This window comes from Pseudomonas sp. BP6 (assembly GCF_017875935.1).
Classification (GTDB): Bacteria; Pseudomonadota; Gammaproteobacteria; order Pseudomonadales; family Pseudomonadaceae; genus Aquipseudomonas; species Aquipseudomonas putida_Y.
The window spans coordinates 738,759-792,768 of record NZ_JAGINI010000001.1; the positions used below are offsets into that span (position 1 = coordinate 738,759).

60 protein-coding genes and 1 riboswitch (2 of these 61 only partly in view) are annotated in these 54,010 nt (G+C 62.9%); of the genes, 42 read left to right on the forward strand and 18 right to left on the reverse strand.

Going from position 1 to position 54,010, the window contains the following annotated elements; genetic code table 11:
- Together recA and recX are read left to right on the forward strand one after the other, a co-directional pair.
- A protein-coding gene (gene recA, locus J3A98_RS03325; protein ID WP_176682775.1) for a recombinase RecA crosses the window boundary here: on the forward strand, positions 1–951 show its 3' portion. The gene continues 117 nt to the left of window position 1, outside the view; 951 of the gene's 1,068 nt are visible here — the last part of the coding sequence; the start codon falls outside the window, past its left edge; it ends in the stop codon at positions 949–951.
- Between the two features lie 21 nt (positions 952–972).
- Positions 973–1,443, forward strand: coding sequence for a recombination regulator RecX (gene recX, locus J3A98_RS03330; protein ID WP_209964009.1), 471 nt, complete (start codon positions 973–975; stop codon positions 1,441–1,443).
- A gap of 239 nt (positions 1,444–1,682) precedes the next feature.
- Here recX and J3A98_RS03335 read toward each other — a convergent pair whose 3' ends face one another.
- Complete coding sequence (locus J3A98_RS03335) at positions 1,683–2,801, reverse strand: LOG family protein (protein WP_176682777.1); 1,119 nt, start codon at positions 2,799–2,801, stop codon at positions 1,683–1,685.
- Between the two features lie 160 nt (positions 2,802–2,961).
- Here J3A98_RS03335 and J3A98_RS03340 point away from each other — a divergent pair, with 160 nt between their 5' ends.
- Entirely contained in the window at positions 2,962–3,171 is a 210-nt protein-coding gene (locus tag J3A98_RS03340; protein WP_209964013.1) for a hypothetical protein, read from the forward strand.
- 14 nt (positions 3,172–3,185) lie between these two features.
- Here J3A98_RS03340 and J3A98_RS03345 read toward each other — a convergent pair whose 3' ends face one another.
- Positions 3,186–3,605 (reverse strand): quorum-sensing-regulated virulence factor family protein, encoded by a 420-nt coding sequence (locus J3A98_RS03345; RefSeq protein WP_021785869.1) that lies wholly within the window; start codon positions 3,603–3,605, stop codon positions 3,186–3,188.
- Here J3A98_RS03345 and J3A98_RS03350 point away from each other — a divergent pair.
- The 4 genes from J3A98_RS03350 to J3A98_RS03365 all read left to right on the forward strand — a co-directional run bounded on the left by J3A98_RS03350 (position 3,604) and on the right by J3A98_RS03365 (position 5,800).
- Complete coding sequence (locus J3A98_RS03350) at positions 3,604–3,825, forward strand: hypothetical protein (protein WP_176682499.1); 222 nt, start codon at positions 3,604–3,606, stop codon at positions 3,823–3,825. The two genes, J3A98_RS03345 and J3A98_RS03350, sit on opposite strands and share 2 nt — an antisense overlap.
- Entirely contained in the window at positions 3,822–4,532 is a 711-nt protein-coding gene (locus tag J3A98_RS03355) for a tRNA-uridine aminocarboxypropyltransferase (RefSeq protein WP_176682779.1), read from the forward strand. Before J3A98_RS03350 ends, J3A98_RS03355 begins: the two co-directional genes overlap by 4 nt.
- Before the next feature lie 178 nt (positions 4,533–4,710).
- Positions 4,711–5,361, forward strand: coding sequence for a response regulator transcription factor ErdR (gene erdR / locus J3A98_RS03360; RefSeq protein ID WP_010952699.1), 651 nt, complete (start codon positions 4,711–4,713; stop codon positions 5,359–5,361).
- Between the two features lie 73 nt (positions 5,362–5,434).
- The gene (locus J3A98_RS03365; protein WP_176682780.1) at positions 5,435–5,800 is read left to right on the forward strand and encodes a diacylglycerol kinase; all 366 of its coding nucleotides are present in this window, start codon (positions 5,435–5,437) and stop codon (positions 5,798–5,800) included.
- On the opposite strand, the gene finR is transcribed toward J3A98_RS03365, so the two are convergent.
- Positions 5,797–6,723, reverse strand: coding sequence for a LysR family transcriptional regulator FinR (gene finR, locus J3A98_RS03370; protein WP_003252379.1), 927 nt, complete (start codon positions 6,721–6,723; stop codon positions 5,797–5,799). The genes J3A98_RS03365 and finR overlap by 4 nt on opposite strands.
- A 117-nt stretch (positions 6,724–6,840) precedes the next feature.
- Between finR and fpr the strand changes: the two genes are divergently transcribed.
- On the forward strand, positions 6,841–7,620 hold the full coding sequence (gene fpr, locus J3A98_RS03375; RefSeq protein WP_003252381.1) for a ferredoxin-NADP reductase: 780 nt from the start codon (positions 6,841–6,843) through the stop codon (positions 7,618–7,620).
- Positions 7,621–7,805: 185 nt separating this feature from the next.
- Here fpr and J3A98_RS03380 read toward each other — a convergent pair whose 3' ends face one another.
- A complete protein-coding gene (locus J3A98_RS03380) occupies positions 7,806–8,300 on the reverse strand; it encodes a SprT family zinc-dependent metalloprotease (protein WP_209964017.1) in 495 nt (164 codons plus the stop codon).
- Positions 8,301–8,431: 131 nt separating this feature from the next.
- A complete protein-coding gene (locus J3A98_RS03385) occupies positions 8,432–9,031 on the reverse strand; it encodes a Yip1 family protein (RefSeq protein ID WP_103443838.1) in 600 nt (199 codons plus the stop codon).
- Positions 9,032–9,294: 263 nt separating this feature from the next.
- On the opposite strand from J3A98_RS03385, the gene ttcA reads away from it, so the two are divergent.
- Both ttcA and J3A98_RS03395 read left to right on the forward strand, forming a co-directional pair.
- Positions 9,295–10,119 (forward strand): tRNA 2-thiocytidine(32) synthetase TtcA, encoded by an 825-nt coding sequence (gene ttcA, locus J3A98_RS03390; protein WP_014592121.1) that lies wholly within the window; start codon positions 9,295–9,297, stop codon positions 10,117–10,119.
- 4 nt (positions 10,120–10,123) lie between these two features.
- Complete coding sequence (locus J3A98_RS03395; protein WP_209964019.1) at positions 10,124–10,795, forward strand: DNA-3-methyladenine glycosylase I; 672 nt, start codon at positions 10,124–10,126, stop codon at positions 10,793–10,795.
- Positions 10,796–10,896: 101 nt separating this feature from the next.
- Here J3A98_RS03395 and J3A98_RS03400 read toward each other — a convergent pair whose 3' ends face one another.
- From J3A98_RS03400 to arsC, 3 genes are read right to left on the reverse strand one after another with little or no spacing between them, the layout of a single operon-like run.
- On the reverse strand, positions 10,897–11,310 hold the full coding sequence (locus J3A98_RS03400; RefSeq protein WP_176682783.1) for a DUF2069 domain-containing protein: 414 nt from the start codon (positions 11,308–11,310) through the stop codon (positions 10,897–10,899).
- Positions 11,303–11,908, reverse strand: a complete 606-nt coding sequence (gene wrbA / locus J3A98_RS03405; protein WP_014592118.1) for an NAD(P)H:quinone oxidoreductase — start codon at positions 11,906–11,908, stop codon at positions 11,303–11,305. The genes J3A98_RS03400 and wrbA overlap by 8 nt, the downstream gene beginning before the upstream one ends.
- Positions 11,905–12,258, reverse strand: coding sequence for an arsenate reductase (glutaredoxin) (gene arsC, locus J3A98_RS03410; RefSeq protein WP_103469350.1), 354 nt, complete (start codon positions 12,256–12,258; stop codon positions 11,905–11,907). Before arsC ends, wrbA begins: the two co-directional genes overlap by 4 nt.
- 85 nt (positions 12,259–12,343) lie before the next feature.
- On the opposite strand from arsC, the gene J3A98_RS03415 reads away from it, so the two are divergent.
- The gene (locus J3A98_RS03415; RefSeq protein WP_010952706.1) at positions 12,344–12,808 is read left to right on the forward strand and encodes a peroxiredoxin family protein; all 465 of its coding nucleotides are present in this window, start codon (positions 12,344–12,346) and stop codon (positions 12,806–12,808) included.
- A 115-nt stretch (positions 12,809–12,923) separates the two neighbouring features.
- Here J3A98_RS03415 and J3A98_RS03420 read toward each other — a convergent pair whose 3' ends face one another.
- From J3A98_RS03420 to J3A98_RS03435, 4 genes are all read right to left on the reverse strand, one after another.
- Positions 12,924–13,328 carry an META domain-containing protein gene (locus tag J3A98_RS03420; RefSeq protein ID WP_021782541.1) on the reverse strand — a complete coding sequence of 135 codons (405 nt, stop codon included), beginning with the start codon at positions 13,326–13,328 and terminating at the stop codon, positions 12,924–12,926.
- Positions 13,325–13,762, reverse strand: a complete 438-nt coding sequence (locus tag J3A98_RS03425; protein ID WP_176685503.1) for a hypothetical protein — start codon at positions 13,760–13,762, stop codon at positions 13,325–13,327. Before J3A98_RS03425 ends, J3A98_RS03420 begins: the two co-directional genes overlap by 4 nt.
- 31 nt (positions 13,763–13,793) lie before the next feature.
- Positions 13,794–14,783, reverse strand: a complete 990-nt coding sequence (locus J3A98_RS03430) for a 2-hydroxyacid dehydrogenase (RefSeq protein ID WP_176685502.1) — start codon at positions 14,781–14,783, stop codon at positions 13,794–13,796.
- Positions 14,784–14,859: 76 nt separating this feature from the next.
- On the reverse strand, positions 14,860–17,613 hold the full coding sequence (locus tag J3A98_RS03435) for a response regulator (RefSeq protein WP_176685501.1): 2,754 nt from the start codon (positions 17,611–17,613) through the stop codon (positions 14,860–14,862).
- Between the two features lie 193 nt (positions 17,614–17,806).
- Between J3A98_RS03435 and J3A98_RS03440 the strand changes: the two genes are divergently transcribed.
- The 10 genes from J3A98_RS03440 (at position 17,807) to J3A98_RS03485 (ending at position 30,581) form a co-directional block, all read left to right on the forward strand.
- A complete protein-coding gene (locus tag J3A98_RS03440) occupies positions 17,807–18,526 on the forward strand; it encodes a response regulator transcription factor (protein ID WP_176685500.1) in 720 nt (239 codons plus the stop codon).
- A 3-nt stretch (positions 18,527–18,529) separates the two neighbouring features.
- A complete protein-coding gene (locus J3A98_RS03445; protein WP_176685499.1) occupies positions 18,530–19,921 on the forward strand; it encodes a sensor histidine kinase in 1,392 nt (463 codons plus the stop codon).
- A gap of 141 nt (positions 19,922–20,062) precedes the next feature.
- Positions 20,063–20,962, forward strand: a complete 900-nt coding sequence (cysM, locus tag J3A98_RS03450) for a cysteine synthase CysM (protein WP_010952713.1) — start codon at positions 20,063–20,065, stop codon at positions 20,960–20,962.
- Complete coding sequence (gene rlmD / locus J3A98_RS03455) at positions 20,963–22,321, forward strand: 23S rRNA (uracil(1939)-C(5))-methyltransferase RlmD (RefSeq protein ID WP_209964022.1); 1,359 nt, start codon at positions 20,963–20,965, stop codon at positions 22,319–22,321. It abuts the gene before it with no gap.
- A gap of 96 nt (positions 22,322–22,417) precedes the next feature.
- On the forward strand, positions 22,418–24,658 hold the full coding sequence (relA, locus tag J3A98_RS03460; RefSeq protein ID WP_176685497.1) for a GTP diphosphokinase: 2,241 nt from the start codon (positions 22,418–22,420) through the stop codon (positions 24,656–24,658).
- 124 nt (positions 24,659–24,782) lie between these two features.
- A complete protein-coding gene (gene mazG / locus J3A98_RS03465; RefSeq protein WP_176685496.1) occupies positions 24,783–25,616 on the forward strand; it encodes a nucleoside triphosphate pyrophosphohydrolase in 834 nt (277 codons plus the stop codon).
- Between the two features lie 26 nt (positions 25,617–25,642).
- Positions 25,643–26,182, forward strand: a complete 540-nt coding sequence (locus J3A98_RS03470; RefSeq protein ID WP_209964025.1) for a DUF2058 domain-containing protein — start codon at positions 25,643–25,645, stop codon at positions 26,180–26,182.
- 307 nt (positions 26,183–26,489) lie between these two features.
- On the forward strand, positions 26,490–27,830 hold the full coding sequence (locus J3A98_RS03475) for a cytochrome C (protein WP_176685494.1): 1,341 nt from the start codon (positions 26,490–26,492) through the stop codon (positions 27,828–27,830).
- 4 nt (positions 27,831–27,834) lie between these two features.
- Positions 27,835–28,326, forward strand: a complete 492-nt coding sequence (locus J3A98_RS03480) for a sorbitol dehydrogenase (protein WP_104962419.1) — start codon at positions 27,835–27,837, stop codon at positions 28,324–28,326.
- Positions 28,323–30,581, forward strand: coding sequence for a GMC family oxidoreductase (locus J3A98_RS03485; RefSeq protein ID WP_209964028.1), 2,259 nt, complete (start codon positions 28,323–28,325; stop codon positions 30,579–30,581). The genes J3A98_RS03480 and J3A98_RS03485 overlap by 4 nt, the downstream gene beginning before the upstream one ends.
- 100 nt (positions 30,582–30,681) lie before the next feature.
- On the opposite strand, the gene J3A98_RS03490 is transcribed toward J3A98_RS03485, so the two are convergent.
- From J3A98_RS03490 to purM, 4 genes are all read right to left on the reverse strand, one after another.
- Complete coding sequence (locus tag J3A98_RS03490; RefSeq protein ID WP_021782528.1) at positions 30,682–30,864, reverse strand: hypothetical protein; 183 nt, start codon at positions 30,862–30,864, stop codon at positions 30,682–30,684.
- Positions 30,865–31,064: 200 nt separating this feature from the next.
- The gene (locus J3A98_RS03495; protein WP_176685492.1) at positions 31,065–31,775 is read right to left on the reverse strand and encodes a DUF3108 domain-containing protein; all 711 of its coding nucleotides are present in this window, start codon (positions 31,773–31,775) and stop codon (positions 31,065–31,067) included.
- 8 nt (positions 31,776–31,783) lie between these two features.
- A complete protein-coding gene (gene purN / locus J3A98_RS03500) occupies positions 31,784–32,437 on the reverse strand; it encodes a phosphoribosylglycinamide formyltransferase (protein ID WP_176685491.1) in 654 nt (217 codons plus the stop codon).
- Positions 32,437–33,495, reverse strand: a complete 1,059-nt coding sequence (gene purM, locus J3A98_RS03505; protein ID WP_003252437.1) for a phosphoribosylformylglycinamidine cyclo-ligase — start codon at positions 33,493–33,495, stop codon at positions 32,437–32,439. The genes purN and purM overlap by 1 nt, the downstream gene beginning before the upstream one ends.
- 368 nt (positions 33,496–33,863) lie before the next feature.
- Here purM and J3A98_RS03510 point away from each other — a divergent pair, with 368 nt between their 5' ends.
- The 5 genes from J3A98_RS03510 to J3A98_RS03530 all read left to right on the forward strand — a co-directional run bounded on the left by J3A98_RS03510 (position 33,864) and on the right by J3A98_RS03530 (position 38,345).
- Complete coding sequence (locus tag J3A98_RS03510; RefSeq protein WP_209964032.1) at positions 33,864–34,931, forward strand: DUF2066 domain-containing protein; 1,068 nt, start codon at positions 33,864–33,866, stop codon at positions 34,929–34,931.
- 12 nt (positions 34,932–34,943) lie between these two features.
- A complete protein-coding gene (locus J3A98_RS03515) occupies positions 34,944–36,017 on the forward strand; it encodes an AI-2E family transporter (protein WP_209964036.1) in 1,074 nt (357 codons plus the stop codon).
- A 180-nt stretch (positions 36,018–36,197) separates the two neighbouring features.
- Positions 36,198–36,905, forward strand: a complete 708-nt coding sequence (gene hda, locus J3A98_RS03520) for a DnaA regulatory inactivator Hda (protein WP_003252443.1) — start codon at positions 36,198–36,200, stop codon at positions 36,903–36,905.
- A 127-nt stretch (positions 36,906–37,032) separates the two neighbouring features.
- A complete protein-coding gene (locus J3A98_RS03525) occupies positions 37,033–37,671 on the forward strand; it encodes an NlpC/P60 family protein (protein ID WP_209964040.1) in 639 nt (212 codons plus the stop codon).
- Between the two features lie 140 nt (positions 37,672–37,811).
- On the forward strand, positions 37,812–38,345 hold the full coding sequence (locus J3A98_RS03530; protein ID WP_209964043.1) for a C40 family peptidase: 534 nt from the start codon (positions 37,812–37,814) through the stop codon (positions 38,343–38,345).
- A gap of 55 nt (positions 38,346–38,400) precedes the next feature.
- Here the strand turns inward: J3A98_RS03530 and J3A98_RS03535 are convergent, their stop codons facing one another.
- On the reverse strand, positions 38,401–39,708 hold the full coding sequence (locus J3A98_RS03535; RefSeq protein WP_209964046.1) for a sorbosone dehydrogenase family protein: 1,308 nt from the start codon (positions 39,706–39,708) through the stop codon (positions 38,401–38,403).
- Between the two features lie 270 nt (positions 39,709–39,978).
- A riboswitch (cobalamin riboswitch) is annotated at positions 39,979–40,200 on the forward strand.
- Positions 40,201–40,319: 119 nt separating this feature from the next.
- Here J3A98_RS03535 and cobO point away from each other — a divergent pair.
- The 15 genes from cobO (at position 40,320) to J3A98_RS03605 (ending at position 52,867) form a co-directional block, all read left to right on the forward strand.
- Positions 40,320–40,931, forward strand: a complete 612-nt coding sequence (cobO, locus tag J3A98_RS03540; protein WP_014754250.1) for a cob(I)yrinic acid a,c-diamide adenosyltransferase — start codon at positions 40,320–40,322, stop codon at positions 40,929–40,931.
- Positions 40,928–42,223 (forward strand): cobyrinate a,c-diamide synthase, encoded by a 1,296-nt coding sequence (locus J3A98_RS03545; RefSeq protein WP_209964049.1) that lies wholly within the window; start codon positions 40,928–40,930, stop codon positions 42,221–42,223. The genes cobO and J3A98_RS03545 overlap by 4 nt, the downstream gene beginning before the upstream one ends.
- Positions 42,220–42,870, forward strand: coding sequence for a 5,6-dimethylbenzimidazole synthase (bluB, locus tag J3A98_RS03550; RefSeq protein WP_176685485.1), 651 nt, complete (start codon positions 42,220–42,222; stop codon positions 42,868–42,870). Before J3A98_RS03545 ends, bluB begins: the two co-directional genes overlap by 4 nt.
- A complete protein-coding gene (cbiB, locus tag J3A98_RS03555; RefSeq protein ID WP_176685484.1) occupies positions 42,867–43,775 on the forward strand; it encodes an adenosylcobinamide-phosphate synthase CbiB in 909 nt (302 codons plus the stop codon). The genes bluB and cbiB overlap by 4 nt, the downstream gene beginning before the upstream one ends.
- On the forward strand, positions 43,768–44,760 hold the full coding sequence (gene cobD / locus J3A98_RS03560) for a threonine-phosphate decarboxylase CobD (protein ID WP_209964051.1): 993 nt from the start codon (positions 43,768–43,770) through the stop codon (positions 44,758–44,760). Before cbiB ends, cobD begins: the two co-directional genes overlap by 8 nt.
- Entirely contained in the window at positions 44,757–46,211 is a 1,455-nt protein-coding gene (locus J3A98_RS03565) for a cobyric acid synthase (RefSeq protein ID WP_209964053.1), read from the forward strand. Before cobD ends, J3A98_RS03565 begins: the two co-directional genes overlap by 4 nt.
- A 1-nt stretch (position 46,212) precedes the next feature.
- Positions 46,213–46,734, forward strand: coding sequence for a bifunctional adenosylcobinamide kinase/adenosylcobinamide-phosphate guanylyltransferase (gene cobU, locus J3A98_RS03570; RefSeq protein WP_209964055.1), 522 nt, complete (start codon positions 46,213–46,215; stop codon positions 46,732–46,734).
- A complete protein-coding gene (cobT, locus tag J3A98_RS03575; protein ID WP_209964059.1) occupies positions 46,731–47,786 on the forward strand; it encodes a nicotinate-nucleotide--dimethylbenzimidazole phosphoribosyltransferase in 1,056 nt (351 codons plus the stop codon). Before cobU ends, cobT begins: the two co-directional genes overlap by 4 nt.
- Positions 47,783–48,349: an alpha-ribazole phosphatase family protein gene (cobC, locus tag J3A98_RS03580; RefSeq protein ID WP_209964062.1), complete on the forward strand. Its 567-nt coding sequence runs from the start codon at positions 47,783–47,785 to the stop codon at positions 48,347–48,349. The genes cobT and cobC overlap by 4 nt, the downstream gene beginning before the upstream one ends.
- A gap of 1 nt (position 48,350) precedes the next feature.
- Complete coding sequence (locus J3A98_RS03585) at positions 48,351–49,073, forward strand: adenosylcobinamide-GDP ribazoletransferase (protein WP_209964068.1); 723 nt, start codon at positions 48,351–48,353, stop codon at positions 49,071–49,073.
- A gap of 229 nt (positions 49,074–49,302) precedes the next feature.
- Positions 49,303–50,418, forward strand: coding sequence for a cellulase family glycosylhydrolase (locus J3A98_RS03590; RefSeq protein ID WP_209969727.1), 1,116 nt, complete (start codon positions 49,303–49,305; stop codon positions 50,416–50,418).
- 61 nt (positions 50,419–50,479) lie between these two features.
- Positions 50,480–50,884 carry a MarR family winged helix-turn-helix transcriptional regulator gene (locus J3A98_RS03595; protein WP_084850372.1) on the forward strand — a complete coding sequence of 135 codons (405 nt, stop codon included), beginning with the start codon at positions 50,480–50,482 and terminating at the stop codon, positions 50,882–50,884.
- Between the two features lie 72 nt (positions 50,885–50,956).
- On the forward strand, positions 50,957–52,150 hold the full coding sequence (locus tag J3A98_RS03600) for an MFS transporter (protein ID WP_176685505.1): 1,194 nt from the start codon (positions 50,957–50,959) through the stop codon (positions 52,148–52,150).
- The gene (locus J3A98_RS27075; protein ID WP_256122397.1) at positions 52,147–52,269 is read left to right on the forward strand and encodes a hypothetical protein; all 123 of its coding nucleotides are present in this window, start codon (positions 52,147–52,149) and stop codon (positions 52,267–52,269) included. The genes J3A98_RS03600 and J3A98_RS27075 overlap by 4 nt, the downstream gene beginning before the upstream one ends.
- Before the next feature lie 46 nt (positions 52,270–52,315).
- On the forward strand, positions 52,316–52,867 hold the full coding sequence (locus J3A98_RS03605) for a glutathione peroxidase (RefSeq protein ID WP_014592086.1): 552 nt from the start codon (positions 52,316–52,318) through the stop codon (positions 52,865–52,867).
- A 144-nt stretch (positions 52,868–53,011) separates the two neighbouring features.
- On the opposite strand, the gene J3A98_RS03610 is transcribed toward J3A98_RS03605, so the two are convergent.
- The gene (locus J3A98_RS03610; RefSeq protein WP_176685477.1) at positions 53,012–53,272 is read right to left on the reverse strand and encodes a DUF2798 domain-containing protein; all 261 of its coding nucleotides are present in this window, start codon (positions 53,270–53,272) and stop codon (positions 53,012–53,014) included.
- A 114-nt stretch (positions 53,273–53,386) separates the two neighbouring features.
- On the opposite strand from J3A98_RS03610, the gene J3A98_RS03615 reads away from it, so the two are divergent.
- Positions 53,387–54,010 carry the 5' portion of a LysR family transcriptional regulator gene (locus J3A98_RS03615; protein WP_209964072.1) on the forward strand. Its footprint extends 306 nt past the window's final position, so 624 of the gene's 930 nt are visible here — the first part of the coding sequence; its start codon is at positions 53,387–53,389; its stop codon lies beyond the right edge, outside the window.

Genomic DNA, 54,010 nt, shown 5'->3' on the forward strand with positions numbered 1-54,010 from the left:
TCCACGGGCTCGCTGGGCCTGGATATCGCCCTGGGTATCGGCGGTCTGCCAAAAGGCCGTATCGTCGAGATCTACGGCCCGGAATCGTCGGGTAAGACCACGCTGACGCTGTCTGTCATCGCTGAAGCGCAGAAGAACGGTGCCACCTGTGCCTTCGTCGACGCCGAGCATGCCCTTGACCCTGAGTACGCCGGCAAGCTGGGCGTCAACGTCGATGACCTGTTGGTTTCGCAGCCGGACACCGGTGAACAGGCCCTTGAAATCACCGACATGCTGGTGCGCTCCAACGCGGTCGACGTGATCATTGTCGACTCCGTGGCCGCGTTGGTGCCGAAGGCCGAGATCGAAGGCGAGATGGGTGACATGCATGTGGGCCTGCAGGCCCGCCTGATGTCCCAGGCGCTGCGCAAGATCACCGGTAACATCAAGAATGCCAACTGCCTGGTCATCTTCATCAACCAGATCCGTATGAAGATCGGTGTGATGTTCGGCAGCCCGGAAACCACGACCGGTGGTAACGCCCTGAAGTTCTATGCTTCGGTCCGTCTGGACATCCGCCGTACCGGCGCGGTCAAGGAAGGCGACGAGGTGGTCGGCAGCGAAACCCGCGTCAAGATCGTCAAGAACAAGGTCTCGCCTCCGTTCCGTCAGGCTGAGTTCCAGATTCTTTACGGCAAAGGTATCTACCGTAACGGCGAGATCATTGACCTGGGGGTATCTCAGGGCCTGGTCGAGAAGTCCGGTGCCTGGTACGCCTACCAGGGCAACAAGATCGGTCAAGGCAAAGCCAACGCTGCCAAGTACCTGGCTGAGAACCCGGCTATTGGTGCCGAGATCGAGAAGCAGATTCGTGACAAGTTGCTGAAAGCGGGCGCTGTTGCTGAAGCCGGCAAAGCTGCTGCTGCCGAAGCTGATGCCGATGACATGGCCGGCGCTGACGCCGGTTATTGATTGCGCAGTAGATAGCCGAATATGTCCGCCGTACTCGATACCCCCGTCGCCATCCGGCGGACAGCCATGGACCTGCTCGCACGACGTGAGCACGGTCGAGTCGAGCTGACGCGCAAGTTGCGTCAGCGCGGCGCTTCGGACGATTTGATCGAGCCTGAACTCGATCGGCTCGCCGAAGAAGGGCTGCTTAGTGAAGCCCGCTACCTTGAGAGTTTCATCCGTTATCGTTCCGGCTCTGGCTATGGCCCTGCGCGTATTCGCGAAGAGCTATGTCAGCGTGGTTTGGCGCGTGCAGACATCGACCAGGCCCTGCGTGAAAGCGAGGTGAATTGGGGCGAGCATATGCGAGACGTGTGGCAGCGCAAGTTTGCTGGGCAGCGCCCGCAAGATCCGCGCAGCCGTGCCCAGCAGACCCGGTTCCTGGCTTACCGTGGCTTCCCCATGGATATGATCGGCCGTCTGCTCAACGGGCGTGATCTCGACGATTATTGACGCTCGGTATGTGCCCGTAGCGGATAATCTGTTTTGCCAAATTCCCCAGGCTGTCTCCATTCCATTGTAAGAGCGGGTTCACCCGCGAATACGGTGGCGGCTGCGACGGTGAAAGGCCGGGGAGATTGGCTGGCAGGCCCGGCCCTTTCGCGGGTGAACCCGCTCCTACAACGGTCTATGCCAAACCATCGACCAGGTGTTGCTCCTGCAGGCATCACGCGAGCTGTTACAAAAAAGCTTCAACTCACTTTCAGCGCCTGCCTGGCCCTCTGCGTGGTATGCATCGGCTCCGGCTTGGCCCAGTTCTCCGGCAGGTTGATGAAATCCACCAACTCACGCAAGCGGCCCTGATCCCGGCCGTTGAAGGCGAATGACAGGCGGGTCAGGTGGCTGTAATTGCCAACTTCGTGCTCGGCGCTGCTATCCGCTTGCTGGTGATATTTGCCACTCAGGCGCAAATCGGCAAAACCTTCCTGAATGTCATACAGCGCCGCTTCGCTGAGCGGGTGATGCATGCGAATCACGAACTGGCTCTTCAACCAGCGGCTGGAATGGTAGTTGCTGTAGAACTGGTTGATTTCCTCAACGGCCTCGTCGGCACTGTGCACCAGGCGCACCAGTTTCAGGTCGCTGGGCAGGATGTAGCGGTTTTCTTCGAGCTGGCGGCTGATGAAGTCCAGGCAGTCGTGCCAGAAGCTTCCGCCCGGCGAATCCAGTAGCACAACCGGCACCAGTGGGCTCTTGCCGGTCTGGATCAAGGTCAGTACCTCCAGCGCTTCATCCAGGGTGCCGAAGCCGCCAGGGCACAACACCAGGCCATCGGCCTCCTTGACGAAGAACAATTTGCGGATGAAGAAAAAGTGGAACGGCAGTAGTTTGTCGGTACCGTTCACCGTCGGGTTGGCATGTTGTTCGAAGGGTAAGGTGATGTTGAAGCCCAGACTGTGCTCGCTGCCGGCCCCTTCGTGGGCAGCCGCCATGATGCCGCCGCCGGCACCGGTGATGACCATCAGGTCGGAGCGCGCCAGAGTGGCGCCCAGCTCGCGGGCCAGGGCGTACATCGGATGTTCCTGCGGGGTGCGTGCCGAGCCGAACACGGTCACTTTGCGTCGGTCCTTGTAGCGCTGCAGGGTGCGGAACGACTGGTCCAGTTCGCGCAGGGCCTGCAGGGTGATCTTGGCGCTCCAGCGGTCGCTGTCGTCATGGGCCATGCGCAGGATGGTCAGCATCATGTCGCGGTAGAGCGGCAGGTTGGGGCTGTTGGGGGCAACCAGTTGAAGTTGTGCTTCGATATTGCTCAGGTCGATATTGTTGTCGCGGAAGTGGCTGAACAGCAGTTCATTCGAATGGTAAGGCATGCGACGTCTCCTTCTGCACCAATACCTCTGACCTCAATCTAGACCCTTGCGCCCGATCGTGCCGAGGTGTTCGGCGCAGCCGCCTGTCGGCCTGCGGCCATCGGCAGCACGGGTTTGGTTAACTGGTAGAGCGAAATGTGTCGATGCAGGAGGTGGCGGTATGCGTCGCTTGGTCATCGAAGTGGACCGGCAGCTCTACCAGCAGCTGGAGAGCGCCGCCCAGGTGCATCACCTGAGCCTTGAAGCCGAGTGCCGCCGCAGGCTGTCGGGGCTGGAGTGCCGGTCGCGATACTTGCAGGCGCTGTTGGCGGAGATGCGCGCCGATGCCGCTGAAGGTCGCTGGCGCGCTCATGAGGACGAGAAAGCGTAGCCTTGACGCTATGCTTATTTCTTCTTGTTGCCGGCCAGGCAGCTGGCGTTGTCGAAGGCTTGGTCCATGACTGGCTGGTTGGTTTTGTAGACCGTGAAGCGGTAGACCATGACCGCGCCCTTGGACATCAGGTTGCGGAAGCCGTTGTTGCGGCACACGCTGTCGCCGAGCTGGCTACGCACTTGCTCAGGGTTGGCCTGCATGCGCTCTGCGTGGCTCTGGCGTACGCTCAGATGGTTGACCAGCGCCTTGCCTTCAACGGTGTACCCCTGATCGAGGATGTCCTCGTTAATTGCGCGCGGGGTGCCGACGCTGCTCTCTTTGGCGACCTTCTGCAGCAGGGTGTTCAGGTCGTAATCCTGCTTGGATGCCGCCTGGGCTGCCAGAGGCAGGGCGAGCAGCAGGCTCAGGGCGGGGGCAATAAGGCGCAGCATGAATCTCTCCTGGTTCGATGACTGGCGCTTTGACATGCGCGGGCCGACGGCGTTCCGTGAAATTGCGCGCGGCGAGGTCCGGCACGGTAAAAAACCGATTATAAGGAGCGCTTTGCCGGCTGCACAGCAATTGCCACCTGTTCTGGTAGACTGGCAGCCTTGTTTTCTCCGAGTCATCCTTGTGCCCATTTCCAATCTGTCCAGAGGCCTGCCGGCATGAGCCATGCGGTAGCGCGTCTGCGCGCCGAACGCCTGGCCCGCAGCAACAAGCCTTTCATCGCCCGTGGCTCGCGTGCCGAGCGTTGCCCGGATTGCCGGGTCATTGCTACCCATTGCCTGTGTGCCTGGAAGCCTAGGGTGCAGGCTGACGCGGGTGTGTGCCTGCTGATGCACGACACCGAGCCGCTGAAACCCACCAACACCGGCTGGTTGATTGCCGACCTGATTGAAGACACCTGGGCCTTCGGCTGGTTGCGCACCGCGGTTGACGAGCGCCTGCTGGCCTTGCTCGATGACCCGAGCTGGCAGCCCTATATCGTTTTTCCGGGCGAGTTCGTTGCCCAGGAGCGGGTGGTCAGCGAGGTGGTGCGCGAGCCGGGCAAGCGTCCACTGTTCATCCTGCTGGATGCCACCTGGACCGAAGCGCGCAAGATGTTCCGCAAAAGCCCGTACCTGGACCGCTTCCCGGTGTTGAGCCTGCAAGCCGAGCAGATGTCGCGCTACCGCCTGCGGCGCTCCAAGCGCGATGATCATTTCTGTACGGCAGAAGTTGCGGCCATGTGCCTGGACCTTGCTGGCGACAGCCAGGCCTCGCAGGCGCTGGACGCCTATCTGGATGTGTTCAGCCTGCATTACCTGAGCGGCAAGCGGCGGCTGCCACTTGACGAGCAGGACGACACCCACCAGCGTTTGCATACCTTCCTATAGTCCAAGGGGCACAACCCCTGCTTTGGTTCATAATGACTGAGCTGGCAGCCAGGGTGGGCGAGACGGCAGGGCGATTGGCTTGATCACCCTTGAACGTGCTCGGCATCCTTGGCGCCGTTTCCCGCCGGGCGCTTCCCTTCCTCTCGAGTGCCTGGCACAGAACAGGATCCTTAGATCGATGGCCACATACGAAATCCTGATTGCCGATGACCACCCACTGTTCCGTGGCGCCCTGCGCCAGGCCGTTACCCTCGGGCTTGGCTCCGATGTGCGTCTGGTCGAAGTTGCGAGCATTGCCGAACTGGAAACCCGCCTGAGCGAAAAAGCCGACTGGGACCTGGTGCTGCTGGACTTGAACATGCCGGGTGCCTACGGTTTTTCCGGTCTGGTGCTGCTACGCGGGCAGTACCCGCAGATCCCCGTGGTGATGGTTTCGGCACAGGAAGAGGCCGCTGTAGTGGTCAAGTCCCGCGAGTTCGGCGCCAGTGGTTTCATTCCCAAGTCCAGCACCCTGGAAGTGATCCAGGATGCGGTGCGCAAGGTGCTTGACGGTGAGGTCTGGTGGCCGCCGCAGGCGTTCGAAAAGGTCGATGTTTCGGCCGAGGCCAAGGCCGCCAGCGAAGGCTTGGCCAGCCTCACGCCGCAGCAGTTCCGCGTACTGACCATGGTTTGTGAAGGCTTGCTGAACAAGCAGATCGCCTATGAGCTGAGCGTGTCGGAAGCGACCATCAAGGCCCACGTTACCGCGATCTTCCGCAAGCTGGGTGTGCGTACCCGGACCCAAGCTGCGTTGCTGCTGCAACAACTGGAATCGGTTGCCAGCAACTGAGTGCGCGTGGCTTCACGCTTTTTTGACCCGAGCCGGTCTAGTCTGCTGGCCTTTCTGCTGTGAAGTGACTTACATGACCTCGCCATTCAAGGGCCAGACCGGCCTCAAACGCATCTTGAACGCCGCTGGCTACTCGCTGGACGGCCTGCGAGCCGCCTTCAAGGGCGAGGCCGCATTCCGCCAGTTGGTGCTGCTCAATGTGCTGCTGATCCCGATCGCCTTGTGGTTGCCGGTCAGCCGCGCCGAAAGGGCAATCATGATTGTGGTTTGCCTGCTGGGGCTGATCGTCGAGCTGTTCAACTCGGCGGTGGAGGCGGCCATCGATCGCATTTCGCTGGAGCGCCACCCTCTGTCGAAAAACGCCAAGGACATGGGCAGCGCCGCACAGCTGGTGGCACTGACCATGGTGGCGTTGGTGTGGGGGGTGATCCTGCTTTAAGCGATCGGCGGCAGCACGATTTCGTCGCTGCGGGTAAAGCCCGCAGTGAAGTTGCGGCATAGCTCGAGAAACTCACGCATGGCCGAGGTCTGGTACTTTTGTTTGTGCCAGATGAAGTAGAACTGGCGCAGCAGGTCCAGTTCCGGGGTTTCCACAGGTACCAGGCTGCCACGGCGGAAGGCGTCACGCAGGGCCAGACGTGAAATGCAACCGATGCCCAGGCCCGACTCCACCGCCCGCTTGATCGCTTCGGTGTGCTCCAGCTCCAGGCGAATATTCAGGTTGGCGCGGTGATGGCGCATGGCCTGGTCGAAGGTCAGGCGCGTGCCTGAGCCTTGTTCGCGCAGGATCCATGCCTCTTGCGAAAGGCTTTCGATATCGGCGCGGCCCAGTTTCGCCAGTGGGTGCTGTGGCGCACAGAACACCACCAGTTCGTCCTCGACCCACGGCTGAACTTCCAGGTCGGGGTGATTGCAGTCGCCTTCGATTAGACCCAGATCAATTTCGTAGTGCGCGACCTGTTGCACGATATGCGCAGTATTTTGAACATGCAGTTTTACCTGGCTTTCCGGGTGTGTCTGCATGTAGTTGCCGATCAGCAGGGTGGCCAGGTAGTTGCCGATGGTCAGTGTGGCGCCGACCGCCAGCGAGCCGAAACCGGATTTGCCGTTGAGCAAGTCTTCGATTTCCTTGGCCTGGTCAAGCAGGGCTACTGCTTGTGGCAGCAGTTGATGGCCCAAGGCATTGAGGGCCAGGCGTTTGCCGGCACGGTCGAACAGCTGGCAGCTCGATTGGCGCTCCAGCTCGGTGATAGAGGTGCTGGCAGCCGACTGCGACAGCGCCAACAGGCTGGCGGCCCGAGAGACGCTTTGGTGCTGGGCGACAGCAACGAAGACTTGCATTTGACGGAGTGTGAATCGCATATCGATATAACCGATAACACATATCTTGATAATCCAGTTAACAGATATTGTCGCTGCCCCTAAACTATTGCGCAACTGTGCGCTTTGCGCGCGCGTTTTTCTTCAGGAGCCCCATCGATGAGCAACATGAACCACGAACGTGTCCTCAGTGTGCACCACTGGAACGACACCCTGTTCAGCTTCAAGTGCACCCGCGACCCGGGCCTGCGCTTCGAGAACGGTCAGTTCGTGATGATCGGCCTGCAGCAGGACAACGGCCGTCCGCTCATGCGTGCCTACTCCATCGCTTCGCCGAACTGGGAAGAGCACCTTGAATTCTTCAGCATCAAGGTACCGGACGGCCCGCTGACCTCGCAGCTGCAACACCTGAAGGAAGGCGATGAGATCATCATCAGCAAGAAGCCTACCGGTACCCTGGTACTCGACGACCTGAACCCTGGCAAGCACCTGTACCTGCTGAGCACCGGTACTGGCTTGGCGCCGTTCATGAGCGTCATCCAGGATCCGGAAACCTACGAGCGCTTTGAAAAAGTGATCCTGGTCCATGGCGTGCGCTACGTGAACGAAGTCGCCTACCGCGAGTTCATCACCGAGCACCTGCCGCAGAACGAGTTCTTCGGTGAGTCGGTTCGCGACAAGCTGATCTACTACCCGACCGTGACCCGTGAGCCGTTCGAAAATCAGGGCCGTCTGACCGACCTGATGCGCAGCGGCAAGCTGTTCAGTGACATCGGCCTGCCGCCGATCAACCCGCAAGACGACCGCGCGATGATCTGTGGCAGCCCGAGCATGCTCGACGAGACCAGTGAAGTGCTGGACAGCTTCGGCCTGAAGATCTCCCCGCGCATGCGCGAACCGGGTGACTACCTGATCGAGCGAGCTTTCGTCGAGAAGTAAGGCGCAGATTGGTTCAGGAAGGCGACTCTCGGGTCGCCTTTCTTATGCCTGGGATTTGTGCATTGCCTGTTCCGGCCCTTTCGCGGGTAAACCCGCTCCTACAGGTGCAGCGCACGTCTCGGGAATTGTACGAACGCTGTAGGAGCGGGCTTGCCCGCGAAGGGGCCGGTGCTGGCAAACCCGGTCTATTCGACCCGCGTCTCGCCGCTGTACACCAGGACTTCCCGGCACCGCTTGCACAGGTATCGTCGCCCCTGGTGCACCAGCCTGTGCCGCTGCGCGGTAAACGGGAAGTCGCTTTTCGGGCACGGGCAGCGGTAGATGTAGCGGGTCACTGCACGCCGTTGCACGTCATAGTTGTGGCAACGATTGGGCGGCAGCTCATACACCCCGCGCATGATCAATTGCCACTCTTCACCGTGGGCCTGGATACGGTCGCCAAACAGTTGGTGGGCAACCAGGTGCGCCACTTCATGGGCCACGGTCTGGCGCAGGAAGTCTTCCTGGTTTTCGCGGTAGAGCTGCAGGTTGAAGCGCAGCAGATTTTCGTGCAGGTGGGCGACGCCGGCTTTTTGCCCGCGCAGTTTGAAGCTGACCTCCGGGCGCGGGAAGCGGCGTTTGAAAAAGGCTTCGGCTTGCTGGTAACAGGTTTCGACGCGTTGTTTGAGCTGCTCGGGCATGGCGGGGCGGTTCTCCTGACCAGGCATTATGCCGCAAGCGCAGGTGGCTTGCCGAGTCACCGGTCAGCGCACAGCCAGAAGCCGCCTTGCGGCGGCCCCTGGTTGATGCCCCAGTGTTGGTTCAGTCTGTTCTAGTTGGTGTAGACGGGCCCCACGCCCAGTCCCCAGATAATGACGGTAGCCGCCATGATTGCCACCAGTACCACCAAGCCTACTGCCAGCACCGAGCTGGAGAACAGGAAGCCTTCATCCGATGGTATGTTCATGAACGTCGGCAAGCCGACATACAGCAGGTATACCGTGTAGCAGATGGCGGCTGTGCCGATCAGCATGCCCAGCCACAGGTGCGGGTAAAGCGCCGCCAGGCCGCCGATGAACAAGGGGGTGGCGGTGTAGGTGGCAAAAGCGATGCATTGCGCCATGGACGGGTTGGCATCGTAGGTGCGGGCCATCCAGTGGATGAACGCGCCCATTACCGCCACCCCGGCGAGCATGGCCAGGTATGACATGATGCTCATCCAGACAGCGCTTTCCATGGTCAGCATCACTGCCGGTCGGTCACCGATCACCCAGCCCACCTGGGTAGTGCCGATAAACGCCGAAACGGCCGGAATCGCCGCGAGGATCAGGGTGTGCGTCAGGTACATGTGGCTGATGGTTTCTTCTTCGCCACGAATCTCCCGCCATTCCTGATCGGGATGGGTAAACAGCCCCACAACGTGATGAATCATGCCGATCACTCCTCTCAATGTTGCCAAACGCCCCCCAATATGGAGCGCAAGCGGCCCGAGGCCCTAACACCGATGCAAGCGGTAATGTGGCCTTATGTGGCAGTATAGGAAGCCGTTACCCACATAAACCGCGCTTTTTAGAGCAAATTGCGCTGTAAGCGGTGCTGTTGATTACATTGAAGTCTTTATCGGAATGCCTACAGCGATGCTGCGTTTGTGCGTAAAATAGCCGGCTTTTGTCACACCTCGCGGATCCAAGCGCTATGGGCACCCTCTCGGTCAACCAGAACAAACTGCAAAAACGCCTGCGTCGTCTCGCTGGCGAAGCCATCACCGACTACAACATGATCGAGGATGGCGACAAGGTCATGGTCTGCCTGTCCGGCGGCAAGGACAGCTACACCATGCTCGACGTTCTGTTGCACCTGCAGAAGGTGGCACCGATCACGTTCGAGATCGTGGCGGTGAACATGGACCAGAAACAGCCGGGCTTCCCTGAGCACGTATTGCCGGCCTACCTCAAGGAACTGGGTGTCGAGTACCACATCGTCGAGAAGGATACCTACTCGGTGGTAAAGGAGCTGGTACCCGAAGGCAAGACCACTTGCTCGCTGTGTTCTCGACTGCGCCGCGGTACCCTGTACACCTTTGCCGACGAAATTGGCGCTACCAAGATGGCGCTGGGGCATCACCGCGACGACATCGTCGAAACCTTCTTCCTCAACATGTTCTTCAACGGCGCGCTCAAGGGCATGCCGCCGAAGCTGCGCGCCGACGACGGCCGCAACGTGGTGATCCGCCCGCTGGCCTACTGCAGCGAGAAGGACATCCAGGCCTACTCGGACATGAAGGAATTCCCGATCATCCCGTGCAACCTGTGCGGCTCGCAGGAAAACCTGCAGCGCCAGGTGGTCAAGGACATGCTGGTGGAGTGGGAACGCAAGCACCCGGGCCGTACCGAGAGCATCTTCCGTGCCCTGCAGAACGTGGCACCGTCGCAGCTGGCCGACCGGAACCTGTTTGACTTCACCAGCCTTAAGATCGACGAAAACGCTACTCCGCGTTTCCTCGACGTGCTGAACATCTGAGCCCATGCGCGATTACCAGTGGTTGCATGAGTACTGCCTGAACCGCTTTGGCTCGGCCCAGGCGCTGGAGGCTTTCCTGCCGCAGCCGCGCACGCCAGCGCAACTGCGCGACATCACTGATGACCGCTACCTGTCGACACTGGCCCTGCGGGTGTTTCGCGCGGGGCTAAAGCACAGCCTGGTGGATGCCAAGTGGCCGGCGTTCGAGCAGGTATTCTTCGGCTTCGACCCGGAGAAAGTGGTGCTGATGGGCGCCGAGCACCTGGAGCGGTTGATGCAGGATGAGCGCATCATTCGCCACCTGGGCAAGCTCAAGAGCGTGCCGCGCAATGCGCAAATGGTGCTGGATATCGCCAAGGCGCATGGCAGTTTTGCTGCATTCATCGCCGACTGGCCAGTGACCGACATTGTCGGCTTGTGGAAGTACCTGGCCAAGCACGGCAACCAATTGGGCGGGTTGTCGGCGCCACGCTTCTTGCGCATGGTCGGCAAGGACACGTTCATCCCGACCGATGACATGGCGGCGGCATTGATTGCGCAGAAGGTTATCGACAAGCAGCCGACCAGCCAGCGTGACCTGGCTTTGGTGCAGCAGGCGTTCAACCAGTGGCATGCAGAGAGCGGGCGGCCGCTGTGCCAGTTGTCAGTGATGCTGGCGCATACCGTCAATCATTGAGTCTTGTGTTGCTCCCATTCGCGGGCACGCCCGCTCCCACAGGGGCTGCACAGGCTTTAAGGGCGGTGCGAATTCTGTGGGGGCGGGGGCCCGCAAAAAATCTAACTGCCTTCGCCTGCCATGCGCCGCTCATGCTGGAACTTCCAGCGCACGTACAGTAGCCCGGCAATGAACAGCCCCAGGCTCACCAGCACTTCAAGCCAGCCGAATACCGCCCGGGCCGGGTCGAACGCCGCCAGCACGCCCTTGATGAAATAGATATTCACCACGAAGCAGGTCCAGGCATGCGCCCGGGCGCTGCCTTTGAGCATGCCTGGCAGCAGCAACAGCAACGGCACCAATTCGATCGCCAGGATCACCTCGACCCGGGCCCCGTGCAGGTTGGCGAACCACAGGTTGTTCACCACCAGCAGGGCGATCAGGCCGAAGAAGCATGCCAGGCTGAATGCCCGCGTCAGGCGCAGGCGTGGTACCAGCCATTGCAGCGGTGGCAATACCTTGGGCTTTCTAGCCACGCGCCGCCTCCAGGGCCTTGGCCGTGGTCGCCAGGCGTTGGCCCAGGGCGCGGCACAGGGTGATTTCGTGGGGGTCGAGTTCGCGCTTGCCATCGGCACCTGCGTGGTGGCTGGCGCCATAAGGCGTGCCGCCGCCGCGGGTCTCGAGCAGTGCCGACTCGCTGTAGGGCAGGCCCATCACCAACATGCCGTGGTGCATCAGTGGCAGCATCATCGACAGCAAAGTCGTTTCCTGGCCGCCGTGCAGGCTGGCGGTGGAGGTGAACACGCCAGCCGGTTTGCCGACCAGCTCACCGCCTAGCCAAAGGCTGCTGGTGCCATCCAGGAAGTACTTGAGTGGCGCTGCCATGTTGCCGAACCGGGTCGGGCTGCCCAGTACCAGGCCTGCGCAGTGGCGCAGGTCATCAAGGGTGGCGTACAGCGCGCCACTGGCCGGAATATCCGGGGCCACCGCTTCGCATTCGGTGGAAATCGCGGGCACCGTGCGCAGGCGTGCCTCCATGCCGGCCAGCTCGATACCGCGGGCGATGTGCCGGGCCATTTCGCTGGTCGCTCCATGGCGGCTGTAATACAGCACCAGGATGTAGGGCGCGCTCACGGCAGGATCTCCAGCACTTTTTCTGGCGGACGACCGACCACGGCCTTGTCACCGGCAACCAGGATCGGCCGCTCGATCAGTTTGGGGTGCTGGGCCATGGCCTCGATCAGTTGCGCGTCGGTCAGTGCCGGGTCGGCCAGGTTCAGTGTTTTATATTCGTCCTCGCCGCTGCGCAGCAATTGGCGCGGGGCGATGCCCAGCTTGCCGAGCAAGGCCTTGAGGGTGGCAGCGTCGGGCGGGGTTTCCAGGTAGCGCACGATGGTCGGGGCCAGGCCGCGGGCTTCGAGCAGTTCAAGGGCGCCGCGGGATTTCGAGCAGCGCGGGTTATGATAGAGCGTGAGGTCAGTCATGTCGGGTCGCATCCAGCTGGGTGTGGCGGCTATTCTAACCGCAGCGACTGACCAATTTGCTTTAAAACTCGAGAAGGATTGACCCATGGCAAGGCGTTTGGCAGCAGTACTGGCCATCACCGCGAGCCTGTTGCTCGGTGGTTGCGGTGCCGATTATGGCGTGGACCAACACGGTAATACGGTTAAGGCCGAACAGATCGAAGGGCACTGGCTGGTGCTCAACTACTGGGCTGAGTGGTGCGGGCCGTGCCGTACCGAAATCCCGGAACTGAACGCAGCGGCCAAGCAGTGGGCGGCTGATGGCGTGAAGGTGGTGGGGGTGAACTTCGATGGCCTGCAGGGGCAGGACCTGAAGCAGGCTGCCGAAACCCTGGGCATCGGTTTCACCGTGCTGGCCCAGGACCCGGCCGAGCGCTATGACCTGCCGCGTAGCGAGGCCTTGCCGGTGACCTACATCATCGACGACAAGGGCAAGGTGCGTGAGCAGTTGATGGGCGAGCAGACCCTGGAAGGGTTGCAGGCCAAGATCAAGGCCCTGAAAGGCGCCTGATGCATTCGGGGCCGTTCTGCAGCCCTTCGCGGGCACGCCCGCTCCCACAGGGGGACGCGATAAACTGTGGGAGCGGGCGCGCCCGCGAAGGGCCGCAAAGCGGCCCCGGCAATCCTCAGCCTTCCTCGGGCCAGAAGCGCAGCGGCTTGCCTTCGGCCGGCCAGAAGCGTATCTGCTCCACCGGTGACACATCCCAACGCTCTACCGTTTCCAGCGCCTGCAGGAAGCGCTTTTCCTGTTCCATCAGCGCGGGTGCGCACAGCTTGCGGGTCTTGCCGACCTTGCCGAAGCTGAGGTGCTCGCCATCGAGCGTGTAAGGCGCAAACCAGTGGTTGCAGCCGCCGTTGCCATAGGCACGGCCGTCGCTGGCCAGTGTCAGGGTCAGGTGGCTGTAGTCGATCAGTGGTCGTTCGCCAATCCACTCCAGCACGTAGCTGCGCTCCTGCTGCAGCTTGGAAGGTTCTGTGGCGCAGCCGAGCAGGCCGGTTGCAATCAGCACGCCGGTCAGCAGATTCTTCACTCGGCGCTCTCCTGGCAACGTGGGCACAGGTGTTTTTCGCCACGGCTGGCCCAGCCCAGCTCTGCGATACGGGCACTGGCAGCCGGTTGACGAGCTGCCTTGCCGAGCTTGGCGTCTACCGCGAACTCGAAGCCCAGCACCGCATCGCAGCGATCGCACTCGACCTGCCAGGTGAGGATTTCCAGCTCGTTGAACACCGGGCCGCTCGCCACGGCAACCCACTGGCCGCGTGGGTTGATCAGGTGGCGCACGCTTTCCACGGTCAGGCGCATGGACAAATCCTTGCTGCCCTTGAGCGTGACCAGCAGGCTGTCGCCTTTGTGCATCGAGCCGCCGTTGCCGGTGACCTGATAGCGGCCTGGCACCAACGCACGGCACTCGATCAGGGTGTGTTGCGGGTTGAAAAGGGTGTAGCGAAAATCGTGTTCGACCATGGGTCCTCCAGAAATGCCGCGTATCCTAGCACTAACCCATTACCAGATTCTGTGGATTGCCTGCCGCCCAGCGGTTGATGTTGTCCAGTGTGGTCGCGGCAATGGCATCCAGCGCCTCGCGGGTGAGGAAAGCCTGGTGGGCGGTGATGATCACGTTGGGGAAGGTCAGCAGCCGAGCTAGCACATCGTCTTGCAAGGGCAGGTCGGAGCGGTCCTCGAAGAACAGTTGGGCTTCTTCTTCGTAGACGTCCAGGCCCAGGTAGCCAAGCTGGCCGCTCTTCAGTGCGTCGATCAGCGCAGGGGTGTCGACCAGCGCACCGCGACCGGTGTTGATCAGCATGGCGCCGGGCTGCAACTGGGCCAGGCTTTGCGCATTGATCAGGTGGCGAGTGTGCTCGGTCAGTGGGCAGTGCAGGCTGATGATGCGGGCTTCGCGCAATAGCTCGGGCAGGGGCATGTAGCGGGCGCCAAGGGCCAGCAGCTCTGGGTTGGGGTAGGGGTCGTACGCCAGCAGCTTGCAGCCGAAACCGGCCATGATGCGGGCAAAGGCGGCACCGATCTGGCCGGTACCGACCACCCCGACGGTTTTGCCGTGCAGATCGAAACCGGTCAGCCCGTGCAAGGTGAAGTCGCCTTCGCGAGTGCGGTTGTAGGCCCGATGCAGACGCCGGTTGAGTGCCAGGATGAGCGCCACGGCATGCTCGGCAACGGCGTGTGGCGAGTAGGCCGGCACACGCACCACGGCCAGGCCCAAGCGCTGGGCGGCGGCCAGGTCGACGTGGTTGTAGCCGGCCGAGCGCAGCGCGATCAACCGCGTGCCAGCTGCGGCCAGGCGCTGCAGCACCGGTTCGCCGAGTTCATCATTGATGAAGGCGCAGACCACCTCAAAGCCATCTGCCAGGGCGGCGGTGTCGAGGGTCAGGCGGGCGGGCTGGAAATGCAGCTCCAGGGTGGTGCCGCGGGCAGCCTCGGTGAAGCTTTCCTGGTCGTAGTGCTGGCTGCTGAACAACAGGGCGCGCATGGTGGAACTCCTTTGCAATGCATGTTTTGGGTGGGGCGCTGCCTGTCAAGGCATACCCAGCGAGGCCCAGATCCACTCAAGCGCTCAATCTGGCCTGTGCCGCCAGCCGGCTGATCGCGCTGTCCAGTTCATCCAGGGCCTGCTGCGCCTGCGGATTGTCCTGCTTCAGCAAGGTTTCGCTGCGTTGGCACGCTGCCCTTAATTGCGGCACGCCGCAATAGCGTGAGGCACCGTTCAGACGGTGTACTTGCTCGATCAGGCCATTGCGGTCATCGGCTGCGCGGGCGGCGCGTATGGCTTCACGGTCCGTATCCAGCGACGCCAGCAGCATGCTCAGCATGTCAGCCGCCAGATCTGCCTTGCCAGCGGCCAGGCGCAGGCCCTCTTCGGGGTCGAGTACCTTCAGTTCGTCGCCGTTGGTCAGCAACTCGGCCTGCGCCTGCTGCGGTGTGCCCAGGCTCAGGCCGGTCCACTTCATCACCACCTGGGCCAGTTGCCGTTCGCTGATCGGTTTGGTCAGGTAGTCGTCCATGCCGCTGTGCAATAACGCACGTTTTTCGTTGGCCATGGCATGGGCCGTGAGGGCGACGATCGGCAGCGGATTGCCGCTTTGGGTGTTCTCCCACAGGCGGATCTGTTCAGTACAGGCGCGGCCGTCCATGCCGGGCATCTGCACATCCATCAGCACCAGGTCGAACAGCTCGCCCTGCACGGCCTGTACCGCCGCATGGCCATTGTTGACGGCCAGTACCTCGGCACCCAAGTCTTCGAGCAGGGTTTTCACCAGCAGCAGGTTGGCGGCATTGTCGTCGACGCAGAGTATTTTCGGTCGGCGCTGGCCATTGGGGTTATTTGCATCGGCCAGCGGTCGACGTGGTTGCACCAGTTCCAGCAAGAGACGCCGCAGCTTGCGGGTGCAGGTCGGCTTGGACAGCAATTGGCCATGGCCGTTAGGCAGGTATGGGTGGTAAAGCGCCTGCTCGGTGGTCGGGCACAGCACCACGCACTGGCAGTGGTAACGCTCGAGCTGCTGGTGATAATGGCCCAGTTGCTCGGGCGACAGGTTGCCCAGGTTGGCCCCGAGCACCGCGAACTCGAACGGCAGGCCGGCCTGGCTGGCGGCCTGCACCCCCTGCAGCAACTGGTCATAGGAGCCGAAAAGGCTCACGCTGAGGCCGCAGTCTTGCAACTGGTGCTCCAACGCCTGGCGTGCCAGTTCGTGGCCATCGACAATGGCGGCACGGCGGCCCAGCAATGGCTGCGGTGGCAGTTCTTCAGCATCGTCATGCGCCTTGGGCAGGTTGAGGCTGATCCAGAACTGCGAACCTTCGCCCGGGGTACTGTCGACGCCGATCTCGCCGCCCATCTGTTCGATCAGGCGCTTGGAAATCACCAGCCCTAGACCGGTGCCGCCGGGCTGGCGGGCCAGTGAGTTGTCAGCCTGGCTGAAGGCCTGGAACAGTGTGCGCACATCCTGTGGTGACAGGCCGATGCCGGTGTCCTGCACGCTGATGCGCAACTGCGCGCAGTCTTCGTGCTCGTCTTCCAGCATGGCGCGCACGACGATGGTGCCTTCGCGGGTGAACTTGATGGCATTGCTGACCAGGTTGGTGAGGATCTGCTTGAGCCGCAACGGGTCGCCAACCAGCGAAGCAGGTGTGTCACGGTAGATCAGGCTCAGCAATTCCAGCTGCTTGGCGTGGGCGGCCGGAGCGAGGATGGTCAGGGTGTCCTGGATCAGGTCACGCAGGTTGAACGGTATGCTGTCGAGCACCAGCTTGCCGGCTTCGATCTTGGAGAAATCGAGGATCTCGTTGATGATTCCCAGCAAGTTGTCAGCAGACTTCTCGATGGTGTTCAGGTAGTCGAGCTGGCGGGGTGTCATCTCGCTTTTTTGCAGCAGGTGGGTAAAACCGAGGATGCCGTTGAGCGGGGTGCGGATTTCGTGGCTCATGTTGGCCAGGAACTCCGACTTGATGCGGCTGGCCTCAAGTGCCTCTTTGCGCGCCATGTCCAGCTCGATGTTCTGGATTTCGATGGTTTCCAGGTTCTGGCGCACGTCTTCGGTGGCCTGGTCGATGCTGTGCTGCAGTTCTTCGTGGGCGTTTTGCAGGGTTTCGGCCATGCGGTTGATGCCGTGGGCCAGTTCGTCCAGCTCATGGCTGCCCAGGGTCGGCAGGCGTTCCTCGAGGTGCCCGTCCTTGAGCTGGTTGACCGCGTGCTTGATGCGCTCGATAGGGTCGTTGATGGTGCGGCTCATGCGCAGCGCCAGCAGGCCACTGAGTGCCAGGCAAGCGAGGATCAGCAACAGGCTGGTGAACAGGTTGCGGTAGCCGCGCAGCAGTGTGCCGTCGTGCGACAACTCGATCTCTACCCAGCCCAGCAGGCGATCGGCTTCGGCGGGCACGGCGTCGGTGGCCAGGTCACGGTGGTGGCCGAACACTGGCATCAGGTAGCGGGTGGCGTCGTTGCCACTGCGCTGCAGGAGTTGGGTGCCGGTACCGCCGCTGGGCGGCAGGTTGAGCATGCTCGGGCCTGCGTGTGCCAGGCGCGTGCGGTCTGGGGCCAGGAACGCAACTGCGCGCACATCGGCCTGCTCCAGGGTTTGTGCGGCAATTCTCTCCAGTTGCGCAGGCGCGAGCCGGGCCATGGCGGGTGCGGCCAGTGGCGCCAGTTGTTCGGCGATCATTTTGCCGCGCTGCAACAGCTGGGTGCGCAGGTCGTTCTGTTGCAGCCAGGTGAAATAGCTACCCAGCACCAGGGCCATCAAGCCGGCCGGCAGCAGTGCCAGCAGCAAGACCCGACTGCGGATTCCCAAACGATCGAGCACAATCGCCTCCTCTGATGTGCCTGGATGCCGTCAAGTGGTAACGGCCAAGCCGCGAAGTTACTCCGCCTGCGGCACCATTGCATCTCTTTAGTATGTGTCATGCGCTGTTGCCGGGGTATTGGTCGCAACGCGGTTGCCTGGCACGTGGCGAATGCTCAATAATCGCTCAATTGAGAATTAATGGCAGTTGCCAATGAATCCTGTAGCTATTTACAACTCCAATATCCTTGCCATCGAGGACGACCCGGTTCTTGGTGCCTATCTGCAAGAGGAATTGCAGCGCGGGGGCTTCCAGGTCACCTGGTGCCGCAATGGCCTGGAGGGCCTGGAAACGGCTGGCCGCCAGGCTTTCGATGTTGTGCTCATGGACATCCTGCTGCCCGGGCTTGATGGGCTGGACGCCTTGGCGCAGTTGCGCAGGCGCAGCGCCACGCCGGTAATCCTGATGTCGGCGCTGGGAGCCGAGGCCGACCGTATCAGCGGCTTTCAGCGCGGTGCTGACGATTACCTGCCCAAGCCATTCAGCATGGCCGAGTTGCAGGTGCGCATCGAGGCGATTCTGCGCCGCGTGGCCCTGGAGCGGCGGCATCAAGGCCCGCTGGAGCAAGCCAACTGCGGCGAGCTGCAGTTCGACGAGGGGTTGTGTGACGTGTGCCTGGATAATCGCCTGGCAGGTCTGACCCCCAGCGAATACCGCGTGCTGGACATCCTCAACCGCAACCTCGACGAGGTCCTCAGCAAGCCGTTCCTGTACCAGCAGGTGTTGCAGCGCGGCTATTCACGGCACGACCGCAGCCTGGACATGCACGTCAGCCAGATCCGCCGCAAGCTCAAGGGCATCGGTTATCACGAACGGCAGATCCGCACCGTGTGGGGCAAGGGTTACGTGCTCAGTGCCGGCGAGGCAGAGTGAACCATGCTCGATCGCCATTCGCTGTTCTGGAAGCTGGCCATCTTGCTGGTGGGCTTCTGCCTGCTGATGATCGGCCTCAGTTATACCTGGGGCCGGCACATGGAAACCCAGAACGCCTTCCTCTCGCAGCCGGCACGGCAGACGTTGCTGGGCTATGCCGCCGAAGCTGAAAAGGCCTGGCGCAGCGGCGGTCGGGCAGGGCTGGACCAATGGGTGGCGGCCATGCATCAGCGCGAACGGGGCTGGGTTGGCGTGCTCGACATCAACCTGCGGCCGCTCGACAACGCCACACTCAACCCGCAGATCATGCAGCGTCTGACGCGCCTGCGCGGTGTCGATTGGCCCATGAGTCGGCGCAGCGTCGACCAGCCGTGGGTGCGCATACCGTTCCCGGGGGCGCCGGAGCAGGGCATGCTGGTGATCGAGCTGCCGCAGCGCTTCAATCCGGGCCAGCACCGCGTGCTGTGGCGCATCGTCACCAATGGCATTATCCCGGGGCTGTTCACCTTGCTGTTGTGTGTAGGCCTGTACCGCATGTTGATCGTGCCGCTCAATCAACTTCGCGAGCAGGCCAATGCCTGGCGGGCCGATCAGCTGTCGGCCCGCCTGGACTCGCGCACCATCGCCCGGCATGACGAGTTGGGCGAACTGGCGCGTGCCTTTGACCAGATGGCCGAGCGGCTGCAAGGCACGGTGGCTATGCAGCAGCAGTTGCTGCGCGACCTGTCCCACGAAATGCGTACGCCGCTGAGCCGGCTGCGGGTGGCCTGCGATGGTGAAACCGACCTGCAGCGTCTGCGTGATCGCCTGATCCGTGAAGTGGACTGCATGCAGCAACTGGTCGAAGACACCCTGCAACTGGCCTGGCAGGACGCCGAGCGTGCGCCGATGAACCTGGAGCCGATCGAGGTCCACGCCTTGTGGGAGTTGCTGGCCGAAAATGCCAGCTACGAGAGCGGCTGGTCGCCTGCGCAATTGCGCTGCGAAGTGCCGGCCGACTGCTGGGTGCAGGGCAACCTCAACCACCTTGCTCAGGCGCTGGAGAACATGTTGCGCAATGCCATTCGTCACTCGCCGGCAGAGGGGGTGGTGCGGCTGGGAGGCCAGCGCGAAGGCGGTTATTGGTGGCTGTGGTTGGAGGATGAAGGTGGCGGTGTGGCTGAAGAGGACCTGGAGCGGATCTTCGCGCCGTTCTCGCGGCTGGACGGTTCTCGGCCGGGGGATGGGGGCTTCGGTCTGGGCTTGAGCATCGCCCGCAGTGCCATTCAGCGCCAGGGCGGGACCTTGTGGGCGCAGAATGGCAAACGCGGGTTGCGCTTGTGGATGAAGTTGCCGTTGCATGTGCCGGCCTCTTCGCGGGTAAACCCGCTCCTACAGGCTAGCGGATCCCCGTAGGAGCGGGTTTACCCGCGAAGAGGCCAGCACATGTCACACCGTTATAGCTTGTAGCTATATGCACTACAGATTGCGTGATATGGCCGCGAAGGGTTTGCCGGTATGATAGGCACCCCGCCGTCCGGATTGCGAAATACGCCCATGACCTTGCAGTACCCAACCATCGCCGATTGCGTCGGCAATACGCCACTGGTTCGCCTGCAGCGCATCGCTGGCGAAACCAGCAATACCCTCCTGCTCAAGCTCGAAGGTAACAATCCCGCCGGCTCGGTGAAGGACCGCCCGGCACTGTCGATGATCGCTCGCGCCGAACTGCGTGGCCAGATCAAGCCAGGCGATACCCTGATCGAAGCCACCTCAGGCAACACGGGCATCGCCCTGGCGATGGCGGCGGCGATCAAGGGCTACAAGATGATCCTGATCATGCCCGACAACTCCACCGCCGAGCGCAAGGCCGCCATGACGGCCTATGGCGCCGAGCTGATCCTTGTGACCAAGGAGGAGGGTATGGAAGGCGCCCGTGACCTGGCCGAGAAGCTGCAGGCCGAAGGCCGTGGCCTGGTGCTCGACCAGTTCGCCAACGGCGACAATCCGATCGCCCACTACAACAGTACCGGCCCGGAGATCTGGCAGCAGACCCAGGGCACCATTACCCATTTCGTCAGCTCCATGGGTACCACCGGTACCATCATGGGCTGCTCGCAGTACCTCAAGGAACAGAACCCTGCGGTGCAGATCATCGGCCTGCAACCGATGGAGGGCTCGGCCATTCCGGGCATTCGCCGCTGGCCCGAGGAATACCTGCCGAAAATCTTCGACGCCACCCGCGTCGACCGCGTGGTCGACATGTCGCAGCAGGAAGCCGAAGACACCACCCGTCGCCTTGCGCGTGAAGAGGGCATTTTCTGCGGCGTGTCTTCTGGTGGTGCGGTCGCGGCCATGTTGCGTCTGTCCCGCGAAGTGGAAAATGCCGTGATGGTTGCGATCATTTGCGACCGCGGCGACCGTTATCTGTCCACTGGCCTGTTTGACCCACGCTAAATGTCCAAGAAAAAAAGCAACAGCGGCCTGCGCTTCCAGCCGGCCGGCGGCAATCGCACCTCCCAGGTCCCAGTGGGCAAGAAGCAACGCCTGGACATCGAGCGCCTGGCCGGTGACGGCCGTGGCATCGCCTTCCTCGACGGGCGTACCTGGTTCGTCAGCGGCGCCTTGGCCGGTGAGGCCGTGGAGGCACGCGTGCTCAATGCCCGTGGCAAAGTGGTCGAAGCCCGCCTGGAGCGGTTGCTGCAGGCCGGGCCCGAGCGCCGTGAGGCGCCATGTCGCTACTACGACCGCTGCGGTGGCTGCAACCTGCAGCACCTGCCGCACGAAGCGCAACTGGCGCTGAAGCAGCGCACCCTCGCCGAGCAGTTGCAGCGGGTGGCCGGCGTGCAACCCGAGGAATGGGCCACACCCCTGAGCGGGCCGGAATTCGGCTACCGGCGCCGGGCCCGTGTGGCCGTGCGCTGGGACGTCAAGGCGCGTCAACTGGAGGTGGGGTTCCGCGCCGAAGCCAGCCAGGACATCATTGCCATCGACGATTGTGCCGTGCTGGTACAGCCCTTGCAGTCGATTCTGCGCCACTTGCCGACGGTGCTGCGCTCGTTGAGCAAACCGCAGGCGCTTGGCCATGTGGAGCTGTTCAGTGGCACCGCCGAGGCGGTTCTGGTGCGCCACGTCATGCCGTTGCCGGCTGAGGACCAGGCCAGGCTGCAAGCGTTCTGCGAGCAGGCCAATGCCCAGCTGTGGCTGCAAGGCGAAGGGGAGCCGGCGCCCGTGGACCCTGCTGCGCAGTTGGGCTTTGCCCTGGCACCCTGGCAGCTGGAGCTGGCCTGGCGCCCGGGCGATTTCGTGCAGGTGAATGCCCAGGTCAATACCGCGATGATCGAGCAGGCCTTGGCCTGGCTCGCGCCAAAGGCCGACGAGCGTGTGCTGGACTTGTTCTGCGGTCTGGGCAATTTTGCCCTGCCGCTGGCCCGCCAGGCGCGTGAGGTGGTGGCAGTGGAAGGTGTACAGGCCATGGTCGATCGGGCCGCGGCCAATGCCCGGAACAACAATGTGCATAACGCACGGTTTTTTCAGGCCGATTTATCGCAGCCTTTGGCAGGCACCGGATGGGCCGCCGAGGGCTTTTCTGCGGTACTCTTGGATCCACCGCGCGACGGTGCTTTCGAGGTGGTGCAAGGCATCGCCCGCCTCAAGGCCAGAAGGCTGGTCTACGTATCGTGCAACCCGGCCACGCTGGCGAGAGACGCCCAAGTGCTGGTCGGCCAGGGGTACCGGTTAAAAAGGGCCGGGATTCTCGACATGTTTCCTCAGACGGCGCATGTCGAGGCCATGGCGTTATTCGAAGCGGGCTAGCTGACTGGCCCCTTGGTGCGGTTGCCACGGAATGGCGGCCGCACGGTGATCGCCAGCACATCCGTATGGTGTGCTGCATGGAAAGGTAAAACAAAGATGGTACAGGTGAGAGTGCACCAGCCGGTCAACACTGACGGCAGTATCAATCTCGAAGCATGGTTGGACCATGTGGTAAGCGTCGATTCGGCACTGGATCGCGCAGCGCTGAAAGAAGCCTGCGAGTTTGCGCATGAGGTAGAGAAAAAGGGCAACCCGGCCAAGCATTCCTGGGCGGATGGTACGTCCAGCTTCCAGGCTGGCCTGGAAATCGCCGAAATTCTGGCTGACCTCAAGCTCGACCAGGACTCCCTGGTGGCTGCGGTCATCTACCGTTCGGTGCGCGAGGGCAAGGTCACCCTCGCCGAGGTCAGCCAGTGTTTTGGCCCGGTGGTCTCCAAGCTGATCGACGGCGTGCTGCGCATGGCCGCCATCAGTGCCAGCCTCAGCCCGCGACAGTCGCTGGTGCTGGGTTCGCAGGCGCAGGTCGAAAACCTGCGCAAGATGCTGGTGGCCATGGTCGACGACGTGCGCGTGGCACTGATCAAGCTGGCCGAACGCACGTGCGCAATCCGTGCGGTCAAGTCCGCCGACGACGAGAAACGCCTGCGCGTCGCGCGTGAAGTGTTCGACATCTATGCGCCGCTCGCGCACCGCCTGGGTATCGGTCACATCAAGTGGGAGCTGGAAGACCTCTCCTTCCGCTACCTGGAGCCCGACCAGTACAAGCAGATCGCCAAGCTGTTGCATGAGCGGCGGCTGGACCGCGAGCGCTTCATCAGCGACGTGATGACCCAGCTGCAGAACGAGTTGCTTGCCACTGGCGTAAATGCCGACATCAGCGGTCGGGCGAAACATATCTATTCGATCTGGCGCAAGATGCAGCGCAAAGGCCTGGAGTTCAGCCAGATCTACGACGTGCGAGCGGTGCGCGTACTGGTGCCGGAAATCCGCGACTGCTACACCGCGCTGGGCATCGTGCACACCTTGTGGCGGCATATTCCCAAGGAGTTCGACGACTACATCGCCAACCCCAAGGAGAACGGCTACCGCTCGTTGCACACCGCGGTAATCGGCCCCGAGGGCAAGGTGCTGGAGGTGCAGATCCGCACCCACGGCATGCACGAAGAGGCCGAGCTTGGGGTATGCGCCCACTGGCGCTACAAGGGCACGGACGTCAAGCCCAGCTCCAACCACTACGAAGAGAAGATTTCCTGGTTGCGCCAGGTGCTGGAATGGCACGAAGAGCTGGGCGACATCGGTGGCCTGGCCGAGCAGTTGCGGGTCGATATCGAGCCTGACCGGGTTTATGTGTTCACCCCCGACGGCCACGCCATCGACCTGCCCAAGGGGGCCACGCCACTGGACTTCGCCTACCGCGTGCACACCGAGATCGGCCACAACTGCCGCGGCGCCAAGATCAATGGCCGTATCGTGCCGTTGAACTACAGCCTGCAGACTGGCGAGCAGGTGGAGATTATCACCAGTAAGCACGGCAACCCCAGCCGAGACTGGTTGAACTCCAACCTGGGCTACGTCACCACCTCGCGGGCGCGGGCCAAGATCGTCCACTGGTTCAAGCTGCAGGCTCGCGACCAGAACGTTGCCGCCGGCAAGACCTTGCTTGAGCGCGAGCTCAGTCGTCTGGGCCTGCCGCAGGTTGATTTCGAGCGCTTGGCCGAGAAGACCAACGTCAAGACTGCCGAAGACATGTTTGCCGCGCTCGGTGCTGGCGACTTGCGCCTGGCTCATCTGGTCAACGCTGCCCAGCAGTTGCTGGAGCCCGAGCGTATCGAGCAGATCGAACTGGTGCCGCGCAAGCCTACCGGTCCGCGTACCGGCAAGCGTGGCGACATCCAGATCCAGGGTGTCGGCAATCTGTTGACACAAATGGCCGGCTGCTGCCAGCCGCTACCGGGCGATGCCATTGTCGGTTACATCACCCAGGGCCGTGGCGTGAGCATTCATCGCCAGGACTGTGCCTCGGTACTGCAGCTGGCGGGCAGGGAGCCAGAGCGCATGATCCAGGTGAGCTGGGGGCCGATCCCGGTGCAGACCTACCCGGTCGACATCGTCATCCGTGCCTACGACCGCCCGGGTCTGCTGCGCGATGTGTCGCAGGTGCTGCTGAACGAAAAGATCAACGTGCTGGCGGTGAATACCCGATCGAACAAGGAAGACAACACCGCGCTGATGTCGCTGACCATCGAGATCCCCGGCCTGGACGCACTGGGGCGCCTGCTGGGGCGGATCTCGCAGTTGCCGAACATCATCGAAACGCGGCGTAATCGTACCCCTTGAGACCGTGGCGCCAGCTTCGCGGGCTTGCCCGCTCCCACAGGATGGATGCAGGTTTGGAAATCTGCACCGTACCTGTGGGAGCGGGCAAACCCGCGAAGCAGCCACCACCGAAGGACCTGCCTGTATGACCTACACCCTTGACGACCTGCTGCATCTCATGGCCCGTCTGCGCGACCCGCAGTACGGCTGCCCGTGGGACCTGAAGCAGAACTACGCCAGCATCGTCCCGCACACCCTCGAAGAGGCCTACGAGGTCGCCGACACCATCGAGCGCGGCGATTTCGAGCACCTGCAAGGTGAACTGGGCGACTTGCTGTTCCAGGTGGTCTATTACAGCCAGCTGGCCCGGGAGGAGGGGCGTTTCGAGTTCGACGGCGTGGTCGACAGCATCACCCGCAAGCTCATCCGCCGTCACCCGCATGTATTCCCCACTGGCGAGCTGTACGCGCCGATGGATACGCCCGGTTTGAGCGATGCGCAGGTCAAGTCGCGCTGGGAAGAAATCAAGGCCGAAGAGCGCGCGGAAAAAAGCCAGCCTGAACAGCTTTCGCTACTCGACGACGTTCCGGCAGCCTTGCCGGCGCTGTCGCGGGCAGCCAAACTGCAAAAGCGCGCGGCCACGGTCGGTTTCGACTGGCCAGCGGCATTGCCGGTGCTGGACAAGGTCCGCGAAGAGCTTGATGAAGTGCTGCAGGCCATGGCCGACGGTGATGTCGATGCCCTTGAAGATGAAATGGGTGACCTGCTGTTCGCCACCGTCAACCTGGCACGCCACCTCCAGCAGGACCCGGAGCACGCCTTGCGCCGCGCCAATCGCAAGTTCGAACGACGCTTCCGTTTTATCGAACAGGCATTGCGCGACAGTGGCCGCCCCATTGAAGATTGTGACCTTGACGAGCTGGATGCCCTTTGGGGGGAAGCCAAACGTCAGGAAAAGAACCTGCCCAGCTGCGGCTGAGCTGTTGCATAAGTGAGTGAATATTCATGAGCCTTTCCCTTCGCGACCAATTGCTCAAAGCCGGTCTGGTCAACCAGAAACAGGTCTCGCAGACCAACAAAGCTGAAAAGAAACAAAAGCGCATGGAGCACAAAGGCCAGGTCGAAGTCGACGACAGCCAGCAGCGCATGGCCAAGGAAGCCATGGCTGAAAAAGCCAGGCGTGACCAGGAACTGAACCGCCAGCAGCAGGAAAAGGCCGAGCAGAAGGCCCGTGCCGCGCAGGTCAAGCAACTGATCGAGGCCACTCGCCTGCCCAAGCTGAACACCGAGGATTACTACAACTTCGTCGACGACAAGAAGGTCAAGCGCATTGCCGTCAACGCCCTCATGCGTACCAAGCTGAGTAATGGCGCGCTGGCCGTGGTAGCCCATGCCGGCGGCTACGAGGTTATCCCCCGTGAGGCCGCATTGAAGATCCAGGAGCGCGACCCTGGCCGTATTCTGCTGCTCAATACCCATGTCGAGGAAGCGGACGAAGACGACCCGTACGCGGCTTACAAGATCCCTGATGATCTGATGTGGTAAACAGAAAAAACCCGCCTTGGCGGTGACGCGGTTCATTCAACTTCGCCAGGGCCGCGTTGCGGCCCTTTCGCGACGCAAGGTCGCTCCTGCGGCTATCGTGAGAAGTGTGTTGGTTCGCCGCTCGCTGAACCGGCGCGATCAGTCAGCTGTGCTATTGCCTTGGTTCCTTCCGTTCGTCGGACATTTCCTAGGGTTTTGGCACAGCGGCTAGCCTCCAGCTTAGCGTCAGGGATAGCGCTGAACATTCGGTCCAGGAAGGGCCAGTACGCCTCGTCGTCCCGACGCTTTATCTGCTGAGGAGACGATAATGAAAATAACCCTGAAACGGTTGGCGTGCCTGGGTGCAAGTTTCACCAGCGCGTTCGCCATGGCCGATGCGGCCAGTCCGCCGGTGCTGTCACCTGCGATTCCCTTCGACGTCACCGCCAATCCCCCTTTCACCCTGGACAACCTGCAACACGATTTCGACGTGCTGTCGTGGCAGACCTTCGTCGCCCTGAACTGGCCCGCCAACGCCGACGGCAGCGCCAACACCTCGGCGCAGATCGGCGCACCCGGCAAGACGGTGTGGGAGTCGTGGAAAGAGAGCTACGAGATCTTCCTGCCCAAGGGACAGAAACCCGTTGCCTGGGATCAGCAGGCACCCGTGCCCGCAGCCTGCCAAGGCAAGGGTGACTTGCCGGTGCTGCAGCAGATGGGCAAGGTCGCCGGCGTGCTCGATGAGTTCATCCAGCCGTTCAAGACCGGCCCGTTGGTCGACCAAAGCGGCACCTACACGCGCAACGCGATCATGGTCAACAAGCCGATGTTCGATGACATCGTCAACAATGGCCTGTACAGCAAGGAAGGCCAGCAAGCGTTCCTGAGCAAGGCTGACAACCGCATCGCTTTCGCCTGTGGTTCGCAGAAGGCCCAGCAGGTCGGTGCGATCATGGTCAAGTCGGCCTGGAAAGTGCTCGATGGCAGCGACAACCCGCAGGAGTTCCACGCCGTCGACGCGCTGGTCTACACCCCCGGTAACGCCGACCCGAACAAGGGGGCGCTGATCCCCGAGTCGTGCAATGCGCAGAAGGTCGGGCTGGTAGGCCTGCACATCGTGCACAAGACCGAAGGTGCACCACAGTGGGTATGGTCGACGTTCGAGCACGTGCGCAACGTGCCGGAAAAGACCACGCCCATGAACGAGCGCAAGGGGCCCTACCTGTTCTACGACGCCCAGGCCAGCGACCGCCCGGTGAACGAGCCGCCCGCGCAACCGTGGGACCCGTCGAAGAAGGCCATCCCCTCGCAGATCGTGCGTGAAATTCCCATCACCGCCGCCACCCAACAGCTCAACGCACAGTGGCAAGGTGCGCTCAAGGGCACGGTGTGGGCCAACTACCACCTGATCAGCACCCAGTGGCCCACCGCCCCGGCCGATGACTGCCAGGTGCCGTCACCGACCAACCCGTTAGGTACGCCTGCGCCGAACTTCCTGGCCAACGCCACCCTGGAGACCTACAACCAGGGCACCACCCCGCAGGCCTCGTCCAGCTGCATGGAGTGCCACAACAACGCGACAACTCGCGTGACCCAGTCACCGCGCACCAGCTTCGCCGATTTCACTTTCCTGCTTGAACGTGCCCAATCCACCGGCGCCAAGGAGTGATGCCATGAGCGACCAGAACCTGCAAAACTTCATCGGCTTGTCCGCCGTGCTCACTGGCCTGTCGGCCAAGCTGCTGGCGCCTTCCGTCGACCCGATCAATCTGCCGCCGGTGTTCTTCGCCACCGCCCAGCAAGGCATGGGCCTCGAGGCGTTCAGCAGCCTGCTGGAGCTGTACGCCAGCATCCAGAGCCAGCCGCCCGCGCAAATCGCCAGCGCCGTGCTCGATAACGCGAACCCGCAAATCGCCCAGGGCGCCCGCTCGATCATGAAGCTGTGGCTGCTCGGCAGTTGGTACCAACCCTACGACCTGGGCAACGCGCGCACGGGTGACACGCGCGTGGTCTCCGACCAGGCCTACAAGGAGAGCTGGGCGTGGAAGATCGCCCAATCCCATCCCATGGGCTACAGCCAGTTCCACTTCGGATACTGGGGAGAGCAGCCACCGACCCTCAAGCAATTCACCGGAGTCGACGCCAAGGAAGGGCAGCAGCCATGAGCAATGTACAAACCCAGAACATCGAAACCGCCGATGTGATCGTGGTGGGCGCCGGCATGGCCGGCAGTGTCATGGCCTACCAGTTGGGCCTGGCCGGGTTGAAAGTGCTGGTGCTCGAATCGGGCCCGGCCATTCCGCCCAATCGCAGCGAGTACCTGGAGCGCTTCTACACCGCGGTGCTCAAAGCGCCCGAATCGCCGTACCCACCTGAACAGAGCGAGCAGACCCCGGCCACGCAGTTCGCGCCACGGGCGACCATCCAGGACCTGATCACCGCGGGTAGCCAAGACCCGGACAAGGCGCAGAAAAGCTACCTGGTGCAGAAGGGGCCGCAACTGTTCGCCAGCACTTACGAGCGGGTAGGTGGCGGCACCATGTGGCACTGGATGGGCACGGCCCTGCGCCTGTTGCCCAACGACTTTCGCATGCGCACTGCGTACAACGTCGGGGTCGACTGGCCGATCAGTTACGACGATCTGCAGACCGCCTATTGCCGCGCCGAAGAGGAGATGGGCGTGTCCGCCGATGTCGCCTCGCAGACTTACCTGGGCGTGACGTTCCCGCATGGCTACAAATACAGCATGCATGGCATCCCGCCGTCGCTGGTCGACCAAGGCCTGGGCGAGAACGTCACGGGCACGGTATACCAGAGCCCGGAGAAGGGGCCCGACGGCAAGCCGTACCCAGGTGTCACCCTCAATGTCCGGCAGACCCCGGCCGGGCGCAACTCGCAGAATGATAACGGCCGTCGGGTGTGCGCAGGCAACACCAGTTGCACACCGATCTGCCCGATCCAGGCCAAGTACGATGCCACCGTGACCATGGCCAAGGCACTGGATACCGGCAACGTGCGCATCCTCTACCAGACCGTGGCAAGCCAGGTGCAGGTCGATGCCAATGGGGTCACGGGAATCGACTTCATCCAGTATCAGAACAACGGCACGCGCCAGAACGGCACGGCCCAGGGCAAGCGCTACGTGATTGCCGCCCACGCGATCGAAACACCGAAGCTGCTGCTCAACTCCATCGGCCCGAGCAGCCCTAAAGGGGTCGCCAACAGCAGCGGCCAGGTCGGCCAGGCGTTGGCTGACCACCCGGTGTACCTGGCCTGGGGCCTGATGCCCGAAGGCAAGCCGCTGTTCCCGTTCCGTGGGCCATTGTCCACCTCGGGGATCGAGGACATGCGCGATGGCCCGTTCCGCAGCCAGCGTGCCGCCTGGCGTATCGAAATCGGCAACGAGGGCTGGAACTGGTCGGTGAACGACCCCTACACCTCGGTCTGCGATTTCATCGACGGGACCAACCACGGCGGCGCTAACCCCAACAAGCTGGCGTTGTCCGGCCAGGCGCTGGTGCAGCAGCTCAACAGCGTGCTGACCCGCCAATTCCGTCTGGGCTTCTTGGTCGAGCAGGTGGAGAAAGACCCCGACAAAGCGCTGTGCCGGGTGGAGAGGAGCACGGAGTTCACCGACGGCCTGGGCCTGCCTCGGCCACAGATCACCTACGAACTGTCCGACTACACCAAGGAGGGTTTCAAGCAAGCGCGCCTGGCCGCCACGCACATCATCACCGAGCTGATGGGCGCCACCGAACTGACCGACCTGAACCCTAAGCTCGAGCCCGGCTCGCAAACGGTGTTCGAGTACGGCGGCGAGAACTACGCGTTCTACGGCGCTGGCCACCTGATGGGCACTTACCGCATGGGATCGGACCGCACCAAGTCGGTGGTGGACAAGGACCAGCGCAGCTGGGACCACCCCAACCTGTTCCTGGTCGGCGACGGTGTGTTCCCCACCACCGGCACCGCCAACCCGACCTTGACCATCACCGCGTTGACCTTCCAGGCCGCCGATGTGGTGGCCAGCGACCTGCTCAAGCGTACCGTACAGGTGCAGGCCAACCAGGCATGGCAGGGCACGGGCATGCAGATCAATGGGCAGAGCTGGCAGTTGGCGGTCTGTACGGGCGGGCAGTGGACGGCCAACCCGGCCACCGGCATGGTTGGCGCGCAGGGCAACCCAGCGTTGATCGCCAAGCAGGGCTACACCCTGCCGGGGCAGAACGAAGGGGCGTTGATCGGACGTATTGGCAACAGCGGCGTGCCGTTCCTGGTCGGCAACCAGATGCAATTGCCGCGTGGCCAGCAGGGAGAGTTGCAATTGTGCATCAATGACGACTTGGACGGCCGTTACGGAGCTGGCCTGAGCGATAACCTGGGCAGCCTGTCGGTGGAGGTGCGTTTCGGGTCGGTGTAGACCCTGTCATGGCAACCCCACAAGGCTCCGGCACTGCCGCAGTATTGTGGGGTTGTTCTTCGAGCCCGGGTGAATCAGGGATTCGCGGCAATGCGCTGGGTCATTGTGTAGCGCGCTGGTTTTCCAGGTCTTCAAGCTCAACGCGGTATTGGTGCGCTTCGTGTTCGTTATGGAACATGCCCACCAGTTGGCCTTGTTGGTACACATCCCAGATCCGCACGCCAGCGGCCAGGCCTTCGTGGGACATTTTCGATTCGTCGCGTTCGGTTACTTGGACAGTCATCGTTAAACTCCACTTCTTCAAGATGGCTGCGACAGTGTGTCGCACGTCTTCTTTATAGAGTTTGTTAGCAGACTAAGTAAATAAAACAGGCATGAAACAAGTTTCATGAAGCTGGGAGGTGTGCTGCCTCGATGGGCTTCTTCGCAGCAAAGAAAAGCCCCGCACTGGGCAGGGCTTCAGGTGTTGCAGGCAGTGCCGGATCAGTTGCCCTTCACCGGCTTGCCATCGACCGTGCCATCCTGCAGCACGATCACGTACTCCTTGCCATCGGTCTCTACCTGGCGCAATTGCACCAGCAGGTAGTCCCAGTTCTTGGCAAACCATAGCTCGGTGATGCGCTTGCTCTGGCTTGGATCGCGCACGCGCTCGACCTTCACTGCATCGACCTGGCCGGTCTTGGTGGTGACCTTTTCGGTGCCCAGCACGCGGAAGTCGTAGGTGTCAATTTCGTCGCCGTCGACCACCTGGTAGGTCATGCTTTTCTTGCCCGCGGCCACGTCGTGCTGCAGGGCCAGCTGGTAGGACGACTTGTCCAGTACGCCGCGGTTCAGTGGCAGGCTGACGGCATCGCCACGGTCGCTGCCGGTGACCTTCTTGGTGCTCCAGTCGAAGTCCAGGTCGACCTTCTTGGCCTTGCCCAGGCCGCCGCGCTCGAAGTGGTACTTCTGCGGCAGCAGGGTGTCGTTTTCCATGCGCAGGGTGCTTTGCTCGGTCAGGCTGGCGATCATCATGGAAGCCTTGAAATTAAGGTCCCAGGTACCGTTGGCATTTTTGACCAGGCTGCGCTCGGCGGTGCCGCTCATGGGCAGCTGTTTCCAGTCGGCCGTGTAGCTGGCCGAGAAGGGCTTCAGATCAGCTGCCTGGAGGGGCAGGGCGAGCACGGCGAGAGCCAAGAGCAGGGCGCGACGCATAAATTCTCCTAGGATCGAATCAAGTGACCGCTGGCCGCCAGTGGCTGGCCGTCCAGTAATGCACCCTGCTCGCCAAGACGCAAGCGCCCTTCAGCGAACCAGCGCACCGCCAGTGGGTAGATCAGGTGTTCCTGATGGTGTACCCGCTGTGCCAGGCTTTCGACGGTGTCATCAGACGCCACCGGTACCACAGCCTGTACGACCAGTGGGCCGCCATCGAGTTCCTCAGTCACGAAGTGTACGCTGCAGCCATGCTCGGCGTCGCCAGCTTCCAACGCCCGGCGATGAGTATGCAGGCCCTTGTACTTGGGCAGCAGCGATGGGTGGATGTTGAGCAGGCGGCCCTGATAGTGGCGCACGAAGCCGCCACTGAGGATGCGCATGAAGCCGGCCAGCACCACCAGGTCCGGGGCAAAGCCGTCGATGCGCGCCATCAGCGCGGCATCGAAGGCTTCACGGCCGTTGAACTGGGTGTGGTCGAGCACGACGCTGTCGATGCCGGCCGCTGCGGCGCGTTGCAGGCCGTAGGCATCGGCGCGGTTGGAGACCACCGCGCGGATACGCACCGGGCTGTCCTGCCCTTGGCAGCTGTCGATCAGGGCTTGCAGGTTGCTGCCGGAGCCCGACAGCAGTACCACTACATTGCAGGCATTGCTCGGCATCAGTGTGCCTTGAGGTTCTGCAGCTCGACCTGGGCAGCGCCTTCGGCGGCTTCGGCGATGTGGCCGATTACCCATGGCTGCTCACCGGCGGCGCGCAGTTCGTTCAGGGCGGCTTCGACCTGGTCCTGGGCCACGCAGATGACCATGCCCACACCGCAGTTCAGTACGCGGTGCATTTCGTGCTCGTCGACGTTGCCTTTTTCCTGCAGGAAGTCGAACACCGCCGGGCGCTGCCAGCTGGCCACGTCAACCACGGCCTGGGCGTTTTTCGGCAGTACGCGCGGGATGTTGTCCAACAGGCCGCCGCCGGTGATGTGGGCCATGGCCTTGACTGCGCCAGTGTTCTTGATCAGCTGCAGCAGCGGCTTGACGTAGATGCGGGTCGGCGCCATCAGCAGGTCGGTCAGCGGCTTGCCGTCCAGCTGGGTGTTCTCGATATCGGTAGCCGACACTTCGAGGATCTTGCGGATCAGCGAGTAGCCGTTGGAGTGCGGGCCCGAGGACGGCAGGGCGATCAGCGCGTCGCCGGTGGCAACCTTGGAGCCGTCGATGATTTCGGCCTTTTCCACCACACCTACGCAGAAACCGGCCAGGTCGTAGTCTTCACCTTCGTACATGCCAGGCATTTCGGCGGTTTCACCACCGACCAGCGAGCAGCCGGCCAGTTCGCAACCGGCGCCGATGCCGGTGACCACGGTGGCGGCCACGTCAACGTTCAGCTTGCCAGTGGCGTAGTAGTCGAGGAAGAACAGCGGCTCGGCGCCGCAGACGACCAGGTCGTTGACACACATGGCGACCAGGTCCTGGCCAATGCTGTCGTGCTTGTTCAGGTTAAGTGCCAGGCGCAGCTTGGTACCGACGCCGTCGGTGCCGGAGACCAGCACCGGCTGCTTGTAGCCGGCCGGGATCTCGCAGAGGGCGCCGAAGCCACCCAGGCCACCCATGACTTCAGGGCGTGCGGTGCGTTTTGCCACGCCCTTGATGCGTTCGACCAGTGCTTCGCCGGCGTCGATGTCTACACCGGCGTCCTTGTAGCTCAGGGAGGGTTGCTTGCTCATTGATCCAGGCCTTTAGGAGGGAGGGATTCTTAAAAACGACCATGACGGCCAAGGCCGGCTGGTAAGCGGCGGCTGCCTGAAACGTCAGTAGTCTGTGAAGGCGCGCGATTTTATCAGGGTTGCCGTGCAGCGGCCATCCTCAGGCCGACGGGCAGGGCATGAAAAAGATAATTAGTTGGGACGTTCGCCTTGAGGGAACAGCCATGCGCCGCGCGGGCGGTGCGCGATCTCACCGGCGCTGCGCCGCTCAACGCGAACACCGGTAGGCCCTACAACACCCGCAAGCAATCTTTCACGCCCCGCGGCTGGTTACCTGGCGCCCCCGTGTATAAGGTATAGGCATTGCGGTAACTGGACAGGAATCCTCCATGCGTTTGTTCAATATTCTGGCAGCCGGTTGCCTGGCCCTGATCTCGGCCACTGCCCTGGCTGAAAATGTCTCAGGCCTTTATCAGGTGCGCGAACCGGTCTCCGGGCCGGGCGCTGAAGCCCGTACCGCGGCCAAGGTCAAAGCCCTGGACACGCTGGTGCTGCGTCTGACCGGTGACCCAAAGGCAGTGCAAAGCCCTGCGTTGGCCGAGTTGCGCAAGGACCCTCGGCAAATCATCAACCAGGTGGGCAGCGAAGCCGGCCCGCCCGAGTCGATAGTGGTCGAGTTCGACCCTGGTAGTACCGAGCGGGCCTTGCGCAAGGCTGGCCTGGCGCTATGGGGCAGTAATCGGCCTTCGATACTGGGGTGGTGGTTGAACGACACTGTTGAGGGCAGCAACCTGGTCGGTGATGGCCAGGTCAGTGCCCAACCCCTGCGCCGCGCCGCCCAGCACCGCGGTCTGCCGCTGCGCTTGCCGCTGGCCGACTTGCAGGAGCAACTGGTTGCCAATGCCAGGCAGATCGAAGGCAGCGACCCGGCGCAGTTGCGCGAAGCATCCGAGCGCTACGGCGCCGATGCTTTGCTGGCGGTACATGCACAGGAAGCCGACGGCAAGTGGCAGGGCAAGTGGCAGCTGTGGCTGGGCGACCAGCGTGAGCAGGGCAATGCCGAGGGTGCCGACCCGACAGCCTTGGCTGACGCGGTGATGCTGGCGGTAAGCAGCCGCCTGGCGCCGCGCTACGTTACCCGGCCGGGTGCCGGCCGCCAATTGCAGGTGCAAGTGCAGGGCATGAACCTGCAGCGCTACGCCGAACTGGCCCGCGTGCTGGAGCCCTATGGCCCACGCTTGCAGGCGGCCGAAGGCACGACCTTGACCTACGGGGTCACTGGCAATCGTGATCAGCTGCGTGCCCAGCTTGGCCTGGCCAAACTGCAGGAGGTGCCGGTAGAGCAGGCACCGGCAGTGCCAGCCACACCAGCACCGGCAGTGGACGCCGCTGCCGGGCAGCCCGCGCCTGCGCAGCCAGCACCCACGCCGTTCGACGGCTTGCGTTTTCGCTGGTAAGGGGCGCTTGCCGTGACTGACATGCGTCGCTGGATCAGGCTGGGTGTTGCGCTGCTGATCGCTGTGCTGCTTTATAGCCTGCACAATATTCTTACGCCGTTCCTGGTTGGCATCATGCTGGCCTACCTGGCCGACCCGCTGGTCGATCGCCTCGAGCGCCTGGGGCTATCGCGTACCTGGGGTGTAGTGGTGGTGTTCGGCCTGTTCACCCTGGTGCTATTGGCCTTGTTGCTGGTGCTTGTGCCGATGCTGGCCAAGCAGTTGGTGCGCCTGTACGAATTGGCGCCGCAGGTGCTCGACTGGCTTGAGCATGTAGCGCTGCCGTGGGTACAGGGCCGCCTTGGCCTGGCCGATGGTTTCTGGAAATTCGACAAGATCAAGGCCGCCATCGGCGCGCACATGGGGCAGACCACCGATATCGTCAGCATGCTGCTGTCCCAGGCTACCGCCTCAGGCCTGGCGTTGGTGGCCTGGCTGGCCAACATGGTGCTGATCCCGGTAGTGGGCTTCTATCTGCTGCGCGATTGGGACCTGATGATGGGCAAGCTGCGCAGCCTGCTGCCGCGCCAGCGCGAGTCGCAAGTGATGGGCCTGGCAGGTGAATGCCATGAAGTGCTGGGCGCATTCGTGCGCGGGCAACTGATGGTGATGCTGGCCCTGGGCATCATCTATTCAGCCGGCCTTATGCTGGTGGGGCTCGAGCTCGGTCTGCTGATCGGCATGCTTGCAGGTCTTGCGGCCATCGTGCCATACATGGGCTTCATCATTGGCATTGGTGCCGCGCTGGTGGCCGGCCTGTTCCAGTTCGGTGGCGACCTGTACCCGATGCTGGGCATCGTTGCGGTGTTCATGGTCGGGCAGGCGCTGGAGGGTATGGTACTGACCCCGCTGCTGGTGGGCGATCGCATCGGCCTGCACCCGGTTGCGGTCATCTTTGCCATCCTCGCGGGTGGTGAACTGTTCGGCTTTACCGGCGTGCTGCTGGCGCTGCCGGTGGCGGCGGTGATCATGGTGCTGCTGCGGCATGTGCATGCTCTGTACAAGGAATCGGACATGTACGCCGGAAATATCGACCCGGAGCTTTGAACGCCACGCGTTTTGTCTTGAGCCTTTTCGCGCCCCGCATCCGCAGGTCGCTTGCAAAACGCAACTTGTTGATTTTGCTTGCCCTATCCGCAGTCGAGATTGTGCGCCCCGCGTTGCAGGTATAGACTTTGCACATTGTTCACCAAAGGCCCCCCGCGGTCCTGCCGACCGCCCGCGAGCATGAAACCACCGATCCAGTTGCCCCTGGGTGTGCGCCTGCGCGATGACGCCACCTTCATCAACTACTATCCGGGCGCCAATGCTGCGGCATTGGGTTACGTCGAGCGGTTATGCGAAGCCGACGCCGGCTGGACCGAGAGCCTTATCTACCTGTGGGGCAAACAAGGTGTTGGCCGTTCCCACCTGCTGCAGGCCGCCACCCATCGCTTCCAGCAACGTGGCGAACCTGCTGTCTACCTGCCACTGGCGCAACTGCTCGATCGCGGCGTAGAACTGCTCGACTACCTGGCCCAGTACGAACTGGTGTGCATCGACGATTTGCATGTGATCGCCGGCAAGGCTGATTGGGAAGAGGCCATGTTCCACCTGTTCAACCGCCTGCGCGACAGCGGCCGCCGCTTGCTGCTGGCAGCCTCGGCATCACCGCGCGAGCTGCCGATCAAGCTGCCGGACCTGAAGTCGCGCTTGACCCTGGCCCTGGTGTTCCAGATGCGCGGCCTGTCTGATGAAGACAAGCTGCGCGCGTTGCAGCTGCGTGCTTCGCGCCGTGGCCTGCACCTGACCGACGAAGTCGGCCATTTCATCCTCACCCGCGGGGCGCGGAGCATGAGCGCGTTGTTCGACTTGCTCGAGCGCCTCGATCAGGCGTCGCTGCAGGCACAACGCAAGCTCACCATTCCTTTTCTCAAGGAAACCCTCGGCTGGTAACCCCCTGAAAACACTGGGCCAGAGCGGTGGCGCAAAAAAGTCACATCTTTTTCGATAAAATTTGCAAATGGCCATGATAGAGGGCATAGTCTCACCCTTCTAAAGGATTACAGACACGGTCGTGCCCATGCTGAAGCGCTTCGCACCCCTCGTGCCACTCGCACTCGTGACCCTTCTTTTTGGCTGCGCGGCCCAAGGCCCGGTATCTCAGCCTCAGGATCACACCCCGGTCACCGCACAATCGGCTATCAAGGCCAAAGCCTCTTCCTCGGCGGTATTCGGTGAGCCGGAAGAGCTGGCCACCGAAGATGACCTTTCGTCTTTCTCCGGCAGCAAGCCTTACCAACTGCCCGTTCTGGCTGACAGCATTCTCGAGCGCGGTATGTCGTTGATCGGCACTCGCTACCGCTTCGGTGGTACCTCGGAAAAATCCGGCTTCGACTGCAGTGGCTTCATCGGTTACCTGTTCCGCGAAGAGGCGGGCATGACGCTGCCGCGTTCCACGCGAGAAATGATCAAGGTCGATGCGCCGAAAGTGGCCCGCAACAAACTCAAGCCAGGTGATTTGCTGTTCTTCAGCACCAATGGCCGCGGCCGGGTGAGCCATGCCGGTATCTACCTGGGTGACAACCAGTTCATCCACTCCAGCAGCCGCCGCAGCGGCGGTGTACGCATCGACAACCTCGGTGATCGCTACTGGAGCAAGACCTTCATCGAAGCCAAGCGAGCCTTGGCCATGGCGCCGACCAACATCGCGCGCAACTGATATCAAAATGATGTACCGTGCCGCGGCGGTGATGCTTTGAAAAAAAGCACACCGCCGTGCGCATTTACAGAAAGCGTCTAATCTAAATTCTCAACTCTTTTCGGCTGCAGCGCAGCGGTCTCAGACAGGATGTTCTGGCCATGATAAAAATGGCGCGCTTCGCATTTCTCTCCTTGGCAGCCTTGCTGGCTGCATGTTCCAGCCGTGCGCCTGCGCCGGCCCCTGTGGTACAGCCACAGGTTACCTATAGCCAGCCCAATCCTTCGCCGGTTGCCGATGACGTGCTGATTCGTGCCATTGGTCTGGTTGGCACGCCTTATCGTTGGGGTGGCAATACGCCGGACTCCGGCTTCGACTGCAGCGGCCTGATCAAATACGTGTACCGTGATGCTGCAGGCATCAGTCTGCCGCGCTCGACGCGAGAGATGATCGTCATGCGCGCACCGACGGTGGATGCCAGTTCACTGCAGTCCGGTGACCTGGTGTTCTTCGCCACCAATGGTGGCTCGCAGGTCAGCCATGCGGGCATCTATGTAGGGGACGGGCGCTTCGTGCATGCACCGTCCACCGGTGGCACCGTGCGCCTGGACTACCTGTCAAACAGCTACTGGGCCAAGGCCTACCTGCAGGCCAAGCGGGTGATTCCTCAAGGGCATCTGGCGCAGAATCCCTGATATCGATACCTGTATCGGCCCCGCTGAGCTCGGGACCGATACAGGCTGCCGAGATTCAGGGGGCTTTGCTCACCCGCCAGATCACATTGCCGACATCGTCGGCCACCAGTATCCCGCCTTGACCGTCCTGGATCACGCCCACCGGCCGACCCATCGCCTTGCCTTCTCTATCGAGAAAGCCCGTTAGCAGGTCTATGGGGCGGCCCGCAGGTTTGCCTGATCCGTCGAAGGGCACGAACAGCACTTTGTAGCCACTGTGTGGTTTGCGGTTCCACGACCCGTGCTGGCCCACCAATGCCCCTTGTTCGAAAGGCGGCGGCAACACGCCGGGTCCGATGAATGCCAGCCCTAGGGATGCAGTATGCGGGCCGACCGCATAGTCCGGCACCAGTGCCTCGGCCACCTTTTGCGGGGCCTGCGGGTGTACTCGTTGGTCTACGTGTTGCCCATAGTAACTGTAGGGCCAGCCATAGAAGCCGCCGTCTTTCACCGAGGTGATATAGTCCGGCACCAGGTCGCTGCCGAGTTCGTCACGCTCGTTGACCGCTGTCCACAACACTTCGCTGTGCGGCTCCCAGGCCAGTCCGTTGGGGTTGCGCAAGCCGGTGGCGAACAGCCGGTGCTTGCCGCTGGCGGGGTCTATCTCCCAGATCGCGGCACGCCCTTGCTCCTTGTCCATGCCGTTTTCCCCCACGTTGCTATTCGAGCCAACCGTCACGTAGAGCTTCCTGCCATCAGGGCTTGCGATCACGTTCTTGGTCCAGTGGTGGTTCAGAGGGCCGCCGGGTAGCTCGGTCACCGGGTGGCCTTCATCGTCAATCTGTAGGGCGCCAGATTCATAGTGAAAGCGCAGCAGCCTGTCTGTTTCCGCCACGTACAAGTTCTTGCCCACCAGTGTCATGCCGAAGGGGGAGTTGAGGCCTTTGATGAAAACGCTGCGGACTTCTGCCACGCCATCCTGATCGGCATCGCGCAGCAGGGTGATACGGTTGGCACTGGGTACGGTAGCGCCGGCACGTTTCATCGCCTTGCCCATGACCCAGCCGCGAATGCCCTTGCCATCTTCGGGTTTGGTCGGCGCGTTGGTCTCGGCCACCAGCACATCGCCGTTGGGCAGCAAATAGAGCCAGCGTGGGTGATCGAGGCTTTTGGCGAACGCTGCGACTTGGGTGCCAGGTGCTGCGGTCGGTTTCATACCCTTGGGCCAGCCGACTGCGGGGGCGATATTTACGGTGGGGATCAAGGTCGTGACAGGGGCCGGCAGCTTGGGCGTTGGTCCGCTGCCCTCGCGCACGTCCAGCAGCGCCGTCTCGCCGCAGCCTGCCAGGCTGGCTGCGATTAACCAAGGCATGAGGCATTTCATAGGCGGCGTCCTCCAGAGAAGGCCTGTTGAACTGAGAGGGGGGCTGGGGTCGTCGGGTTCCCCTCGGCGCCCCCGTCGATCCAGCAGTCTCTGAGAGGCTTGTTCTTGCTCTTGCCTCGACTTTTGCATCTAAGTGCACGGTAGTTCAGGCAACGCAGATTGCTACTTCGGAAGGCCAGGCGCAGCGCAGGGGCCGGACGTTCAGAGCGGGTCAGGCATACTTTGGCGGCGTCACCCGCTTCGATTGACGCTCCCGGTACAACCCTCTAACCTTCGCGGCGTGTTTCAGGTGCCCTGCCAGCCCCGACTGGGCAGGGTGAAACTGGGAAGCCGGTGGGTGCCAGCATGGCGCGATTCCGGCGCTGCCCCCGCAACGGTGGATGAGTAAAAGGCCGCGCAGGGCCACTGGATGCCAGCATCCGGGAAGGCGCGCAGGCCAGGGCCGAGGCCCACTCACAAGCCCGGAGACCGGCCTGATACTGCCAACGGCATCACGGAGGGTGATGCGCGGTGCACCGTGGCATCCTGCCATGGCCTCTGCGCGCTCTCCGTTTGCCTGCCTATTACCTGTCGCCGCGCATTGCCGTGGTGCCAGCCAGCGGAGAACCCTGATGAGCGAATCCACCGAACGCGACGAACGCCACCTGGCGCGCATGCAGCGCAAGAAGGCGGTCATCGACGAACGCATCGCCAATTCCCCTAACGAATGTGGCCTGCTGCTGGTGCTGACCGGCAACGGCAAGGGCAAGAGCAGTTCGGCCTTCGGCATGCTCGCGCGCGCCTTGGGCCACGGCATGCAATGCGGTGTGGTGCAGTTCATCAAAGGGCGCAACAGCACCGGCGAGGAGCTGTTCTTCCGTCGCTTCCCCGAACAGGTGCGCTACCACGTGATGGGCGAGGGCTTTACCTGGGAAACCCAGGACCGCCAGCGTGACATCGCTGCCGCGCAAGCCGCCTGGGCGGTGTCGCGCCAGTTGCTGCAGGACCCAGGTGTGCAATTCGTGGTGCTGGACGAGCTCAACATCGCGCTCAAGCATGGTTACCTCGACCTGGACCAGGTACTGTCCGACATTCAGGCCCGCCCGCCCATGCAGCATGTGATTGTCACTGGCCGCGCTGCGAAACCCGAGATGATCGAACTGGCTGATACCGTGACCGAAATGGGTATGCTCAAGCATGCCTTCCAGGCTGGTATCCGCGCGCAGAAAGGCGTCGAACTGTGAGTCGATCGAGCCACTGCCCCGCCGTGTTGATCGCGGCACCGGCCTCTGGCCAGGGCAAGACAACCGTCACTGCTGCCCTGGCCCGCCTGCACCGCAACCTCGGGCGCAAGGTGCGGGTGTTCAAGTGCGGGCCCGACTTTCTTGACCCGATGATTCTCGAACGGGCCAGTGGCGCGCCGGTGTATCAGCTGGATCTGTGGATGATCGGTGCGGAGGAAAGCCGTCGTCTGCTGTGGGAAGCAGCCGGCGAAGCTGACCTGATCCTCATCGAAGGGGTGATGGGGCTGTTCGACGGCACCCCTTCGAGCGCCGACCTGGCGCGCCACTTTGGCGTGCCGGTGCTGGCGGTGATCGACGGCACAGCCATGGCCCAGACCTTCGGCGCCCTGGCTCTGGGCTTGGCGCGGTACCAGGCCGACCTGCCGTTCGCCGGCGTGCTGGCCAATCGGGTCGGTAGCCTGCGCCATGCGCAACTGCTGGAAGGCAGCCTGACCGAAGGCTTGCGCTGGTATGGCGGCTTGTCCCGCGAGCGCGGCATCGAGCTGCCTAGCCGCCACCTGGGCCTGGTGCAGGCCAGCGAGCTGAATGACCTGGACACCCGGCTGGACGCTGCTGCCGAAGCGCTGGGCGCCAGTTGCGATGCGGCGTTGCCGCCGCCAGTAAGCTTTGCCGAACCCGAACCGCAAGCCTGCGTTGCCTCGCTGGCCGGTGTGCGCATTGGCGTGGCGCGGGACGAAGCGTTCGCCTTCACGTATGGCGCTAACCTCGACCTGCTGCGCAACCTTGGTGCCAGGCTGGTGTTCTTCTCGCCGCTGCACGACCGCGAACTGCCGGCAGTAGACAGCCTGTATCTGCCGGGTGGTTATCCAGAGCTGCATCACCATGCGCTGGCCGCCAACGCACCGATGTGCGAGGCGATCCGCGCCCACCATGCGCAGGGCAAGCCATTGCTGGCCGAGTGCGGCGGCATGCTGTACCTGCTCGATGCCTTGACTGACGTGGCCGGTGAACGTGCCGAACTGCTCGGCCTGCTGCCGGGCGAGGCGACCATGCAGAAGCGCCTGGCCGCCCTGGCGCTGCAGGCGGTGGAGCTGCCGGAAGGGACCTTGCGCGGTCACACCTACCACCATTCGCTGACCAGTACTGCGCTGGAACCGATTGCCCGCGGTCTGAGCCCCAACGGTGGGCGAGGCAACGAGGCGGTTTATCGTCTGGGCCGGCTCACGGCCTCCTACGTGCACTTCTATTTCCCTTCCTGCCCGGATGCGGCGGCGGCGCTGTTGCGACCATGAATGATCACGCCTATAGCGACGCCGAGCGCGCCGCAATCTACCGGGCCATCGGCGAGCGCCGCGACATGCGCCATTTCGCCGGTGGCCAGGTAGCGCCCGAGCTGCTTGGCCGCCTGCTGGCCGCCGCGCATCAGGCGCCCAGTGTGGGGCTTATGCAGCCGTGGCGATTTATCCGTATCACCCGGCGTGACCTGCGCGGGCGCATCCAGGCCTTGGTGGAGGCGGAGCGGATACGCACGGCCGAGGCATTGGGCGAGCGATCCGATGCCTTCATGAAGCTGAAAGTGGAGGGCATAAACGATTGTGCCGAGCTGCTGGTGGCGGCCTTGATGGACAACCGCGAATCACACATCTTCGGCCGCCGCACCCTGCCGGAGATGGACCTGGCCTCGCTGGCCTGTGCCATCCAGAACCTGTGGCTGGCCGCGCGTGGCGAAGGGCTGGGCATGGGCTGGGTGTCGCTGTTCGACCCGCAGGCGTTGGCCACGTTGCTGGGCATGCCCGGCGGTGCCAAGCCGGTGGCGGTACTGTGCCTTGGGCCGGTCGCCGAGTTCTATCCGGTGCCGATGTTGGTGCAGGAAAGCTGGGCCGAAGAGCGGCCCCTGAGTGAAATGCTTTACGAAAACCAATGGGGAGAGCGTCAATGAGCGTGGCCTTGCTGACCGTGGCCGGGGTGGCCCTGGACGCCTTGCTGGGCGAACCACAGCGCCGCCACCCCTTGGTGGCCTTCGGCAACATGGCCGGCAACCTTGAGCGCCGTCTGAATGCAGGCGGGCGTGGCTGGCGCAGCCACGGCGTGAGTGCGTGGTTCCTGGCGGTGGTGCCGCTGACCCTGGTGGCACTGATCCTTTCGTGGCTGCCGTATATCGGCTGGCTGGTTGACGTGCTGGCGCTTTACTGCGCCGTGGGGCTGCGCAGCCTGGGCGAGCATGTGCTGCCGGTGGCCAACGCTTTGCGCCAGGGCGATCTGGCGGAGGCGCGGCGCCGGGTTGGCTACCTGGTCAGCCGCGAAACGCGCGAACTGGACGAACCAGCGGTGGCCCGAGCGGCCACCGAGTCGGTGCTGGAGAACGGCAGCGATGCAGTGTTCGCCGCGTTGTTCTGGTTTGTGGTGGCCGGTGCGCCCGGCGTGGTGCTGTACCGCCTTAGCAACACGCTGGATGCCATGTGGGGTTACCGTAACGAACGTTTCGAGCGCTTTGGCTGGTGCGCGGCGCGCATCGACGATGTGCTCAACTATATACCTGCAAGGCTGGTGGCCCTGACGTATGCCCTGTTGGGCAAAACCCGTCTGGCCCTGGCCTGCTGGCGCAAGCAGGGTCCGCTGTGGGACAGCCCCAACGCCGGGCCGGTGATGGCTGCTGGCGCCGGTGCGCTGGGCGTGGCGCTGGGTGGCCCGGCGGTGTACCACGGCGAACTGCATGAGCGGCCGCGCCTGGGCGAGGGGCCAGTGGCTGATGCCGATGCCATCGAGCGCGGCTGGCAACTGGTGCAGCGCGGCGTGTGGCTGTGGCTGCTGGTGATTTGCCTGGGGGCCTATATCAATGCTTGAACATGGTGGTCGCCTGCTTCGCGCGGTGCAGCAATACGGTATCCCCCGTGAGCAGTGGCTCGACCTGTCCAGCGGCATTGCGCCCTGGCCATTCCCGATCCCGCCGATTCCCGTCGACGCCTGGGCCCGTCTGCCGGAAACCGAGGACGGCCTGGAGGACGCCGCGCGCGCGTATTACGGCGCCCGCCAGTTGCTGCCGGTCGCCGGCTCCCAGGCCGCGATCCAGGCCTTGCCGCTGCTGCGTACAGCCGCCCGGGTAGGCGTGCTGACGCCGTGCTATGCCGAACACCCCTATGCCTGGCAACGGGCGGGGCACCAACTGCTGGCGCTGGATGAAGCGCAAGTTGAGGCTGCGCTCGACGGCCTCGACGTGCTGGTGCTGGTGAACCCCAACAACCCGACCGGCCACCGGGTATCGCGCGAACGTCTGCTGGCTTGGCATGCTCGCCTGGCTGCCCGCGGTGGCTGGCTGCTGGTCGACGAAGCATTCATGGATAACACCCCGGCGGAAAGCGTGGTGGACTGCGCCGAACGCCCGGGACTGATCGTGCTGCGCTCGTTTGGCAAGTTCTTCGGCCTGGCCGGCGTGCGCCTGGGCTTCGTTGCCGCCGAACACAGCTTGCTGCTGCGCCTGGCCGAGCTGCTCGGACCCTGGACGGTCAATGGCCCGACCCGGGTACTGGCCCAGGCCAGTCTGGCTGATCAAGCTGCCCAGCGTGCGCAGGCCGAACGCTGTGCTGCTGCCAGCCAGCGGCTTGCGCACATGTTGCGCAGGGCCGGCCTGGCGCCCAGCGGCGGCTGCGACCTGTTCCAGTACGTGCGTAGCGAGCACGCTGCGCGACTGCATGAATTTCTCGCCCGGCGCGGCATCCTTGTACGGTTGTTCGAACAGCCAGCGGCCGTGCGCCTGGGGTTGCCTGCCTGCGCCGCGGACGAACAGCGCCTGGCCCACGCCTTGGCGACTTATCAAAAGGAAACGGCATGACGACCCTCATGGTGCAAGGCACCACCTCCGACGCAGGCAAGAGCACACTGGTGACCGCGTTGTGCCGCTGGCTGTTGCGCCAGGGTGTCGCTGTGGTGCCATTCAAGCCACAGAACATGGCGCTGAACAGCGCGGTGACGGCTGATGGCGGTGAAATCGGCCGTGCCCAGGCGGTGCAGGCCCAGGCCTGCCGGCTACAGCCGCACACCGACATGAACCCGGTGCTGCTCAAGCCCAACAGCGACACCGGCGCCCAGGTCATCATCCACGGTCGCGCGGTCACCAGCATGAATGCAGTGGCCTACCACGACTACAAGACCACGGCCATGCAGGCTGTGCTGGCTTCTCACCAGCGCCTGAGTGCCGCGTACCCGGTGGTCATGGTCGAGGGCGCGGGCTCGCCGGCTGAGATCAACCTGCGTGCCGGCGATATCGCCAACATGGGCTTTGCCGAAGCGGTGGACTGCCCGGTGATCCTGGTGGCCGACATCAACCGCGGTGGAGTGTTCGCCCATCTGGTGGGCACGCTGGAATTGCTGTCGACCAGTGAGCAGGCACGGATCAAAGGCTTTGTCATCAACCGCTTCCGTGGTGATATTGCCCTGCTGCAGCCAGGGTTGGACTGGCTGGAACAACGCACCGGCAAACCGGTGCTGGGCGTCCTGCCTTACGTTACTGACCTGCACCTGGAAGCCGAAGACGGCATCGATGTGCGCCAGGGCGTCAAGCACGCGCGTGTGCTCAAGGTGATCGTGCCAGTGCTGCCGCGTATCAGTAACCACACCGACTTCGACCCGCTGCGCCTGCACCCGCAGGTGGACTTGCAGTTCATCGGCCCGGGCCAGCCGATTCCGGCGGCCGACCTCATCATCTTGCCGGGCTCCAAGAGCGTACGCGGCGACCTGGCACAACTGCGCGAGCGCGGTTGGGACAAGGCTATCGAGCGGCACCTGCGCTATGGCGGCAAGCTGATCGGTATCTGCGGTGGCCTGCAGATGCTGGGGCGCGAAGTGCATGATCCGCTGGGGCTGGAGGGGGCCGCAGGTTCAAGCCAGGGGCTTGGCCTGCTCGACTATGCCACGGTGCTCGAAGCCGAGAAGCAACTGCGCAATGTTGCCGGCACGCTGAGCCTTGAAGCGGCAACGGTAACCGGTTATGAAATTCATGCTGGCGTGACCACCGGGCCTGCTCTGGAGCAACCCGCGGTCCAACTGGCTGATGGCCGCCATGATGGAGCAGTCAGTGCCGATGGCCAGATCCTCGCCACCTACCTGCATGGCCTGTTCGAAGGCAGCCAGTCGTGTGCCGCGCTATTGCGCTGGGCCGGGCTGGAGGATGTGCAGGTTATCGACTACGAAGCGTTGCGCGAACACGACATCGAGCGCCTGGCCGATCTGGTGGAAAAGCACCTGGACACCGCACAATTGCGTCAGCTGTGTGGGGTGGCCTGATATGCGTAACCTGATCCTCGGTGGTGCCCGGTCTGGCAAAAGCCGCCTGGCTGAACAGTTGGCCAGTGCCAGCGGCTTGCCGGTGACCTACATCGCCACCAGCCAGCCGCTGGATGGTGAAATGAATGAACGCGTGTTGCTGCATCGCCAGCGTCGGCCGGATGACTGGGGGTTGATCGAAGAGCCCTTGGCCCTGGCTGCGGTACTGCGCTCCGAGGCGGCCGAAGGGCGCTGCCTGCTGGTGGATTGCCTGACCCTGTGGCTGACCAATTTGTTGATGCTGGACGACGACCAGCGCCTGGCCGAGGAGCGTGATGCCCTGTTGGCGTGCCTGGAGCAGTTACCTGGCACCCTTATCCTGGTCAGTAACGAAACCGGCCTGGGCGTCGTACCCATGGGCGAGCTGACCCGGCGCTATGTCGACCTGGCCGGCTGGCTGCACCAGGCCGTGGCCGAACGCTGTCAGCGTGTCGTGTTGACCGTGGCCGGCCTGCCCTTAATCCTCAAAGGACCTGCACTATGACCCAAGCCTGGTGGCGTGACGCCTGCCAACCCCTCGACAACGCCGCCATGGACCAGGCCCGCGCCCGTCAGCAGCAACTGACCAAACCTGCTGGCTCGCTTGGCCAACTTGAAGAGCTGGCCATTCAGTTGGCTGGCCTTCAGGGGCTTGAGCGGCCAACGCTGGATAAGGTAGCCATCAGCATTTTTGCCGGTGACCACGGCGTGGTCGAAGAGGGCATCTCGGCCTATCCGCAGGCGGTGACCGGGCAGATGCTATGTAACTTCGTCGGCGGGGGCGCGGCGATCAGTGTGCTGGCGCGGCAGCTGCAGGCCAGCCTGGACGTGGTCGACCTGGGCACCATTGACGCGCAGCTGGAGCTGCCCGGCGTGCGCCATCTGCGCCTGGGCACCGGTACTGCCAACTTTGCCCGCCAACCCGCGATGACCGCAAACCAGCTGCAAGCGGCTTTGCAGGCCGGCCGCGACAGTGCCCAGCGCGCTGCCGAACAGGGCGCACAGCTGTTCATCGGTGGTGAGATGGGCATTGGTAACACCACCGCCGCCGCAGCCTTGGCCAGTGTTCTGCTAGGGTGCCCGGCGTCGGCGCTGAGCGGCCCAGGCACCGGCCTGGACAACGCCGGGGTGCAGCACAAGGCCGAAGTCATCGAGAGGGCGCTGCGCCTGCATGGCTTGCGCGCTGAAGACCCGTTGCAGGCACTGGCTTGTGTTGGCGGTTTCGAGATCGCGGCGTTGGCCGGTGCCTACCTCGGTTGCGCGCAGGCGGGTGTCGCGGTGCTGGTGGATGGCTTTATCTGCAGTGTCGCTGCGCTCGTGGCAGTGCGCCTCAACCCGCAGTGTCGGGCCTGGTTGTTGTTCGCTCACCAGGGCGCTGAGCCCGGCCACAAGACCTTGCTTGCTGCGCTGCAGGCCGAACCCTTGCTGGCCTTGGGCTTGCGTCTGGGTGAGGGCAGTGGCGCTGCCCTGGCGGTGCCGCTGTTGCGCCTGGCCTGTGCGCTGCATGGGCAGATGGCGACCTTTGTCGAGGCCGCGGTGGCGGACCGCCCGGCATGATCCTCGACTTGCTGCGCCATGGTGAAACGGAACAGGGCGGCCTGCGTGGCAGCCTTGATGATGCCTTGACCGACAAGGGCTGGGTGCAGATGCGCCGCGCCGTGGCCGACGCCGGTCCATGGCAGGTGCTGGTCAGCTCGCCGCTGCAGCGCTGCGGGCGTTTTGCCGATGAGCTGGGTGCGCAATTGAAACTGCCAGTGCAGCGTGAGCCTGCCCTGCAGGAACTGCACTTCGGTGATTGGGAGGGCCAAACTGCGGCGCAGATCATGGAGCACCAGGCCGATGCACTGGGGCGTTTCTGGGCCGACCCTTACGCCTTCACACCGCCCAATGGCGAACCGGTCGAGGCATTTGCCGAACGGGTGCTGGCGGCGGTCGAGCGTTTGCGCCTGCAACATGCCGGCAAGCGCGTGCTGCTGGTGACCCATGGCGGCGTGATGCGGCTGTTACTGGCCCGTGCCCGTGGCTTGCCCAGGGCGCAGTTACTGCAGGTCGAGGTTGGCCATGGGGCATTGATGCGGCTGGTGCCGGGTGACGACGGGCAACTGGTCGAGGCACCCTGAGATGTTACCGTTCTGGATCGCCTTGCAGTTTCTCAGCAGCCTGCCGGTGAGCCTGCCGGGCATGCCGGCACCGAGTGAGGTGGGGCGTTCGCTGCTGTATTACCCGCTGGTTGGGCTGCTGTTCGGCTTGCTGCTGTGGTTGGCCAGCCATCTGCTACAGGGCACGCCGCCGCCGCTGCACGCGGCTTTGCTGCTGACGTTGTGGGTACTGCTCAGTGGTGCCTTGCACCTGGATGGCCTGGCGGACAGTGCCGACGCCTGGCTAGGTGGTTTCGGCGACCGTGAACGCACCTTGCTGATCATGAAAGACCCGCGCAGTGGGCCGATAGCCGTGGTCACCCTGGTCTTGGTGTTGCTGCTGAAGTTTTGCGCATTGTGGGTGCTGGTCGGGCAGGGCGTCGGGGCGCAATTGCTGCTGGCGCCGTTGATTGGGCGGGCGGCGATGTTGGGCCTGTTCCTGGGCACACCTTATGTGCGATCTGGCGGGTTGGGCCAGGCGTTGGCCGAACATTTGCCCCGGCGCGCGGCGGGGTGGGTGTTGCTGGTTTGTATGCTGTTCTGCCTGTTCCTTGGCGGATGGAGCGTACTGCTGGCGCTGGCGGTGTTTGTCTGGTTGCGGCATCTGATGTGCCGGCGCCTGGGTGGGACCACCGGTGATACCGCGGGTGCGTTGCTGGAGTTGCTGGAGCTGGCCGTCCTGCTCGGGTTGGCGCTGGGGGGTTGAGCGCTTGGCCCGGACCGTACTTCCGGGGCTGCTTTGCAGTGCTTTCGCGAAAGGCCTCATAGGTGGAGGCGGGGCAGTAACTTCCAGCAACGGTCCGGTAGCGCCTGCATCTCCCTTGTCGGCGTATCCTCAGCCTCCCTTCATGCAACCAGGTAGGCTTCCCGTGCGTCACTGGATCTTTGCCAGTCTATTGGTCCTGTCCACCCTCCCAGCCACTGCTGCAGATCTCATGGCGTTCTGGGACACCCCACGCCACGGCGGCAACAGTTTCAACCGGCTGCCACCCGATCAGGCCTACTTCGATGCCCTGAGGGGGTACGGCGCTACCTGGGTGCGGCTGTCGTACGACAAATGGCAACCGGTGAAACGTGATTTCCTCCTCGGCAGCGCCGATACCTATGAAGGCCTGCCCGAAGCCGACCTGGCTGTGCTGCGTGCCACCCTCGACCGGGCACACCAGGCGGGGCTCAAGGTGGTCATCGCGCCACTCTCGCTACCGGGTATGCGCTGGTCGCAAAATAACCAGGGCCAGTTCGATGATCGCCTGTGGCAAGACAAACGCTACTGGTCCCAGGCTGCGGCCTTCTGGCGAGATATGGCGCGCGAACTGAAGCGCCATCCGGCCATCGCCGCCTACAACCTGATCAATGAGCCAGCACCGGAGAAACAGAGCAGCCTGGCTGAACATGCCAAACGTGGGCAGATGCAGCAGTGGTATGCGCAAGAGCAGGGAGGTACGCGCGATCTGCCCTTGCTGTACCGGCAACTGATAGCGGCCATTCGCGAAGAAGACGCTGATACGCCGATCATGGTCGATGCCGGCTGGTATGCGGGTGCAGACGCGTTCGGCTACTGGCCAGCCCCGCTGGAAGACGCGCGAGTGCTGTACAGCGTGCACATGTATGAGCCCTATGCCGCTACCAGTGCGCCGAACATGGCGCGCAAGCATCCCATCGCCTATCCAGGCCCCGTACCTTTTGCCGGGCAGACCCAGCTGTGGGATGGGCAACGCGTCGAACGCTACCTGCGCCAGCCGCTGGCATGGGCCGAAGCCATGGGGCTGCCGCGTTCTCGCCTGGTGGTGGGAGAGTTTGGCTGCATGCGCAGGTTGCCGGGTTGTCGGCAGTATCTTGAAGATGTACTCGTCGTGCTGGATCGCAACCGGTTGCACTGGGCGTTCTATAGCTTCCGTGAAGACAACTGGGATGGCATGGACTACGAACTGGGCACGGCGAAGGTGCCGTGGCGCTACTGGCAGGCGGCCGAGCAGGGCGCGCCAGCCCCCCTGGCGCGCAAGGCCACGGTTGAGTTCGAGCCGATCCGCAGGCGCTTGAACCCGGACTGACGCTTCTCACCCCTTGTGAAACTTCTTGCAACAGTCAGTATGCGGGTATATACACGTATCCATGCTGACCAGTGAATGCATCTGTACCCACCTGCGTCGTGCCGCCCGCGGGGTGAGCCGGCATTACGACGAAGCCCTTGCCGGCTTCGGGGTCAATGTCGCCCAGTTTTCCCTGCTACGTCACCTGCAACGGCTCGACCGACCCAGCATCACAGTCCTGGCTGAAGCCATGGGACTCGAGCGCAGTACCCTGGGCCGTAATCTGCGTGTGCTGGAGGCGGATGGGCTGGTAGCACTGGGCGATGGCGACGACCAGCGTAACCGCGTGGTGCTGTTGACCGCAGCGGGCAAGCAACTGTTGCACGTTGCCCACCCAGCTTGGGAGCAGGCGCAGAAAGAGCTGGTTGAACGGCTCGGGGTGGGGCAGCGGGATGAGCTGGTGCGACTGCTGAAACAACTGGCCTGACTCGATACGACTATAAGCGGGTATATACCCGCAAAACCTTGCGATGAGCGGGAGATAACGAAAATGACTTCGGTGTGGCGAACCAGCGGATGGGTATTGGTGGGGGCGGCCTTGATACTGGCGCTATCTTTGGGCGTACGACACGGCTTCGGCCTGTTCCTGGCGCCGATGAGTGCTGATTTTGGCTGGGGGCGTGAGGTGTTTGCCTTCGCCATTGCCCTGCAGAACCTGATCTGGGGGCTGGCGCAGCCGTTCGCTGGCGCCTTGGCCGACCGGCTTGGCGCGGCGCGGGTGGTCATCATCGGCGGTATTCTCTATGCCGTCGGCTTGATCCTGATGGGCATGGCTGATTCGGCCTGGTCGTTATCGCTGAGTGCGGGCTTGCTGATCGGCATTGGCCTGTCCGGCACGTCGTTCTCGGTCATCCTCGGTGTGGTCGGGCGTGCTGTGCCGGCCGAAAAACGCAGCATGGCCATGGGGATCGCCAGCGCCGCCGGGTCATTCGGCCAGTTCGCCATGTTGCCGGGCACCCTTGGTCTGATTCAGTGGCTGGGCTGGTCGGCAGCGTTGCTGGTGCTGGGGCTGATGGTGGCGTTCATCGTGCCTTTCGTCGGCCTGCTGCGCGATCGCCCGTTACCCAGTCACGGTGCCGAGCAGACCCTGGGCCAGGCGCTGCGCGAGGCGTGCACGCACTCCGGCTTCTGGTTGCTGGCGCTGGGCTTTTTTGTCTGTGGCTTCCAGGTCGTGTTCATTGGCGTGCACCTGCCGGCCTACCTGGTTGACCAGCACCTGGCTGCGACCACCGGTACGACAGTGCTGGCGCTGGTCGGCCTGTTCAACATCGTCGGAACCTTCACCGCTGGCTGGTTGGGCGGGCGCATGTCCAAGCCGCGCCTGCTGACCGGTTTGTACCTGCTGCGCGCGGTGGTGATCGTGCTGTTCCTGTGGGCGCCGGTGAGCGAGTTCAGTGCTTATCTGTTCGGTATTGCCATGGGCCTGCTGTGGTTGTCCACGGTACCGTTGACCAATGGTACCGTGGCCACCGTGTTCGGGGTGCGTAACCTGTCCATGCTGGGCGGTATCGTGTTCCTGTTCCATCAGTTGGGCGCGTTCCTGGGGGGGTGGCTGGGTGGGGTGGTGTATGACCGCACCGGTAGCTACGACTTGGTTTGGCAGATATCCATCCTGCTCAGCTTGCTGGCTGCTGCCCTTAACTGGCCGGTGCGCGAACGCCCGGTTGCACGCCTTCAGGCCCAGGCAGCATGAACCGCTACCTGCTCCGCGGGCTGTTGGCGGTTGCCGCGCTGTTGCTGTTGGCACTGGTGTGGTGGGGCTGGCATCAGGGAGGGATGGCGCTGATGCAACTGGGCATGAGTGTGTGTTAGGCGCTACCCTGCAAGCTCAAGGGTTGTCATGCGGGAGAAACGAGTCATGCGTGCACATTGGTTGACGGTGCCGGTGCTGGCCCTGCTTGCCAGTACATCGAGCTGGGCAGCGGATTGCCCGGCGTTGTTGCAGGGCAGCCTGCCGGAATTGCGCGGCAAGGGGCAGGTCGAGCTGTGCGAACGCTTTGCCGGCAAGCCGCTCGTGGTGGTGAACACTGCCAGTTATTGCGGTTTTGCCCCGCAGTTCGAGGGGCTTGAGGCGACGTACAAGGAATATCACGAGCAAGGGCTGGAAATGCTCGGCGTGCCGTCCAATGACTTCAAGCAGGAAGACGCCGACAGTGAGAAGACTGCCAAGGTTTGCTATGCCAACTACGGCGTCACCTTCACCATGACCAAGACGCAGGCGGTGCGGGGTAAGGATGCGATACCGCTATTCGCGGAGCTGGCCAGCCAGAGCAGTGCGCCGAAGTGGAATTTCTACAAGTATGTTGTCGATCGCAAGGGCAAGGTGATCGGTAACTTCTCCAGCCTGACCAAACCGGATGATCCCGCATTCCGCGCCGCTATCGAAAAGGCCATCGCCTCACAGCAGTAACCAGGCTGATCTTGCTGCGACTTCTGCTTCTAAGTGCGAGGCAGTTCAGGCGATGCAGATTGCGACTTCAGGAGGCCGAGCGCAGGCCTCCTGAAGTCGTGAAGATCAAGATCAAAAACAGGAAGTGGCTGGCTGCAGGCCACTTCACCGTGCATGCACGGTAATCGCCACCAGCCGCATCACCACCGGCCGGACCACCAGCACACACACAAATGCCACCGGCATCGCCAGCTGATAGGCCTTGAGCACATTGCCCAGATACTCCGGGGTAATCCCGGCATTGGCAGCCGTGATCACAAAGCACATCAACAGCGCCATGATCGACGACATGAAGAACGCGAAAACGTAGGGGGTAGCGACCGGGTGTAATTTGCGTCGACCGCGCGACCGGGAAAGGTTGCTCATGCGAACTCCTGAAAGCTGAGTGGAAGCGCAGATTAGCAACGTGCACGCCTGCAGCTGTAGACCCGCAGCATTGAGTTCTTTATAAAGAAATCATTACGAATCCAAGAGCTCACCATGGACCTGCTCAACGCCATCCGCTGCTTCATCAAGGTGGTCGAGGCCGGTAGCATTGCCGCTGGCGCCCGTAACATCGGCCTTAGCCCGGCAGCCGTCAGCCAGAATCTGGCGCGGCTGGAAGGCCACCTGCAAGTGCGCCTGCTCAGCCGAACCACACGCAGCATGGCCATGACGCCCTCTGGTGCTCAGTATTACGAGCGTGTAAAGCACATCGAGCGTGATCTGGTCCTGGCCGAACAGGCAGTGACAACACCCGACAGCGAACCTCAGGGGCGGTTGTGCATTGCCTCGACCTCTGCCTTCGGGCGCCATGTGCTGGCACCGTTGATACCTGCTTTCAGTGCCCGCTACCCCTTACTTTCGATAGAGTTGGTAACGATTGATCGTCGGGTCAACCATGCCCGTGAAGACGTTGACGTGAGCCTGCGCATTGCGCCGCAGCTCGAAGACCAGTTGCTGGCCCGGCGCATCGCCCGCATTCCGTTCATTTGTTGTGCCTCACCTGGCTACCTGCAAAGTGCTGGCGTACCTGGCACGCCCGAGGCCTTGCGCGGGCACCGTTGCCTTGTGTTTCGCTACCCGGTGGATGGCCGCTTCCTGCGCTGGGGCTTCATACGGGAC

What these genes read in the sequence shown, in the direction of transcription:
- J3A98_RS03430 (WP_176685502.1), bottom strand. Translation starts at nt 14,783, where the DNA reads ATGCGCGCCCTGTTGTTCAGCAGCCAGCACTACGACCAGGAAAGCTTC.
- bluB (WP_176685485.1), top strand. Translation starts at nt 42,220, where the DNA reads ATGAATGATCACGCCTATAGCGACGCCGAGCGCGCCGCAATCTACCGG.
- J3A98_RS03485 (WP_209964028.1), top strand. Translation starts at nt 28,323, where the DNA reads ATGAGCAATGTACAAACCCAGAACATCGAAACCGCCGATGTGATCGTG.
- J3A98_RS03480 (WP_104962419.1), top strand. Translation starts at nt 27,835, where the DNA reads ATGAGCGACCAGAACCTGCAAAACTTCATCGGCTTGTCCGCCGTGCTC.
- purN (WP_176685491.1), bottom strand. Translation starts at nt 32,437, where the DNA reads ATGCCGAGCAATGCCTGCAATGTAGTGGTACTGCTGTCGGGCTCCGGC.
- J3A98_RS03475 (WP_176685494.1), top strand. Translation starts at nt 26,490, where the DNA reads ATGAAAATAACCCTGAAACGGTTGGCGTGCCTGGGTGCAAGTTTCACC.
- J3A98_RS03530 (WP_209964043.1), top strand. Translation starts at nt 37,812, where the DNA reads ATGATAAAAATGGCGCGCTTCGCATTTCTCTCCTTGGCAGCCTTGCTG.
- purM (WP_003252437.1), bottom strand. Translation starts at nt 33,495, where the DNA reads ATGAGCAAGCAACCCTCCCTGAGCTACAAGGACGCCGGTGTAGACATC.
- J3A98_RS03470 (WP_209964025.1), top strand. Translation starts at nt 25,643, where the DNA reads ATGAGCCTTTCCCTTCGCGACCAATTGCTCAAAGCCGGTCTGGTCAAC.
- J3A98_RS03535 (WP_209964046.1), bottom strand. Translation starts at nt 39,708, where the DNA reads ATGAAATGCCTCATGCCTTGGTTAATCGCAGCCAGCCTGGCAGGCTGC.
- cobO (WP_014754250.1), top strand. Translation starts at nt 40,320, where the DNA reads ATGAGCGAATCCACCGAACGCGACGAACGCCACCTGGCGCGCATGCAG.
- cobU (WP_209964055.1), top strand. Translation starts at nt 46,213, where the DNA reads ATGCGTAACCTGATCCTCGGTGGTGCCCGGTCTGGCAAAAGCCGCCTG.
- J3A98_RS03380 (WP_209964017.1), bottom strand. Translation starts at nt 8,300, where the DNA reads ATGCCCGAGCAGCTCAAACAACGCGTCGAAACCTGTTACCAGCAAGCC.
- cbiB (WP_176685484.1), top strand. Translation starts at nt 42,867, where the DNA reads ATGAGCGTGGCCTTGCTGACCGTGGCCGGGGTGGCCCTGGACGCCTTG.
- J3A98_RS03445 (WP_176685499.1), top strand. Translation starts at nt 18,530, where the DNA reads ATGCTCGATCGCCATTCGCTGTTCTGGAAGCTGGCCATCTTGCTGGTG.
- J3A98_RS03355 (WP_176682779.1), top strand. Translation starts at nt 3,822, where the DNA reads ATGAGCCATGCGGTAGCGCGTCTGCGCGCCGAACGCCTGGCCCGCAGC.
- J3A98_RS03425 (WP_176685503.1), bottom strand. Translation starts at nt 13,762, where the DNA reads ATGGTCGAACACGATTTTCGCTACACCCTTTTCAACCCGCAACACACC.
- J3A98_RS03385 (WP_103443838.1), bottom strand. Translation starts at nt 9,031, where the DNA reads ATGATTCATCACGTTGTGGGGCTGTTTACCCATCCCGATCAGGAATGG.
- J3A98_RS03490 (WP_021782528.1), bottom strand. Translation starts at nt 30,864, where the DNA reads ATGACTGTCCAAGTAACCGAACGCGACGAATCGAAAATGTCCCACGAA.
- arsC (WP_103469350.1), bottom strand. Translation starts at nt 12,258, where the DNA reads ATGACTGACCTCACGCTCTATCATAACCCGCGCTGCTCGAAATCCCGC.
- J3A98_RS03495 (WP_176685492.1), bottom strand. Translation starts at nt 31,775, where the DNA reads ATGCGTCGCGCCCTGCTCTTGGCTCTCGCCGTGCTCGCCCTGCCCCTC.
- J3A98_RS03395 (WP_209964019.1), top strand. Translation starts at nt 10,124, where the DNA reads ATGCGCGATTACCAGTGGTTGCATGAGTACTGCCTGAACCGCTTTGGC.
- J3A98_RS03525 (WP_209964040.1), top strand. Translation starts at nt 37,033, where the DNA reads ATGCTGAAGCGCTTCGCACCCCTCGTGCCACTCGCACTCGTGACCCTT.
- cobC (WP_209964062.1), top strand. Translation starts at nt 47,783, where the DNA reads ATGATCCTCGACTTGCTGCGCCATGGTGAAACGGAACAGGGCGGCCTG.
- J3A98_RS03345 (WP_021785869.1), bottom strand. Translation starts at nt 3,605, where the DNA reads ATGCTGCGCCTTATTGCCCCCGCCCTGAGCCTGCTGCTCGCCCTGCCT.
- rlmD (WP_209964022.1), top strand. Translation starts at nt 20,963, where the DNA reads ATGTCCAAGAAAAAAAGCAACAGCGGCCTGCGCTTCCAGCCGGCCGGC.
- hda (WP_003252443.1), top strand. Translation starts at nt 36,198, where the DNA reads ATGAAACCACCGATCCAGTTGCCCCTGGGTGTGCGCCTGCGCGATGAC.
- J3A98_RS03585 (WP_209964068.1), top strand. Translation starts at nt 48,351, where the DNA reads ATGTTACCGTTCTGGATCGCCTTGCAGTTTCTCAGCAGCCTGCCGGTG.
- J3A98_RS03335 (WP_176682777.1), bottom strand. Translation starts at nt 2,801, where the DNA reads ATGCCTTACCATTCGAATGAACTGCTGTTCAGCCACTTCCGCGACAAC.
- fpr (WP_003252381.1), top strand. Translation starts at nt 6,841, where the DNA reads ATGAGCAACATGAACCACGAACGTGTCCTCAGTGTGCACCACTGGAAC.
- cysM (WP_010952713.1), top strand. Translation starts at nt 20,063, where the DNA reads ATGACCTTGCAGTACCCAACCATCGCCGATTGCGTCGGCAATACGCCA.
- J3A98_RS03590 (WP_209969727.1), top strand. Translation starts at nt 49,303, where the DNA reads ATGGCGTTCTGGGACACCCCACGCCACGGCGGCAACAGTTTCAACCGG.
- J3A98_RS03340 (WP_209964013.1), top strand. Translation starts at nt 2,962, where the DNA reads ATGCGTCGCTTGGTCATCGAAGTGGACCGGCAGCTCTACCAGCAGCTG.
- mazG (WP_176685496.1), top strand. Translation starts at nt 24,783, where the DNA reads ATGACCTACACCCTTGACGACCTGCTGCATCTCATGGCCCGTCTGCGC.
- finR (WP_003252379.1), bottom strand. Translation starts at nt 6,723, where the DNA reads ATGCGATTCACACTCCGTCAAATGCAAGTCTTCGTTGCTGTCGCCCAG.
- J3A98_RS03595 (WP_084850372.1), top strand. Translation starts at nt 50,480, where the DNA reads ATGCTGACCAGTGAATGCATCTGTACCCACCTGCGTCGTGCCGCCCGC.
- J3A98_RS03605 (WP_014592086.1), top strand. Translation starts at nt 52,316, where the DNA reads ATGCGTGCACATTGGTTGACGGTGCCGGTGCTGGCCCTGCTTGCCAGT.
- ttcA (WP_014592121.1), top strand. Translation starts at nt 9,295, where the DNA reads ATGGGCACCCTCTCGGTCAACCAGAACAAACTGCAAAAACGCCTGCGT.
- J3A98_RS03415 (WP_010952706.1), top strand. Translation starts at nt 12,344, where the DNA reads ATGGCAAGGCGTTTGGCAGCAGTACTGGCCATCACCGCGAGCCTGTTG.
- J3A98_RS03365 (WP_176682780.1), top strand. Translation starts at nt 5,435, where the DNA reads ATGACCTCGCCATTCAAGGGCCAGACCGGCCTCAAACGCATCTTGAAC.
- J3A98_RS03565 (WP_209964053.1), top strand. Translation starts at nt 44,757, where the DNA reads ATGACGACCCTCATGGTGCAAGGCACCACCTCCGACGCAGGCAAGAGC.
- cobD (WP_209964051.1), top strand. Translation starts at nt 43,768, where the DNA reads ATGCTTGAACATGGTGGTCGCCTGCTTCGCGCGGTGCAGCAATACGGT.
- J3A98_RS03510 (WP_209964032.1), top strand. Translation starts at nt 33,864, where the DNA reads ATGCGTTTGTTCAATATTCTGGCAGCCGGTTGCCTGGCCCTGATCTCG.
- recX (WP_209964009.1), top strand. Translation starts at nt 973, where the DNA reads ATGTCCGCCGTACTCGATACCCCCGTCGCCATCCGGCGGACAGCCATG.
- cobT (WP_209964059.1), top strand. Translation starts at nt 46,731, where the DNA reads ATGACCCAAGCCTGGTGGCGTGACGCCTGCCAACCCCTCGACAACGCC.
- relA (WP_176685497.1), top strand. Translation starts at nt 22,418, where the DNA reads ATGGTACAGGTGAGAGTGCACCAGCCGGTCAACACTGACGGCAGTATC.
- J3A98_RS03440 (WP_176685500.1), top strand. Translation starts at nt 17,807, where the DNA reads ATGAATCCTGTAGCTATTTACAACTCCAATATCCTTGCCATCGAGGAC.
- J3A98_RS03350 (WP_176682499.1), top strand. Translation starts at nt 3,604, where the DNA reads ATGAATCTCTCCTGGTTCGATGACTGGCGCTTTGACATGCGCGGGCCG.
- J3A98_RS27075 (WP_256122397.1), top strand. Translation starts at nt 52,147, where the DNA reads ATGAACCGCTACCTGCTCCGCGGGCTGTTGGCGGTTGCCGCGCTGTTG.
- erdR (WP_010952699.1), top strand. Translation starts at nt 4,711, where the DNA reads ATGGCCACATACGAAATCCTGATTGCCGATGACCACCCACTGTTCCGT.
- J3A98_RS03610 (WP_176685477.1), bottom strand. Translation starts at nt 53,272, where the DNA reads ATGAGCAACCTTTCCCGGTCGCGCGGTCGACGCAAATTACACCCGGTC.